At 51.2% G+C, this 57671-nt stretch carries 51 protein-coding genes, 1 tRNA gene and 2 pseudogenes; 8 read left to right on the forward strand and 46 right to left on the reverse strand.

The genetic code is table 11. The annotated features are described in order from the left end of the window. Positions 1-326: 326 nt before the first annotated feature. Positions 327-1919: pseudogene (gene argS, locus ACQ76X_RS13425) on the forward strand (arginine--tRNA ligase domain-containing protein); the annotation flags it as partial. A gap of 386 nt (positions 1920-2305) precedes the next feature. Here argS and ACQ76X_RS13430 read toward each other — a convergent pair. Both ACQ76X_RS13430 and ACQ76X_RS13435 read right to left on the reverse strand, forming a co-directional pair. Next, positions 2306-2379: transfer RNA gene (locus ACQ76X_RS13430), tRNA-Arg, on the reverse strand. 279 nt (positions 2380-2658) lie between these two features. Beyond that, entirely contained in the window at positions 2659-3009 is a 351-nt protein-coding gene (locus ACQ76X_RS13435) for a hypothetical protein (protein ID WP_038595886.1), read from the reverse strand. Between the two features lie 199 nt (positions 3010-3208). Here ACQ76X_RS13435 and asnB point away from each other — a divergent pair, with 199 nt between their 5' ends. Next, complete coding sequence (asnB, locus tag ACQ76X_RS13440; RefSeq protein WP_438494458.1) at positions 3209-5053, forward strand: asparagine synthase (glutamine-hydrolyzing); 1845 nt, start codon at positions 3209-3211, stop codon at positions 5051-5053. A 102-nt stretch (positions 5054-5155) separates the two neighbouring features. Here asnB and ACQ76X_RS13445 read toward each other — a convergent pair whose 3' ends face one another. The 16 genes from ACQ76X_RS13445 to ACQ76X_RS13520 all read right to left on the reverse strand — a co-directional run bounded on the left by ACQ76X_RS13445 (position 5156) and on the right by ACQ76X_RS13520 (position 22871). Further along, positions 5156-5992, reverse strand: a complete 837-nt coding sequence (locus tag ACQ76X_RS13445) for an aldo/keto reductase (protein ID WP_438494460.1) — start codon at positions 5990-5992, stop codon at positions 5156-5158. A gap of 289 nt (positions 5993-6281) precedes the next feature. After that, complete coding sequence (locus ACQ76X_RS13450) at positions 6282-6737, reverse strand: cupin domain-containing protein (protein WP_076110749.1); 456 nt, start codon at positions 6735-6737, stop codon at positions 6282-6284. 109 nt (positions 6738-6846) lie between these two features. Then, positions 6847-7782 (reverse strand): SPFH domain-containing protein, encoded by a 936-nt coding sequence (locus tag ACQ76X_RS13455; protein WP_341095903.1) that lies wholly within the window; start codon positions 7780-7782, stop codon positions 6847-6849. Continuing rightward, a complete protein-coding gene (locus ACQ76X_RS13460; protein ID WP_342437014.1) occupies positions 7782-8216 on the reverse strand; it encodes an NfeD family protein in 435 nt (144 codons plus the stop codon). Before ACQ76X_RS13460 ends, ACQ76X_RS13455 begins: the two co-directional genes overlap by 1 nt. 326 nt (positions 8217-8542) lie before the next feature. After that, positions 8543-10453, reverse strand: coding sequence for a glycosyl hydrolase family 18 protein (locus ACQ76X_RS13465; protein ID WP_438494462.1), 1911 nt, complete (start codon positions 10451-10453; stop codon positions 8543-8545). A gap of 520 nt (positions 10454-10973) precedes the next feature. Then, the gene (locus ACQ76X_RS13470; RefSeq protein ID WP_438494464.1) at positions 10974-12563 is read right to left on the reverse strand and encodes an FAD-dependent oxidoreductase; all 1590 of its coding nucleotides are present in this window, start codon (positions 12561-12563) and stop codon (positions 10974-10976) included. After that, entirely contained in the window at positions 12560-13489 is a 930-nt protein-coding gene (locus ACQ76X_RS13475; protein ID WP_438494466.1) for an ROK family protein, read from the reverse strand. Before ACQ76X_RS13475 ends, ACQ76X_RS13470 begins: the two co-directional genes overlap by 4 nt. Before the next feature lie 72 nt (positions 13490-13561). Next, positions 13562-14389 carry a MurR/RpiR family transcriptional regulator gene (locus ACQ76X_RS13480; protein ID WP_438494468.1) on the reverse strand — a complete coding sequence of 276 codons (828 nt, stop codon included), beginning with the start codon at positions 14387-14389 and terminating at the stop codon, positions 13562-13564. Beyond that, on the reverse strand, positions 14367-15077 hold the full coding sequence (locus ACQ76X_RS13485; RefSeq protein ID WP_379146024.1) for an N-acetylmannosamine-6-phosphate 2-epimerase: 711 nt from the start codon (positions 15075-15077) through the stop codon (positions 14367-14369). The genes ACQ76X_RS13480 and ACQ76X_RS13485 overlap by 23 nt, the downstream gene beginning before the upstream one ends. Before the next feature lie 24 nt (positions 15078-15101). Then, positions 15102-16649, reverse strand: coding sequence for a DUF4127 family protein (locus tag ACQ76X_RS13490; RefSeq protein ID WP_438494470.1), 1548 nt, complete (start codon positions 16647-16649; stop codon positions 15102-15104). A 64-nt stretch (positions 16650-16713) separates the two neighbouring features. Further along, entirely contained in the window at positions 16714-17562 is an 849-nt protein-coding gene (locus ACQ76X_RS13495; protein WP_341095915.1) for a carbohydrate ABC transporter permease, read from the reverse strand. After that, positions 17559-18440 carry a carbohydrate ABC transporter permease gene (locus tag ACQ76X_RS13500; RefSeq protein ID WP_438494472.1) on the reverse strand — a complete coding sequence of 294 codons (882 nt, stop codon included), beginning with the start codon at positions 18438-18440 and terminating at the stop codon, positions 17559-17561. Before ACQ76X_RS13500 ends, ACQ76X_RS13495 begins: the two co-directional genes overlap by 4 nt. 73 nt (positions 18441-18513) lie before the next feature. Next, positions 18514-19842 carry an ABC transporter substrate-binding protein gene (locus ACQ76X_RS13505; protein WP_438494474.1) on the reverse strand — a complete coding sequence of 443 codons (1329 nt, stop codon included), beginning with the start codon at positions 19840-19842 and terminating at the stop codon, positions 18514-18516. Between the two features lie 338 nt (positions 19843-20180). Beyond that, positions 20181-20813 (reverse strand): XTP/dITP diphosphatase, encoded by a 633-nt coding sequence (locus ACQ76X_RS13510; protein ID WP_438494476.1) that lies wholly within the window; start codon positions 20811-20813, stop codon positions 20181-20183. 1 nt (position 20814) lies between these two features. Further along, positions 20815-21573, reverse strand: coding sequence for a ribonuclease PH (gene rph / locus ACQ76X_RS13515; RefSeq protein ID WP_038595913.1), 759 nt, complete (start codon positions 21571-21573; stop codon positions 20815-20817). Positions 21574-21746: 173 nt separating this feature from the next. After that, positions 21747-22871 carry a GerMN domain-containing protein gene (locus ACQ76X_RS13520; protein ID WP_438494478.1) on the reverse strand — a complete coding sequence of 375 codons (1125 nt, stop codon included), beginning with the start codon at positions 22869-22871 and terminating at the stop codon, positions 21747-21749. A gap of 272 nt (positions 22872-23143) precedes the next feature. Between ACQ76X_RS13520 and ACQ76X_RS13525 the strand changes: the two genes are divergently transcribed. Continuing rightward, complete coding sequence (locus ACQ76X_RS13525; protein WP_438494696.1) at positions 23144-23743, forward strand: phosphatidylglycerophosphatase A family protein; 600 nt, start codon at positions 23144-23146, stop codon at positions 23741-23743. 216 nt (positions 23744-23959) lie between these two features. Here ACQ76X_RS13525 and ACQ76X_RS13530 read toward each other — a convergent pair whose 3' ends face one another. The 16 genes from ACQ76X_RS13530 to nifB form a co-directional block, all read right to left on the reverse strand. Then, positions 23960-25006, reverse strand: a complete 1047-nt coding sequence (locus ACQ76X_RS13530; RefSeq protein WP_438494480.1) for an MBL fold metallo-hydrolase — start codon at positions 25004-25006, stop codon at positions 23960-23962. Further along, positions 25007-25741 carry a class I SAM-dependent methyltransferase gene (locus ACQ76X_RS13535; protein ID WP_438494482.1) on the reverse strand — a complete coding sequence of 245 codons (735 nt, stop codon included), beginning with the start codon at positions 25739-25741 and terminating at the stop codon, positions 25007-25009. A 139-nt stretch (positions 25742-25880) separates the two neighbouring features. Further along, a complete protein-coding gene (locus tag ACQ76X_RS13540) occupies positions 25881-27572 on the reverse strand; it encodes a glycoside hydrolase family 13 protein (RefSeq protein ID WP_438494698.1) in 1692 nt (563 codons plus the stop codon). Positions 27573-27829: 257 nt separating this feature from the next. Next, positions 27830-29191, reverse strand: a complete 1362-nt coding sequence (locus ACQ76X_RS13545; protein ID WP_438494484.1) for a BclA C-terminal domain-containing protein — start codon at positions 29189-29191, stop codon at positions 27830-27832. Between the two features lie 305 nt (positions 29192-29496). Further along, entirely contained in the window at positions 29497-30270 is a 774-nt protein-coding gene (locus ACQ76X_RS13550; protein ID WP_438494486.1) for a Cof-type HAD-IIB family hydrolase, read from the reverse strand. Between the two features lie 56 nt (positions 30271-30326). Next, the gene (locus ACQ76X_RS13555; RefSeq protein WP_438494488.1) at positions 30327-30464 is read right to left on the reverse strand and encodes a hypothetical protein; all 138 of its coding nucleotides are present in this window, start codon (positions 30462-30464) and stop codon (positions 30327-30329) included. A 16-nt stretch (positions 30465-30480) separates the two neighbouring features. After that, on the reverse strand, positions 30481-31623 hold the full coding sequence (locus tag ACQ76X_RS13560) for a homocitrate synthase/isopropylmalate synthase family protein (protein ID WP_438494490.1): 1143 nt from the start codon (positions 31621-31623) through the stop codon (positions 30481-30483). Continuing rightward, positions 31620-32372 (reverse strand): HesA/MoeB/ThiF family protein, encoded by a 753-nt coding sequence (locus tag ACQ76X_RS13565; RefSeq protein ID WP_438494492.1) that lies wholly within the window; start codon positions 32370-32372, stop codon positions 31620-31622. Before ACQ76X_RS13565 ends, ACQ76X_RS13560 begins: the two co-directional genes overlap by 4 nt. Before the next feature lie 36 nt (positions 32373-32408). Next, complete coding sequence (locus ACQ76X_RS13570; protein WP_438494494.1) at positions 32409-32975, reverse strand: DUF269 domain-containing protein; 567 nt, start codon at positions 32973-32975, stop codon at positions 32409-32411. Further along, positions 32959-33363 (reverse strand): nitrogen fixation protein NifX, encoded by a 405-nt coding sequence (gene nifX, locus ACQ76X_RS13575; protein WP_438494495.1) that lies wholly within the window; start codon positions 33361-33363, stop codon positions 32959-32961. The genes ACQ76X_RS13570 and nifX overlap by 17 nt, the downstream gene beginning before the upstream one ends. Next, the gene (nifN, locus tag ACQ76X_RS13580; RefSeq protein WP_438494497.1) at positions 33338-34666 is read right to left on the reverse strand and encodes a nitrogenase iron-molybdenum cofactor biosynthesis protein NifN; all 1329 of its coding nucleotides are present in this window, start codon (positions 34664-34666) and stop codon (positions 33338-33340) included. The genes nifX and nifN overlap by 26 nt, the downstream gene beginning before the upstream one ends. After that, positions 34656-36020, reverse strand: coding sequence for a nitrogenase iron-molybdenum cofactor biosynthesis protein NifE (nifE, locus tag ACQ76X_RS13585; protein ID WP_438494499.1), 1365 nt, complete (start codon positions 36018-36020; stop codon positions 34656-34658). Before nifE ends, nifN begins: the two co-directional genes overlap by 11 nt. A 203-nt stretch (positions 36021-36223) precedes the next feature. After that, positions 36224-37783 carry a nitrogenase molybdenum-iron protein subunit beta gene (gene nifK, locus ACQ76X_RS13590; protein ID WP_438494501.1) on the reverse strand — a complete coding sequence of 520 codons (1560 nt, stop codon included), beginning with the start codon at positions 37781-37783 and terminating at the stop codon, positions 36224-36226. After that, positions 37780-39237 carry a nitrogenase molybdenum-iron protein alpha chain gene (gene nifD, locus ACQ76X_RS13595; RefSeq protein ID WP_438494502.1) on the reverse strand — a complete coding sequence of 486 codons (1458 nt, stop codon included), beginning with the start codon at positions 39235-39237 and terminating at the stop codon, positions 37780-37782. The genes nifK and nifD overlap by 4 nt, the downstream gene beginning before the upstream one ends. 136 nt (positions 39238-39373) lie before the next feature. Continuing rightward, the gene (gene nifH / locus ACQ76X_RS13600) at positions 39374-40240 is read right to left on the reverse strand and encodes a nitrogenase iron protein (protein ID WP_038595941.1); all 867 of its coding nucleotides are present in this window, start codon (positions 40238-40240) and stop codon (positions 39374-39376) included. 6 nt (positions 40241-40246) lie between these two features. Continuing rightward, positions 40247-41611 carry a nitrogenase cofactor biosynthesis protein NifB gene (nifB, locus tag ACQ76X_RS13605; protein WP_438494504.1) on the reverse strand — a complete coding sequence of 455 codons (1365 nt, stop codon included), beginning with the start codon at positions 41609-41611 and terminating at the stop codon, positions 40247-40249. A gap of 663 nt (positions 41612-42274) precedes the next feature. Here nifB and ACQ76X_RS13610 point away from each other — a divergent pair. Then, positions 42275-43102: a TerC family protein gene (locus ACQ76X_RS13610; RefSeq protein ID WP_438494506.1), complete on the forward strand. Its 828-nt coding sequence runs from the start codon at positions 42275-42277 to the stop codon at positions 43100-43102. A 185-nt stretch (positions 43103-43287) separates the two neighbouring features. Here the strand turns inward: ACQ76X_RS13610 and ACQ76X_RS13615 are convergent, their stop codons facing one another. The 7 genes from ACQ76X_RS13615 to ACQ76X_RS13645 all read right to left on the reverse strand — a co-directional run bounded on the left by ACQ76X_RS13615 (position 43288) and on the right by ACQ76X_RS13645 (position 52159). Next, positions 43288-45633 (reverse strand): S-layer homology domain-containing protein, encoded by a 2346-nt coding sequence (locus ACQ76X_RS13615; RefSeq protein ID WP_438494508.1) that lies wholly within the window; start codon positions 45631-45633, stop codon positions 43288-43290. A 227-nt stretch (positions 45634-45860) separates the two neighbouring features. After that, positions 45861-46613 carry an ABC transporter permease gene (locus ACQ76X_RS13620; RefSeq protein WP_038595950.1) on the reverse strand — a complete coding sequence of 251 codons (753 nt, stop codon included), beginning with the start codon at positions 46611-46613 and terminating at the stop codon, positions 45861-45863. Continuing rightward, complete coding sequence (locus ACQ76X_RS13625) at positions 46607-47383, reverse strand: ABC transporter ATP-binding protein (protein WP_438494510.1); 777 nt, start codon at positions 47381-47383, stop codon at positions 46607-46609. Before ACQ76X_RS13625 ends, ACQ76X_RS13620 begins: the two co-directional genes overlap by 7 nt. Beyond that, positions 47364-48377 carry an ABC transporter substrate-binding protein gene (locus ACQ76X_RS13630; protein WP_438494512.1) on the reverse strand — a complete coding sequence of 338 codons (1014 nt, stop codon included), beginning with the start codon at positions 48375-48377 and terminating at the stop codon, positions 47364-47366. The genes ACQ76X_RS13625 and ACQ76X_RS13630 overlap by 20 nt, the downstream gene beginning before the upstream one ends. 172 nt (positions 48378-48549) lie before the next feature. Next, on the reverse strand, positions 48550-49650 hold the full coding sequence (locus ACQ76X_RS13635) for a Ger(x)C family spore germination protein (protein WP_438494514.1): 1101 nt from the start codon (positions 49648-49650) through the stop codon (positions 48550-48552). Then, positions 49643-50725, reverse strand: coding sequence for a GerAB/ArcD/ProY family transporter (locus ACQ76X_RS13640; RefSeq protein ID WP_438494516.1), 1083 nt, complete (start codon positions 50723-50725; stop codon positions 49643-49645). The genes ACQ76X_RS13635 and ACQ76X_RS13640 overlap by 8 nt, the downstream gene beginning before the upstream one ends. Positions 50726-50737: 12 nt before the next feature. Further along, entirely contained in the window at positions 50738-52159 is a 1422-nt protein-coding gene (locus tag ACQ76X_RS13645; protein ID WP_438494518.1) for a spore germination protein, read from the reverse strand. A 286-nt stretch (positions 52160-52445) separates the two neighbouring features. Here ACQ76X_RS13645 and ACQ76X_RS13650 point away from each other — a divergent pair, with 286 nt between their 5' ends. Then, complete coding sequence (locus tag ACQ76X_RS13650; protein WP_038595962.1) at positions 52446-52631, forward strand: hypothetical protein; 186 nt, start codon at positions 52446-52448, stop codon at positions 52629-52631. A gap of 105 nt (positions 52632-52736) precedes the next feature. On the opposite strand, the gene ACQ76X_RS13655 is transcribed toward ACQ76X_RS13650, so the two are convergent. From ACQ76X_RS13655 to ACQ76X_RS13670, 4 genes and pseudogenes are all read right to left on the reverse strand, one after another. Continuing rightward, the gene (locus ACQ76X_RS13655) at positions 52737-53084 is read right to left on the reverse strand and encodes a hypothetical protein (RefSeq protein WP_438494520.1); all 348 of its coding nucleotides are present in this window, start codon (positions 53082-53084) and stop codon (positions 52737-52739) included. Positions 53085-53386: 302 nt separating this feature from the next. Further along, complete coding sequence (locus ACQ76X_RS13660; protein ID WP_438494522.1) at positions 53387-54148, reverse strand: SagB/ThcOx family dehydrogenase; 762 nt, start codon at positions 54146-54148, stop codon at positions 53387-53389. Between the two features lie 168 nt (positions 54149-54316). Beyond that, positions 54317-54421: pseudogene (locus tag ACQ76X_RS13665) on the reverse strand (LuxR C-terminal-related transcriptional regulator); the annotation flags it as partial. A 46-nt stretch (positions 54422-54467) separates the two neighbouring features. Continuing rightward, positions 54468-54737, reverse strand: a complete 270-nt coding sequence (locus tag ACQ76X_RS13670; RefSeq protein WP_438494524.1) for a hypothetical protein — start codon at positions 54735-54737, stop codon at positions 54468-54470. 328 nt (positions 54738-55065) lie between these two features. Here ACQ76X_RS13670 and ACQ76X_RS13675 point away from each other — a divergent pair, with 328 nt between their 5' ends. Together ACQ76X_RS13675 and ACQ76X_RS13680 are read left to right on the forward strand one after the other, a co-directional pair. Next, the gene (locus ACQ76X_RS13675) at positions 55066-55326 is read left to right on the forward strand and encodes a hypothetical protein (protein ID WP_038595972.1); all 261 of its coding nucleotides are present in this window, start codon (positions 55066-55068) and stop codon (positions 55324-55326) included. Next, positions 55323-55712, forward strand: coding sequence for an aspartyl protease family protein (locus tag ACQ76X_RS13680; protein ID WP_076110780.1), 390 nt, complete (start codon positions 55323-55325; stop codon positions 55710-55712). The genes ACQ76X_RS13675 and ACQ76X_RS13680 overlap by 4 nt, the downstream gene beginning before the upstream one ends. 150 nt (positions 55713-55862) lie before the next feature. On the opposite strand, the gene ACQ76X_RS13685 is transcribed toward ACQ76X_RS13680, so the two are convergent. Further along, positions 55863-56087: a helix-turn-helix domain-containing protein gene (locus ACQ76X_RS13685; protein ID WP_019908812.1), complete on the reverse strand. Its 225-nt coding sequence runs from the start codon at positions 56085-56087 to the stop codon at positions 55863-55865. A 359-nt stretch (positions 56088-56446) separates the two neighbouring features. On the opposite strand from ACQ76X_RS13685, the gene ACQ76X_RS13690 reads away from it, so the two are divergent. Continuing rightward, positions 56447-57424 carry a LacI family DNA-binding transcriptional regulator gene (locus tag ACQ76X_RS13690; protein ID WP_438494526.1) on the forward strand — a complete coding sequence of 326 codons (978 nt, stop codon included), beginning with the start codon at positions 56447-56449 and terminating at the stop codon, positions 57422-57424. The last annotated feature ends 247 nt before the right edge of the window (positions 57425-57671 follow it).

The following is a 57671-nucleotide window of genomic DNA, read 5'->3' on the forward strand; positions in this document are numbered from 1 at the left end:
TAATGAAAACAAGGAATAGCTCTGCCCTGGAACTGCTCCTTGTTTGATTCAACTATCGTTCTCCTTTCACTCAATGATTTACTTTGTTTCGGACGAATCAGATTGTTCTCTATGGAGGACTTCATGCGTTATTTTCGATTGGTCCTGTATTCGAAACAGCCATAACCCTCCCCCTTTTTTAATAGTCTTTATTTGACACCATTCAAAATTCAGGAATAGCTTCCTTTTGTGCATTTGAAATAAAAAGGGAGTATATAGTATTTTTGTCGAATTTGCAGTAATAAACATATGAGAAGTAATGAATACAAACAAGTGTTTCCTGTCACGTCAATGTATATAAATCGATGCATATTGGACATCTGAGAAACTCCTGTATTGGAGATGCGCTGGTTAGGATTTTGAAAAAAACAGGTTACAACGTGGAAGTGCACAACTATGTGGATGACCTTGGCAATCAGCTGGCAGATACGGTGGTCGGGCTAATGAATGTGCCGCTCGCGGGTGAACATGTCCGCTTCGGTGATTATTGCTGGGATATCTACGCCGGAATCAATAAGGAATACGCATTGCATCCTGAGACGGTCCATAAACGGACGGAGATTCTCCACGCATTGGAAGAAGGGAACGGCAATACCGCTTGGCTCGGCAGCCTTGTGGCTGAACGGATTGTGAGAGAGCATGTTGAGGAAATGAAAAACTTCGGCATCACCTACGATTTGCTGGTGTGGGAGAGCAGTATTTTAAAAGAGGGATTTTGGTCCTCTGCTTTTGCGCTGCTGGAACAGACGGCCGTTTTTGTTCAGGAAACCGAGGGCAAGCTGGAGGGATGCTGGATTCTGAAGCAATCGGCAACAGAAGGCACAGGGGCGGATTCAGAGGAACATCAAAAAGATAAGGTGCTGGTGCGCTCGAACGGGATTTTAACCTACACCGCCAAGGACATTGCCTATCATCTCTGGAAATTCGGACTGCTGGACAAAAACTTCTCCTACAGCGAGTTTAATGCAGGCATTTGGACGACGGGTCCAAGTGGACAGCAGATGCCTTTTGGAGAGGCAGATATGGTGGTTAACGTTATTGATTACAGACAGGAGTATCCGCAGGCGATGGTGAAGCAGGCTTTAGAGGTATTGGGATATGCCGGGCAAGCCGAGAAGCTTCATCATGTAAGCTATGGCGTGGTTTCTCTTAGTCCGGCTTTCGCCGCTGAACTGGGGATCGATACCTCGGACGGCAAAACCTCTTACGCCATGTCCGGCCGTCAGGGCATCGGCATCAAGGTCACCGAGCTGGTGCAGCTCATGGAGAACACCATTGAAGCCACCCGCTCCGACAAAAACGGCCTGTCCAGCCGGCTGATCGCCACAGCTGCAATCCGTTACTATCTGCTGCGTTTCAATCTGGGGACGGAGATTGTGTTTGATTTCAAGCAGGCGACCGAGATTTCCGGCAATACCGGCGTATACCTGATGTATACCTATGCACGTGCGGGCAGTGTGCTCAGTAAAGCCGCTGGAATGGAAGCAGGAGCCGTATTGGGAGCAGCGGCAGCTGCAACGTTGAAGACGGATGCAATGGCGGTAAATACGGCGGCGGATGGGGCAGCGGATGCGGCATCAGAACCAACTGCGGTGCCGGATTTCCCGGCCCCACTGGACAAAGCGGAGCTTGCCCTGCTGAGACATCTCATCATCTGGCAAGACACCTTATACAGCGCAAGCATCGAGCTGACGCCAAATACAATCTGCAACTACGCACATACTCTGGCCTCGCTGTTCAATAACTTTTATTCCGCCTGCCCGATTCTCAAAGGGGATCCATCCACCATCCGCTTCCGTCTCTGGCTTACTTCGACATTCCAGGAAACGCTCGGCGAAGTGCTTGAGGTGCTTGGCCTGCCGAAGCCGGAGCGGATGTAACCGAGGAAGTAGCAGACTGTAGAGCGGGTATTAATCAAGAGCAAGCCGGTCTATGCAATAAGCACGGATATCACTTCATCACTGAGATATAAGCTTAATTGCACTGTGTACAGCTAAAACCCAAGAAAATCACTCCTCATGGGATTTAGTTGTATGCGGTACAGCTAAAAACCTCCCAATTCATCATTGGGAGGGATATGGACAAATATAAATGTATAGAGTGCAATTAAGTTACTTCGCTCCCGATTATGAGCACTTTTAGCTGCACAAAATACAACTAAACTTCAGTTGTTCGCAACTGCGGTGGATGCTCCAACGCCCCCCACAGGTTTCTCTCCCCCCCAGACGCACAAACAGCCTTCCCGAAGGAAGGCTGTTATGTGTGACGTCCCGGAAGGGATTCGAACCCCCGACCGTGCGCTTAGAAGGCGCATGCTCTATCCAACTGAGCTACCGGGACAAAAGTGAAGTAATTAATTCCTAAAACATATGTATTCACGCAACGTTCTCTATTATACCGCATTCAGATTTTTTTTCAAGGCTGCAGCAATATAATTTACTAAAATGCGGCGAAACAGCAACGGTAGCACAGCAGATCAGCCTATCCTCACCAGTCACCCTCCCACAGCATTTCTGTCCCCGGGGCAGAATCAGCGGCGGTCAGCCGCTCACCCAATCCGTTCTACCCCCGGGGCAGACTGCGGCAGTTTTGCCGCATCCAATCGCCGGATTTCAGGAGTCACTTGTGGAAATGCTGTTCCAGCTGCTTTTTCAAGTCGCCGAAGATAAGCAGTTCGCGCTGGAATTTGGAGCGTTCATCCTCGGGGCTCATAATGATACTGCCAGTAAAAGCACTGGCCGTCACATCCTGAAAAGCGTCATGCAAATTGTTATCAAACCAATCGGTCGCAGTATTTGCGTCATTCGTCAGAATGCGCACAATTTCATAACCTTCCTCGCGCTGGTCTTCAACAATGTACACCAAAAGTGCGGAATCGCCTACAGCTCCCGGCAATACACCCACTTCTGCACAAGGCGCGCCGTCATATTCGGTCATTCTGCGGATTTTGGCGTCTTTAATATAATACACTTGTCATCCATCCCTCCTGGCAAATTTCCCTCTCCCTTAGTGTTCGGATAAGGACATACATTTTATCCCTTCCTTCGGCATATATCTGTATTACTTGGCAAAAAAGAAACAAGAGGATACGGCTGTGCCATCCTTAAAGGAGTTTATGCTAAATTCTTATATTTGGACAACAATCGCACAAAAGAGAGGATGAACCATCATGTGCGGAATAACCGGATTTATCCAGTGGCGCGGCGACCTCACACAGCACTCGCAACTGCTCGTAAAAATGACTGAAACCTTGGGCAACCGCGGGCCGGATGCGGCCGGAACCTGGATTTCAGGGCCTTGTGCCTTCGGTCACCGCAGACTTAGCGTTATCGATCCCGAGAACGGCGCACAGCCTATGATCGCCCGCCATGACGATAAGGTGTACGCTATTGTGTACAACGGCGAATTATATAACGCCCCCGAGCTCAAAAAGGAACTGAAACAGCGGGGACACCATTTTCTCACCGAGTGCGACACCGAAGTTCTGCTGCACGCCTATATGGAGTGGGGACCGGACTGCACCGGGAAGTTGAACGGAATCTTTGCATTTGCCGTCTGGGACGGCCTGCGGGACCAGGTATTTTTGGCACGCGACCGCCTGGGTGTGAAACCTCTGTTCTATAGCCGGGTGGACGATGTTTTTGTCTTCGGCTCCGAACCCAAAGCGCTGCTCCAGCACCCCAAGGTACAACCGAAGGTAGGACCGGAAGGACTGGCGGAAATCTTCATCATCGGTCCGGCCCGCACTCCGGGACATGGGGTATACAAAGATATATTCGAGCTTCGTCCAGGTCATGCCATGATTTATAGCCGGGAAGGCCTGCGCAGCTATGCATATTGGAAATTGGAAAGCAATCATCACACGGAAAATGAAGAAGAAACAGCCGCCAGAGTGCGTGAATTGCTGCAGGATACACTGGAGCGGCAGCTGGTTTCCGATGTTCCGGTCTGCTCCCTGCTGTCCGGGGGGCTCGATTCCAGCGCGCTGACCGCGCTCGCTGTGGATTATTACAACCGCACCGGCCAAGGCCGGGTGGATACCTATTCCGTCGATTATGTCGACAACGATAAACATTTCAAAAGCCACACCTTTCAGCCCGGCGCAGACGGTCCGTGGATTAAGCGGATGGTTGATGAGCTGAACACGAATCACCATTATGTAGCCTTTGATACACCAGAGCTGGTAACGGCGCTGGACAATGCCCTTGAATCCCGCGATTTGCCGGGAATGACGGATGTGGATTCTTCGCTGTATCTATTTTGCCGTGAGATTAAAAAGAACGCGACCGTGGCCATTTCCGGCGAGGCGGCGGACGAGATTTTTGGCGGGTATCCCTGGTTCCACCGGGACGAGATGCTCTCTTCCGGCACGTTCCCCTGGTCGGTAGCCCCCAAAATGCGTGCAGGTCTATTGTCGCCGGAAGTGGGGGAATGGATACGTCCACTGGAATATTTAGGTGACAGATACAGCGATGCGGTAGCGGAGGTGCCGAAGCTTGAAGGCGAGACCGGCAAGCAGGCGCAGATGCGCGTAATGTCCTATCTTAACATCACCCGCTTCATGCCGACACTGCTGGATCGTAAAGACCGGATGAGCATGGGTGCAGGACTGGAGGTCCGCGTGCCGTATTGCGACCACCGGCTGGTCCAGTATGTATTCAACATCCCTTGGGAAATTAAAACCGTAGGCAACCGGGAAAAAGGCATTCTGCGCAAAGCACTCGAAGGCATCCTGCCGGATGATGTGCTCTACCGTAAAAAAAGCCCTTACCCCAAAACCCATAATCCGGCCTATTTAAATGCCGTTCGGACTCAGATGCTGGGCATTCTGGATGATTCCACTTCGCCCATCCTGCCGTTGATTGATGCAGCCAAGATCCGTGAAATCGCTGCCTCTCCCGAATCCTCCAGCAATCTGCCCTGGTTCGGCCAGCTGATGTCCGGCCCGCAGCTGTTCGCTTATCTCGCCCAGGTTAACCTGTGGCTGCGCAAGTATAACGTTTCTATCGGGTAAATGACCGCTAAGCTCTCTGCTGTCTGGTCAGCCAATAACTACAAACAGCAAGCCCCCATCCGGAGGCTTGCTGTTTGTAGTTTCCTATTGTAAGAGGCTTGCTCAGAAATTAAAATTATCCGGGTCCGGACCGAACCTGTGGTTCTGGTTCAGGTTCTCAATCGCCTTAACGTCATCGTCGCTAAGCGTGAAGTCGAAAAATCTGGCGTTCTCTGTGATCCGCTCTGCATGAACCGATTTGGGAATGGTAATGACACCCTGCTGCAGATCCCAGCGCAGTACAATTTGAGCGACAGTTCTGCCATATTTGCCGGCCAGCTCTTTAAGCAGCGGCACATCCAGATTGCCCTGCATCAGCGGACTCCAGGCCTCCAGCTGAATGTCATGCTGGCGTGTATATTTCAGCAGCTCGCGCTGGGTCAAGAGCGGATGGAACTCCACTTGATTGACCACAGGCACCACACCTGTATCGTCGATAATATCCTGCAGATGATGGATCTGGAAGTTGCTCACCCCGATGGATTTCACGAAACCTTCCTTTTGCAGATGAATAAGCGCCTTCCAGCTCTCCCGGTACTTGCCGGCGACCGGCCAGTGAATCAGATACAGATCAATTACATCCAGCCCCAGCTTGCGGCGGCTTACTTCAAATGCTTTCAATGCAGATTCATAACCTTGATCAGGATTGCGCAGCTTGGTCGTAATGAACAGTTCCTCCCGGGGCACTCCGCATTCACGGATGGCTTGTCCGACGCCTTCTTCATTATTGTATCCAGCTGCCGTATCAATGCTGCGATAGCCTGTTTCCACTGCTTCTTTCACCGCGTTGATAACTTCCTCGCCATCTTTGGTCTGCCACACGCCCAGTCCCAGCCACGGCATAGTTACTCCGTCATTTAATGTAGGTCCACCCGAAAACGGTCCGTTCAATTCACTCATCGTTAACCCTCCAAGCCTAATGATATTGATCTAACTACCTTAACCTTAAAAGAGGCCGCATAATCAGCCGATGACCAAAATCAGTATAGCAGATTGCTCCCGCAGGCCAAAATACCGCTCTGCGCCGGTAAAATACAAGTGAAAGCGGCTTCGCCGTCCTCAAAAGGACGGTATCCGTTTCAGCGAGAAATAGAAGGATAATTTATAGCATGAAGCATATAGATGCTTATATTTGATCAAAAAATAAGTGCAGTCTGCGTTCACAGTCTGCACTTATTTTAGAAATCGCTTATTTGTCGATCAGCTTGAAATCGTCAAAATGGAATTCTGGAGATACGATGCAGGAGACCAGCACTGGTTCGTCGCCGAGCACACGGGCCGCCTGCCATACTCCCGCCGGAATAACCACCTGCGGCTGCTGGCCGGCGGCGATGTCGAGACCCAGGATAACCTCGGTAACATCCTCCGGCTTGTCACCGCTGCCTCCAAGGCTTAACACAATCGGACTGCCGGAATGCCACAGCCAGATTTCGGAGGACAGCACCGTGTGCCATTCCGAGGTTTCACCCGGATGAAGCAGGAAATAAATCGAAGAAGCTGAGGCTCTGGAGCCCGAATAGCTGCTTCCCAGTGTTTCTTGCGGGATATCAAAGGATGATTTCCAAAGTCTTTTGTACCATCCGCCTTCAACGTGAGGCTGCAGCCCCAGCGCTTCGACCAGCGGAGAAATTTCTTTTTGCGTCACAGTATCGTCTCCTTAAAGTTTCGCGAAGCAAAACTGGCTTCGTAAGCTTACGCTTAAGTTTTGCTTTTACTTTAACGGAATGTGCCGCAATTGTCTAATCCGCTTCCGTTTATTTGCTCTCCTTGCTCGCCTTGAACACCTCGGCGATAGCCCCGAGACTGCCCAGCGTTTCAACGGCGCTGGTCGGCAGGAACACCTTATTGGCCGGTCCCTTGGCGATTTCGCCTAACGCTTCAAAAGATTGGTAAGCCAGCACACGCTCATCCAGCCCTGCGCTGGCGATCAGTGCGATCCGCGTCTTCTCGGCTTCGGCGACCGCCTGAATCGCTTTGGCCTGGCCCAGTGCTTCCAGCTCCTGCGCCTGGCGGAACCCCTCCGCTTGACGGATACGCGCTTCCTTATCGCCTTCCGCTTTCAGAATCTTGCTCTGCTTATCCCCTTCAGCACGCAGGATCATATCCTGTTTGGCGGCTTCCGCCTCCAGCACAATCGCCCGCTTGCTGCGTTCCGCCTTCATCTGCTTATCCATCGCTTCCTGAATGTCCAGCGGTGGCTTGATATCAATAACTTCCACACGCTCGATCCGCACGCCCCACTTTTCAGTCGCTTCATCCAGAGCCAGGCGGATATCCGAGGAGATTTTTTCCCGGCCGGACAACGTTTCATCCAGCTCCAGCTTCCCGATAATCTGCCGCATCGTAGCTGTGGAAATGTTACGCACACCATATACATAATCGGAAATTCCATAAGTCGCTTCTTCCGGACCAACGACCTGATAGAAAATGATCGTGTCGATCTGCACCTGTACGTTATCCTTGGTGATTACGGTTTGCGGCGGCACATTGGCCTGTTGAATCCGCAAATCATGGTAGGTCCGCACCTGATCAATAATCGGAATCAGAATATTCAGACCCGGTGTAAGCAGCCGGTGGAATTTACCGAGACGCTCCACAACCCCTACCCGCTGCTGCGGTACGATTTTGATCGTAAGCGCGATAAAAACGACGACGACAGCAATAACAATACCGATAATTGCCCATTCCATTAGTACTTATCCCCCCATCGTTCTACTTCGATAATCGTGTTGCCTCTTCGGATGACACGGACTGCCTGATCTTTGCCCAGAGCTTGAACCGAGGTTGCGCTCCAGGTGTCACCACCCACTTTGACTTGCCCGTACTGTCCCGGCGCAATCGGCTCGACGACAATACCTTGTCTTCCGACAATCTCCGTCCCTGTATCCTTAAATCCCCGTGAGTTGCGGAATCTCGCGACCAGAGGTTTGGTGAAAAAGGTTAGGACGAGGGCAACCAATGAACCGACGACCACCTGCAGCAAAATCGCCTCAGGAAACACAAGTGAGATCAGACCAGCCGCCAGAGCACCAATGCTGAGCCAGAGAAGATAAAAAGTAAGCGCAAACATTTCAATCACAAACAGAACGCCGGCTGTAATCAACCAAACTATCCAAGCCTCCATCGGTGAATCCACCACCTTCCGCTATATACTACTATAACGAAAAAAACGGCATAGCGTTGCATTAGTTTTATCAGGGCTGGGACACAGCCATGCTTTTTCATTATATTTCAGCGGATGGAAGGTTATGAGCACCACAATCAGCCTTCTTCATAAAAATCCACATATTTCCCACATTATACAGGAAGACGGGGCTGGTAAATCCGCTGTTTCTGCATTCGATCCGGTGAAGTAATTCTGCTGGTGATTATGACATAATAAAAAAAGCTTGCAGATCGAGGCGCAGCCTTCTCCGCAAGCTTTTTTTACTGTTCAGATGGAATTTAGTGCTAGATCAGCTGCCACAAAGCCTGCGTTACTGCCGGCTCCCAACCTTGCAGCGAGGTATGCGACTGCAGGCAGATGTACGTTTTGCCGCTGTAGCTTACCTTATCGCCTGCTGTATAGGCCACTCCTGCTGCCCAGGCAGATCCCCCGGGCGTTGCCGTCGGGCTTACTGTAGCTGTTGGCACGGGTGTTCCCGTTGGTACTGGCGTTGCTGTAGCCGTTGGCGCTGGCGTAGTGTTGCCGCAGGTGCCAATCACTTTCCAAACCCCGAATGCACCGCTCAGATCAGGGCGTTCCCCCTGTGTCCACCACTGGGCTTCATACAGCACACCTCCATAGGAAGCCTGCTGGCCCTTGGTGTAGATGGTTGCCGCGTTCCAGGCCGCCGCTGTACATTGCCCCGGTGTTGCAGTTGGCGTCGGGGTAACAGTAGCAGTAGGCGTTGGTGTTGGTTTCACAGTAGCTGTTGGTGTTGGTGTCGGAGTCGGTGTAGCCGTTGGCGTTGATGTCGGTTTCACTGTGGCTGTTGGCGTTGCAGTCGGTGTTGGCGTCGGCACCACTCCGCCGCCCAGATCGGTGTTCAGCTTGTTTTGCAGTGTTTTGTTGCGGTCGCCGCTGGTCTCCCAGAACATCGCTCCTGCCAGGCCTTTGGTTTTGATATAGCTGGTTTTATAGCCGATGGACTCGGCGTCATCATAGCTGATGAAGGTTTGTGTAGACGGATTGTAGAGATAAGGAACTTTTGAGGTGTTGTTCCAGTAGCGGGTATAGCCGTTTTTGTTAATATAGTTAGCTTCGAGATCATAGAAATCATAGCTTCCCTTTTCCCATGTGCCTGTGGACGAAATACCGGCGGACACCTGATATTGCCCGTTTCCTGTACTCGGCGCACCACCCCAGCCGCGTCCGTAAAACGGCATGCCCAGGACAAGCTTATTCGCCGGGACTCCGCTTGCGAGATAGCTTGTGACAGCCTTGTCGATATTGTAATTCGCCGGATCGGTCAGACCTGATGAGGCTGCTGCCGGGTCATAGTAGAGCGGGGCATTGTGTCCTGTAGTCGTGTTCCAGCTGCCGTTGAAATCATAGGTCATAATGTTGATCCAGTCGACAACAGCAGCAATGCCGCTAAGGTTGTTATTCTGAACGTAGGCAGGACTTGCACCAGAGGCAATGGTCAGCAGGTAGGTTTTACCGTCAGCGGCTCCGGCCGCATTCAGCTTTTCACGGATTTTCTGCAGCAGCAGTACGTAATTCTGCTTATCCTCCGGACGGTAGCTGTTGCCTGCAAGGCCTCCGCTGACCGGGTATTCCCAGTCCAGATCGACACCATCCATTTGATATTTGCGGATGAAATCGACTGCGGAATTTGCGAATACTTCACGGGTCGCTGCCGTAGCGGCAACATCCGAGAACCGGTTCGACCAGGTCCAGCCGCCGATGGATATCACCGTTTTAAGATTCGGGTTCTTTTCTTTCAGTTTCCATAGCTGCTTCAGGTTGCCTTTAATCGGATCATCCCACTTGTCATCCCCAAAGCTTTTCTGGGCATCAATCCAGGGATCACCCAGCACAATCGTTCCATTCGGAACACTGATCGTTTGGCCTTGCTCATTTTGGCAGGTCCAGGTGACCGGATTGGGTCCGCTCGGGTCAGGATTGCCGTGAACCCCGTTCCAGCATATATCGGCAAACGCATAGTTGATTACATTCATTTTACTGGGATCGATATCCGTTACGTTGTAGGCTCGCCCATAGGCAGCCCAGGAAGCATAATAACCGACGAGCTTGTAGCCCGCAGCCGCATTTGCAGTTTTGACACTGGTGCCTATCGTTGAAAAGAGTGCAATCACAAGAGCAACGGCCATACCAAGCACAAAGGTTTTACGAAATCTGCTGTTTGTCGACCTCATTTCCATTTACCTCCTCGGTTCAATGCATAGCAGTCCTCTTTACAGGCAAAGCTCCCCAAAGTCACCTCCTGGTTCGGATTCACCTTCATCCAGTGTCTCTATCAGATTCATGAGATCAGGATGGTAGATTAAGCACACAAAAAAGCGCAAGATAAAATAATCTGTGCTCTTAATCTTGTATTGCTGTTCATGGGTTGCAATCCCGGTAATGTTGTCCGGGCAAATGCTTATGCCTACAAAATAGTTGGGAGGGATGGTGTACATGGAATAGGAGGATTCATAACATAAGAAGGATGAAGGCAATCTTATTGTCATATAAAGCACAAGATTAAGCTAGGGGGAAATTTCCATAGTCAGGGGGGAATATCATCTAATTTCCAGTTTTTTCGGCAGCAATAACTGTGCCTCTGTCCCCTATTTGAGGAAGGTTTAGAATTCCGGTGACAAAGGCGTTCCCTTACGCTCCGACAGTTCAAGAGTTGATGGTATCCTTTGCCACCAGATGCGATTATCCTGTCACCTACTGCATTTCCAGCTCTGTATCACTCCAGTGAAGCTGGACGCCATGTTCTAGTAAGAGCTGCTGGTAAGCCTTGCGATGGTCATCCGATCCATGAACCTCACGCGGCAGAACTTTATTTGTAATGGCGTAAGAGGCCAGAAGTCCCGCAGCTTCACCAATATTCCATTCGGTTGGATGAAGGCGGTAGCAGCCGTTTGCGATCTGGGTCATTGAGATATTTTTGCAGGCCGGAAGCAGGTTCGTGACGCGAATAGGGATCAGTGAGCCCAGCGGAATTTCATACGGATGATTGGGAATGTAGAACGTGCGCTGGGATACGGTCGTGGGATGAAGATCCAGATGATAGCTCCCAACGCCCACACTGTCCTCATAGCGCATAGGTCCCGCTTCACCGCGCAGCTCCTTGCTCACATCCAGCTCAGTCACCGTGTAGAGTCCGCGGATTCTTCTTGCTTCACGGATGTAGGGAGACTTCGCAAGCCCGTCCTCTGTCCCAAGTACATCTCCCCGCAGCCTCACTCCCGGATACCCCTTCCCGCCATCCAGTCGGGCCGCCTCCGTCTGAAGCCAATAGACAAGTGACAACGTCAGCTGCCTGGCTCCTTTCAAATGCCGTTCCCGTTCCCCGGGAGGCACTCCGATCAGCGGACCGGCATAATAATCGTTCAGCGCCCAGTTCAGCAGGGTGACTTCACCGTCATTGAGCGGCAGGCTCCAGACCGCAGGATCGACAATCCTCCGGTAATCCCACAGCGATACAATCCCCTCTTCATTGGGAAACATGGTGAATTGCTTCAGCTTCGTCGTATCACTGGCATCGGAGGCGTACCAGCTGAGAATGGGATACATTGAAAAGGAAGGCACATATTGAAGCCAGTAGTCATAGTCCTCAGGACGTTCTATCGTAAAATCGCCGCCTGGTACATAATCGACGGCAGCGACATGGGTAATCGACTGCATATCGAGCGGGTCCGCTTCATCCAGCGCATGCGGTTCCCCTGTCTCATGACGTGATTCAGCGCCGCTTCGATACTCCACCCCCGCAAGCGGCAGCAGATCGCCGCATTCCGTCGCATCCAGATAATACGCCCCTTTAAGCTTGATCTCGGTTCCATTCACGGTATGTAAGACCGTCACCGCCGTGACCTCATCGCCTGCCGTCTCAGCATGAACGGGAACCGTATAATAGAGCACTTCAAGCCGTCCCGAATGTACATACGGAGCCAGCATTTCGTGCAGAACGCTGAGTGCAACCTTCGGCTCATGGGCAAGCCGGCTAACCCAGCAGTTCCCCGGATTGAGCAGCGGATTGTTTCTGGCAGACTCCGTAAGCGGATAATTCCGTCTGTAATACTCCCGCACCCTGTTGCGGAACTCCCGGTAGGTAGCCGTGCTGCCGGAGTTCTCGATCCAGCGGTGCTCATCCGGCGGAACCGCCTGCGAGGTCAGCTGTCCCCCCAGCCAATCCGTTTCCTCGGTTAGAATGACGCGCAACCCTGCCTTGGCTGCGGCGAGAGCCGCGGCAGTTCCTCCAAGGCCCCCGCCGATGATGATCACATCACTTTGTTTCACTTGTCCAAATGTCATGCGGTATCCTCCTCCTCATATCCGTCCGGCAACTGCCGGAAGCAATCCAATGCAAGCTTGGCCGCGCCGAAGCAGCCTGCCCGGTTCCCAAGCTCCGCCGCTGCAAGGATGCCGGAAAGTCCCTCGCCTTTCAGCCTGTTTTTTAGCAGCGGCCACCAGACATCCCGGTCATGAATAACCCCGCCGCCAATCACGATAAGCTCCGGATCGAGCGTAGCTCCAATATTGTCCAAGACTACTGCCAAATCAGAGGTGTAGTGTTCGAGAACCTGCAGGGCATCTGGATCACCCCGCCGTGCGTCGCTCATAAGCTCCGCTCCATGTTCATACGCCCGGCCTGTCAGTTCATTTCCGAGCCGCAGCAACGCGGAACCCGAGACGTATTGCTCTACACAGCCCCGGCGGCCGCAATTACAGAGCCGGCCGCCGGGAAACAGGACACTGTGCCCGAATTCTCCGCCGCTCCAGCGCTTTCCCCGGTTAAGCAAGCCCTGGGTCATAAGCGCTCCGCCTACTCCGGTACCCAGCGTGAGCATGACCAGATTGTGCCGTCCGCGGCCGGCTCCCTGCCAAGCCTCGCCCAGCAGTGCGGCGTTCGCATCGTTATCGGCGGCTGCAGGCAATTTGAAGGTATCCTCCACCCAACCGGCAAGCTGAAGCCCCTGCCATCCGGGTAAATTATCGGTGGCATACACCACTTCACCCGTGTCGGTATTTACTCTGCCTGCCGAAGCAATCCCGATGGCCTGAACAGGACAGGCCTTGAGCAGTTCGCGGACCACAGCATTCAGCTTGCCGAGTATTGCCTCCCGGCCCTGCCATGCTTCCGTATCGCGACTGGCTTCCGCCCATACGTTTCCGATCTCATCGAGCACCAGCCCTTTAACGGCCGTCCCTCCGATATCCACACCGATGACCCGTCTCATCCTCGCATCCCTCCCTTTAGCTCTCGTATCTTTCGATGGAGAGCCAGATGTATTGAGGCTGCGGCTGCACCCTCAATAAATACGGTCAATGACAGCTCTTGCCGTCCGTTCCTTCATGTTCTTCGTCTCATCTGTATGCCTTCGTTCCAATCCTTCACAGATCAGGTCGATAATGAACAGCTGGGAGATCTTCGCACCGATGGACCCGCCTTCCAGAGGCGACTCTTTACCGGCAGTGAGAAGAACGATATCAGCAATAGACGCGATGGGGGACTTCGCGTAGTTGGTCATGGCAATGATCTTCGCCCCGTTCTGCTTCGCCTTCATTAACATATCATTGGTATCCAGAGTGCTTCCGGAAACGCTGATGCCGAAGGCGATATCCCCTTTGCCCATCGTTACTGCCATCATCGACTGGATATGGCTGTCCGCTATGGCCTCAACCCGTCTGCCGATACGCAGAAAGCGATTTTTGGCATCCAGTGCGGTAATCGCCGATGAGCCTACCCCAAAAAACTGCACATGGCGCGCCGCATCAATTTGATTAACGGATTCTTCAAGCTGTCCGCGGTCCAGCATGCTCAGGCTGGATTGGAGGACATCAACCATTGATTCGTAAAGATGCGTCGGATAATCCCCGTCTCTGCCTTCACGGCCGGACAAGGCTTGCTGTTTTGGCAGCCCTTGGGCAAGCATAAGCTTGAAATCCTGGTAACCCTTAAATCCGATTTTGCGGCAGAAGCGCATGACCGTGGTTTCACCGGTGCCGGCAAAATCCGCAAGCTCCGTAACCGAAAAATAGATGATATTATCCGGATGCTCAAGCACACAACTGGCCACCTTCTGCTCCGATTTGGTCATGGAAGGATAATACGTATTAATCCGATCCGTCATTTCCATCGTTAACAGCCACCTTTCTAATTGCTGCCATAAATCGCCCGGTAATCAGCTGGGGTCTTGTAATGGCTGAACCCACAACTACCGCATAAGCTCCAAGCTCCAGAGCCTGCTGCACCTGGGCGGGTTCATTCATTCTGCCTTCCGCAATAACCGGGATGGACAAACGATCAACGGCGCTTTGCAGCAGTTCAAAGTTAGGCCCTTCCTGCTGCAGGGAATACGGCGTATAGCCCGAGAGTGTGGTCGAGACGCAGGTGACCCCCAGAGCTTCTGCATGGACAGCCTCCTCCAGAATCGAAATGTCGGCCATCGAAGCCGTGCCGCTCCGGTGCAGAAAAGCGACGATTTGCTCCAAGGTGCTGTCTCCCGGTCTCTTCTGCCTTGTCGCATCAAAGGCGATCATATCGGCCCCGGCCTCCAGCAGTTCGTCAATTTCTCTTAGTGTTGGTGTGATATATACTTCCGAACCCGGATAATCCCTCTTGATAATACCGATAACCGGCAGCGAGACGGCGCTTTTGATCGCCCGGATGTCTGCGGAGCCATTTGCACGGATGCCTACAGCCCCTCCTTCCTCGGCGGCAGCTGCCATGCGTGCCATGATTTCAGCACCATGCAGCGGTTCACCCGGAAGCGCCTGACAGGATACGATTAGTCCATGACGCAGCTTCTGCAATATCGTATTCAGGGTCCCCACCCTCTCTCTAGTAGTCTATTGTTCCTTGGATTCCTCGGCTGGCACAAAGCGAACGGAGAGCCCTACCTCAAACATCCGGTTCCAAGGCATGTAGCAGTCTGTAATCTCTACCTTTCCCCCAGGACTATCAATTCTTGAAGCCAACTCCTGGCGCAGTCGCTGTTCAACCAGAGCCGAGGCCTTTCCCCGCTGCCCGTCAAGCAGATATTTGCCGAAGCCCAGCTCCTGGATTGGACCCTCGCTAAGCTCCCCGCGGACGACTGAGCAATAGCATACATCCTCGGCATACCGGAGACCAAGGAAGTCCAAATGCTCTTTAGTACGCCCGTAATGCAGATAGATCATAGCCTGTGAAATGACCGTCCCCAGCGTGTTGGAGCTTGTATTCCAGGCGGCATAACCTGCGAGTTCAAACAGCATTTCCTTTTCCCGCAGCATTTTGACCAGCTTCTGGTCACCGCCATTGGCATAGCCGACATCGGCAACGGCAACGGGCTTGCCTTTATGTTTCATTATATAGTCGCCGTATTCCACAAGCTCCATCAGGTTCCGGTACACATCATAGCTGAAAAAAGACTGATGCTGCGATACCGCTTCCATCATTGTCTCTCCCGGCGTATTCAGCAGCAGCACAAGATCCGCCTCCTGGGCACTGGAAGCAATCAGGCCTCCTGCGGCGGTGATCTGATACTTCAGCGTTTCATAGAAAAAGCGGTCTTCGAACAACGGGGTGACGAATGCTCCCTGCACCGAAGACAACCTCGGATAAATGAGCGGCACTGATCCTGTAGTTTTATTAATCATCCGTGCCAGCAGCGTGCAGCCCACCTCGTCTGCACCGGGGTACATATAGGCTTTAAGCTCCAAATCAAGCTCCGTAATCCGCGCGCGGACCTTCTGCTGGTCTTTGGCTGTATGCCCGAAGGGTGCCGAGTCATCCTGCGGGAAAATCAGGAACTCGATAATACCTTCCTTCACCAGCTCCAGCACCAGTTTATTCGCTTCAATATTGATGCTGCGCCGTGCGAGGTAATCATCCAGTATTTCCTGCGGAAGCCGGGCTTCAATCTCCGCAAGCTCCTCCAGTTCCTCTCCTGATGCGTTGCCGAGCTCCTTGCGGTGGCCAATAAAACCTTTGCGGAAAATTTCCCGGCCCCAATCGGCATAATAATCCGGCTCTTCGTCGGACAGCGAATACTGCGGGCAGCGCATAATAAGCTGAAATGCATAAATGACCAGCTTCGGGTGCAGCCGTTTGAGATCCCGCAGTTTATCAAGCCTTGCGGCAAGCTCCTCCAGCTGCAAGAGATGCAGTCTGGAGGGGATAATCCCTCCGTACAGCAATGTATCTAAAGCGACCACTGCACCGTCCGCCTGGGAACAGGCCTCTTCAAACCATCTCCATAATCCGTCCGCATCTCCGGGACGTTTCTTCAGTCCCATCAGTTGCATCGGGGGACGCTGCACCTCAAAATCTGTTCCCCTAGCCAACAGAGGGGGGAACTCGTAATTGCAGGGCCGCTCATCCAGCGGCACAAATGCGATTGTGTATGAATTCGCCATTCTTACCCGTCATCCTTTCTATCTGATCATTGAATCCCCCTGCAGGGTCAGCCGGGATCCGTTCTTAACCTTTGATCGCACCTGCGATACCTTCCATATAATATTTCTGTGTAAATAGAAAGACGACAATAATAGGAATGACCGATATCATCGTCCCTGCGGCAATCCAGCCGAAGTTATACGAAAACTGGCCGTTCAAATACGTAAGCGCGGCAGCCAGCGGATATTTCTCGGGATCATCCAGGATGACAATCGGCCACAGGAAGTTATTCCAGAACGCCATGACTTCCAGCAGCACAATGACGGCAATCCCCGGTTTGACCAGCGGCAGAACGAGCTGCCAGAAGATGCGGAGCTCTGAAGCGCCGTCCATTTTCCCTGAATCCCTGATATCCGACGGAATGCCCAGAAAGGTCTGGCGCATCAGAAAAATATTGAATACCGACACAGCGGCTGGAAGTACAACCCCCAGATAGGAATTGCCCAGGTGAAAAGCCTGAATGGTCAGATAATGCACAATCATTGCTGTGGAGGAGGGAATAATCATGGTGGCGATCAATAGGGTGAACACGAAATTCCGGCCTTTGAAATGAAAGACTGCCAGCGGATACGCCGTCGTACTGGCCAGCAGAACATTAAACACCACCCCAAGTACAGCAATAATGACCGTATTCGTAATATAGCGCGGAAAGGACATGAACTGCCAGACCTGCACGTAGTTATCAAAATCAATGAACGTCGGCAGAATGGCCGGCGGGCTGGAGAACACATTTCTGCCGGGCATCAGTGACACACTGAGCAGCCAGAGGAAAGGGCCCATCATGAACAGGGCCAGCAAAATTAGCAGAAGGTAAATGACGGAATAACGGACTCCATTTTTCAGCTGTTTGAATGATCTGCTCGTTGTGTTCAATATGAATTCACCCCGCCTTTCCGGTTAAAGCGGAACACCAGAATGCTAAGCGCCCCTATAATAACGCTGACTATCAGACCAAGCGCGGATGCATATCCGAAGTTGAACTGCTCCAGTCCCTTTTGAAAAATATACACGCTGGAGGTCAGCGTCGAGGTTCCCGGCCCGCCTTTGGTCAGAATGTATACCTCATCGAATACCCGGACCGCCCCCATAATCGAGATCAGCGTACAAAACAGGATATGAGGTCTCAGCAGTGGAATCGTCACATGCACAACGAGCCTCAGGGGACCCGCCCCATCCACTCTGGCCGCTTCATACAAATCTGAGGGTATACCCTGAAGACCTGCCAGATACAGCATCATGTAATAACCGAGACCTTTCCACATGGTGATAAACATCAGGACATACAATGCGGTGCTGCTGCTCGACAGCCACGAGACCTGCCCGTCGATGATTCCAGCCTGGATGAGCAGATAGTTAACCACCCCATTGTTGCCCAGCAGCCAGCTCCAGATGAGCGCAACTGCAACCATCGAAGTCACAACCGGAATATAATAAGCCGCCCTGAACATCTTCACACCCGGAAGACGGCTGTTTACGAGAATAGCCATCAGAATGGAGATGACCTGAATAATCGGAACAATAAGGACATACACCAGCGAATTCCATAACGAGACGGTAAAATTGTGATCCTGAAAGGCTCTGGTGAAATTCTCGAAGCCTACATAACGAGTCTCGGCAATGACCGAATAATCGGTTAATGCAAGCGGAATTCCGTAAAGGATCGGCCAAAATGTAAAAATCGCGAGAAACACAAGGCCCGGCGTCATAAACGCCCAAGCGCTGAAAGATTCCGAACGTACCCATCTCTTCATTCGATATTCCTCCCTCCCTCTGTACTGCAACATATAAAGGGGAGGACAGCGCCTCCCCGCATCTCTAAGCGGTTTATGAACCCTGTTTAATGATTCCATTCACTTCTTTTTCCACAGCATCCAGCGTTTTTTTGATATCTGCCCCGTTGAGCAATATTTCCTGCAGTCCGCGGGCAAGCGCGGAGTTGATATCGGAGGCGCTTGGAACGCCGACCATATAATCGGTGGCCTTATCCAAACTTTGCGATGAGACAACCTTGGCTTCCGCTTCAAGCGTGCCGTCAGATTGGGTGAAGAATGGATCTGTAATGGAAGCTTTGGATGATGGCAACGTATTGGCAACCTTGGAGAAGGCGGTCTGATTGTCCGCATTGGTCACGAAAGCTGCAAATTCAACAGCCTGCTCCGGATTCTTCGACTTTTGCGGCACAACCAGATCCATGGAATTAGAGAGCCGGAGGTTGGCTTTGCCTGTAGGCAGTTGAACTGCAATCGTGTTCGCATATACTTCCGGCGCCGAGGTCTTGATAAAGTTGATAAAGGTTGGACCCGACAGCTGGAAGGCTACCTGTTCACCGGAGAAATACTGGATCTGCTTTGTGAAATCCGCATCTTCCTTCAGGACCACGCCTTCTTTCATTAGATCGCGCATTTTGGAGATCATGGCTTCAGCTTCCGGCGTATTGAAGGCTGCGGCCGTCTTGTCTTCATTCAAAATGGAGATTCCATCGATCGGAAACAGCTTGGATATGAGCTGCTGCGCATATCCGGCGGCTCCGGTCTTTTGATGAACCTGACGGGCCCATTCAATCAGCTCATCCCGGGTTTTCGGCGGATTGGACGGATCCAGACCGGCTTTTTCCACAAGCTTTTTATTCATGAACAGAACTTCCGTGCCTGTATACCATGGAAGCGCATAGGCCTTGTCGTCAAACACGGTAGAGTTGTAGATCCCTTCAAAATAAGAACCTGCTTCTTCCGCTGTAAGATGATCCGCAAGATTCAGCAAAGCACCTTTGCTTCCCAGCTGGCTCGCGAATTCTGTGTTCAGATTCACTACATCGGGGCTTTTGCCGCTGGCTGTGCTCGTCAGCAGCCGTTGTGAGATGGCATCGTAAGGGTAGTCTTTCCATTCAATCGTTACACCGGGGTGACTTTCCTCGTATTTCGCAATCAGATCATTGAAATAATCATTGAAGGTGGGCTGAAGGGCAATCGTCCAAAATTCCAATGTGACAGGCTCCGATTTGGGAGTATCGGTCTGTTCAGCAGAAGGTTCTGCCCCATTCGCAGAAGTGGTTGGAGCAGGAGTATTCCCATTCCCTCCACAGCCGGCCAGCAGCATAGACAGCGCCATCACGACTAGCAGTGACAGAATAAAGCCTGATCTGTTTGTTCTCACACAAAATCCCCCTTGATAGTGGTATAAGACGAGAGCCTTAATCATGTTACCTTTTCTCACTCAGCCCTCTCTTTCTTAGGAGTATAGCAGATAAAGGAAAAATAATGAAGTATTTTTTCATAAAAATAAATAAAAAAGAAATAATCTTTCTTTTTGGTGTAAACGGTTTCAAATGTAGGTTTATCAGGGTAATAATAAAACAACCCGTCTGCAAAATTCGCGGACAGGTTGTTTTTACTTAACGTATAGGAGGAATTTATTCTTGCGACATTTTTTATCGCATGTCAATTTACCTGCCGCAATGTTATCGGATCAGTATTAATTTGTCCTGCTGGCTCTTACTGGCGGGAAGCTGCAAGCTTCTCAGTCAGCAGCCGCAGTGCCATCCCCCGGTGGCTGATCTGCTGTTTCTCTTCCAGCGTCAGCTCCGCCATTGTTTTCTCAAATTCCGGCAGATAAAAGAGCGGGTCATAGCCGAACCCGCCGCCGCCGGCAGGCTCAGAGGTAATCCAGCCCTCTACCCAACCTTCAGCGGTAAGCTCTTGTCCATTTGCAGGATCGTACAGCGATAACGCGCAGACGAACCGGGCCGTGCTGAGCAGCGGCTGGCCGGTATCCTCGCCCTGCTTCAGTTCTTCCAGCTCGTTCAGCAGCTTAAGGTTGTTCTCACCGTCCTCTGCGCCTTCACCCGCATAACGTGCCGAGTAGACCCCCGGCCTGCCGTCAATGGCATCCACACAAAGACCGGAATCATCCGCCAGAACGGGCAGTCCCAAGGCATCGCCTACGGCTTTTGACTTTTTCAGCGCATTTTCGGCAAAAGTAACCCCGTCTTCCACTACATCCGGCAGAGCGGGATAATCAAACATACTTTTGACCTCTAGCCCAAGCGGTGCAAAAGCATGCTGGAATTCGCGCACCTTGCCTTTATTTTTCGTCGCAACAATCAAAATTCCGCTGGCGGTGTTCATGCTACACCTCTTGACCCGGCTGGCCGGACGGTATTTTGAGGGCAATGGGGCCAAGCACTTCTTTTTGCACGGCGATCAGCTCGTAAATCCCCTTCTCGCCCAAGCCCAGCAGCTGATCCAGCTCCTGGCGGGTGAACGGCCGCTCTTCGCCGGTGCCCTGCACCTCCACAAAAGCGCCTCCGCCCGTCATGACCACATTCATATCGACCTTGGCTTTGGAATCCTCTTCATAGTTCAAATCCAGCAGCGTTTTGTCGCCAACCACACCGACGCTGATTGCCGCCAGATAGTCCGTAATCGGGAATACGCTTAGCTTGTGCTGGAGCGCAATTTTGTTGATAGCAAAGGCCATCGCTACAAAAGCACCCGTAATGGAAGCCGTCCGTGTGCCTCCGTCCGCCTGAATCACATCACAGTCCAGCGTAATGCTGCGCTCGCCGAGCGCCTGCAAATTAACAACAGAACGCAGCGCCCGGCCAATCAGACGCTGAATTTCCATCGTCCGCCCGGTAAGCTTGCCGCGCGCCGCTTCACGCTGGTTGCGTGTCTGCGTGGCCCGGGGAAGCATGGAATATTCGGCGGTCACCCATCCCTTGCCTTGTCCTTTAAGAAATGGCGGGACCTTCTCGTCCACTGTTGCCGTACAGATAACTTTGGTGTCCCCCATCTCAATGATTACGGAACCCTCCGCATATTTATTCGTTTGGGTTGTTATTGTCAGCGGCCGGAGCCCGTCGTCGTTACGTCCGTTTGATCTCATGTTTTCTGCCTCCTGCATCTTTGTGTAGCTAAAGTTTAGTGTGCTTCCTGCATTCTTAGATTTCCGCAGAAACGGATAACATCCCGGTAAGGACGTTATCCGTTTCTGCTTGGCAAACTTTATTCTACCAAAGAGTAGGCACAAAAGCATCTTTTCAGCTTTCCGGACACATTTTATAACGGCAGCTCGTTCACATATTCCGGAGCGGAAACCGGCTTGCCATAATCAACATTATTGCTTCCGGTGACTGTCTCCTTGCCGTTCAGGCGAATCTGGACGGGAGCATCCTCGGCATTTTGCGCGACTGTCAGCACTACAGATTCCAGAAACTCATCGGGAACATTTTTGCTGTCCGCAAACATATCGTCGGTCAAAGAGACTGTAACTACACCATTCTGCCCCGCTTTCACCGAGTCGAGCACGGTTTCCTGGGTCATTACCATCTCAAGGCCGTTTCCGGATTCCGGCCCGGCAATCAGTTCGTTCAAGGCTGCTTTCAGCGGCTCTTCTCCCGCGGGTACAAACCGGGTTACAGGCACATAATACTGATGAACGCCATCAGGGGTTGCAGCGGAAAAATAAACCGTAACTGCGCTGGAATTCATCAGCGGTGTTCCATGCTTCGGCAGATTAATGCCCATGCTGCGTGTCAGCGCGCGGTCCAGCGGGATGCCGAGCAGCGGCATTTCCGTCAATTTCTTGCCTTCCACCCAGAGCTGCACGCCCTTAATGCCCTCCTGGCCGGTTAATGTCCAGGTAATTGCTTCGAGAATTTTGCGCTCCTCCAGCGGATCGTAGTCGTTAAAGGTAGAGTTGAACTCGACAACGGCCAGCTTATCTTTATCCACGGAGACACTCTTCACTTCCGTACCGGCAGGAAGCACACCCTGAAAACCTTCCGGCAAAGACGAGGCGTAGGCTCCCTTGCTGACCAGTGCCGTGAGCGAATCCTTCAGCATGGCAGAGCTCTCGCCTTTCGGCAGGCTAAGCGATACAGGGACAAGCAATCCGTTGCCATCTTCGAGAAAGACGGTTGTCCGCTCCCCGGCCTCTGCTGGTGCGGCTGCTTCGGCATCCTTATCAGCTACAGCTTCTTTTTCTTGCGAGGCAAGCGGTGCAAACACCCCGGAATCCAGCTCGGTAGTTCCGCTAACCTCCAGCATTTGCGCCTCAACTTCTCCCGGCGGCGGATCAACCGCTGCCGACTCTGAGCCAAACAGACCGCAGCCGGACAATGCAAGTGGAACCGTCAGCAGACAAACCGCCGAAAGATTGCGGATTTGCTTCATATGTTTCATCAATAATTACCCCTTTCAAGGCTTAATACCAGATTGTACTGCTATGTATACGAGCCCTCTGTCCAAAAAATAACAACAGCTTATCCTAAATTGTTGGCCGGAAAGTAATTGGCAGGGAAATCACTTCACTTCCACTTCACAGAAACAGTGCACCTGCTGGACATTGACTGCCAGAATCTGTACAATCTCACTACCTTCAGATTTTTTCGAAGGGAAAGAAAAGGAAATGATAAGAGGCAATAAAACTACTACTTACTATGAGGTGACAGATGATGGCTGATGCAAAAATCCCTTACAGTCTCAACAGCAAGGCCGTTGCGGAAGCAACTAAAGTCTGGATGCACAAACGCGGAGTGACCGTTACAGAAATTGCCGAGCTGGTCATGCTCCTGCAAAAGAAATATTATCCGAATCTGACGATGGAGGAATGTGTCCATAACGTTGAGATGGTGCTCAGCAAACGTGAAGTGCAGAATGCAGTGCTGACCGGCATCCAGCTGGATGTGCTGGCAGAGGAAGGCAAGCTGCTTACCCCGCTGCAGGACATGATTGAGAACGATGAAGGATTATACGGCGTCGATGAAATCCTCGCTTTTTCCATCGTGAATGTGTACGGAAGCATCGGCTTCACCAATTATGGTTATGTAGATAAACTGAAGCCCGGAGTGCTCGAACGGCTCAATGACAAAACGACCGGAGAGATCCATACGTTCTTGGATGACATCGTAGGCGCTGTAGCCGCTGCCGCCAGCAGCCGCATCGCCCACCGCAAACAAGCCGAACGCGAACAGGAGCTTGGCCTGCCCCATGCACCCGAAGATGTTGAAGAAGCCGCCAAGAAACCAGCGGCTGGCAACGATTTGCCGGAGTGAGCATCAGGGATTAATTCAAGATCCCTTGGGAATAGCAGCAACTATAAAAAGCCATGCCACAGTGCAGCGGAAATATCGCGCTCACTCTGTGTCATGGCTTTAAGTATTGTTCTCTATTTGCTTTGTTGCGCTATTTCTTGCTTATTCCCGCCAGCCCCGCCCTCTTCACTCCGCGAGCGCGGCAACGTCCTGCCGCCGCTTGGGCTTGAAGCAGCTCTACGGGTTCAGAGCAGCGAACAACGCGCTGCCACCCGTTCCGGGAGCGGGCTCTATCATTATCGCCCGCTCCCGGCGCACCAGCTCGGCGAGATGCGCCAGCGTCTCGCCCATGGCAAAGCGCAGCTGATGCGCGCTGGTTACGCGGCTGCGGAACATAGCCTCGCAGACGGCGAATCCGCTCAGCGGGCCTTCACCCAGCAGGGCGGCTGTGGCATCCAGCCGCTCCTCGTGATGGCGGAGCAGGCTGTCCAGCCGCTCCGCAAAGCCGGCGAACGGTTCCCGGTGCCCCGGGAACGCCATCGCCACCGGGTAGCTGCGCAGCGCACGCAGCCCCTCCATGAAGGTCAGCAGCGGCTGCGGATCGCTGCCGGGCTGCAGGCTGACATTGGGCGAGATTTGCGGCAGCACAGCATCGCCGCAGAGCATAAGCCCGCTGCCGCCGTGATAAAACGACACATGTCCCGGCGCATGACCGCCGGTAACGAGCGGCTGCCACTCACGGTCCCCCATAGGAAAAGGGGTGGCAGCATTTATATAGGCAACCTCCGGCTGCGGGGTTACCTCGGGAAGGAAGCCCTCCAGATGCTCCCTGACCCCCTGAATCAAATGCTCCGGCATTCCATGCCGGAGGAACTGGAGCGGCAGCGTCTCGTTCAGGCTGGCCTCCGCTCCCCAGGTCATCCGGGCTTCCGCATGAGCCCGTTCCGATATCCACACCTTACTGCCGCTGCGGGCTTGCATCCAGCCGGCCAGTCCGTAATGGTCGGGATGATGGTGTGTGACAACAACACTGCGCACCTTGTCCCAGGAGAAGTCCAGCTCCTGCATAACCTCCTGCCAAGCCAGCTCCGCCTCAAGCGTATGCGGGCCGGGGTCGATCACCGTATAGTTGCCGTCCCGGTCTGGCAATAGATAGCTGTTCACCTGGCGCAGCGGCGGGGCCATCGGCACCGAAATCTGGATAATGCCGCTGTCTCTTATCTTGATTTCCGGCTTTCGCATGGAATCTTCGCCGCCGCCTCTAAGTCTTCTTCCCGAAACCATCTAAGTCCGGATCCCCCGGAAGATCATCCGGGTTGAGCTTTCTGCTTCATAGTCGCTTTCATCGTAGCAGCCATGCACAGCTTCGAGGCGCAGTTCTGCGGCTGCGATCATCTTGCTGAACTGTTCCAGCGAATAGAGCTTTACCCGTTCATGGTAGCGGCGGGGCGTCTGATCTGTTTTGGAGGTAAGAATGATGTCTTTCATCACATAACCGTTTTCGATCCGGCGTGACTCATCGATGAGATTGTCTCCATCCTCACGAATGGAATGTGGTACAAGATGGCGGATCACATAAGCAGGGTTAAGGAAATCTATAATAAACTTGCCGCCCGGCTTAAGCATCCGGTGAATTTCCCGCAGCACCTTCACCTGTTCTTCATCCTCCTCAAAATAACCGAAGGAAGTAAACAGGTTAACCACCGCGTCAAAACCGCCATCCAGCGGCAGCTTCCGCATATCGGAGCGTACCCAGGTCACCGATCCGGCTCCCTTCTGGGAACGCGCCTCCCTCAGCAACGCCTCGGATAAATCTACACCGGTAACCTCATACCCGGCCTCCGAGAGTGCCAGCGAATGACGCCCCATCCCGCAGCAGAGATCCAGCACTTTGGCGCCATGGGGAAGCGCAAGCCAGTCGATCATCTTCTCCACTTCGCGGCGTGCCCCTCCGAAGTCCCTGTGTCTGTAGACAATTAAATAGTCTTCTCCAAAGCTCTCTTCATACCACTCACTCATGATTTCTCTCCTCCCTCAGCACCTGCAAAAACCTCTCTATGTATGCTAATGTACCGCAATTGTAACCCCTTTTGCCGGCAAACTCAAAAAAGAGTCGCCATTTCGCCATACTTCCCGCGCCATGCAACTCTCTGCTTTTTCAACGTTGACGCTGCAGATATACCCTTGCCTCATAAGGACGAAGCTTCAGGTTTCTTAGATCTTCCTCTTTGGAAGGGGCATAATTGGAGATCAGCAGCTCCAGCTTCTCCGGCTGGAATTCACCCGGAAGCTCGAACACCGGCTCCTGGCCATAAAAATTCAAAATCACCAGCAGCCGCTGCTCCTCCAGCGTACGGGTATAGGCATAAATCTCCGGATGCTCCTCCAGCAACAGTCCATATTCACCATAAACGATCACCTGATGATTTTTACGCAGCTCAATCAGCTTCTTATAGTAGTTAAAAATTGAATCGGGGTCTTTGACTGCACTAGCCGCATTTATCTCCTTGAAATTGGAGTTCACTCTGATCCAAGGCACACCGGTTGTGAAGCCCCCTTCTTCTCCATCATCCCATTGCATCGGCGTGCGGGCGTTGTCCCGGCTTTTTTTGTGTATGGCGGCCATTATGTCGGCTTCGGGTACGCCGTTTGAACGCTTTTCCTCATAATAATTGAGCGTTTCCACATCCCGGTATTCGTCGATTGATTCAAAAGCCACATTCGTCATACCGATTTCTTCACCCTGATAAATGTAAGGCGTACCCTCCAGCATATGAATAAAAGTGGCCAGCATTTTGGCCGAAGGAACACGGTAGAAGAGATCGTCGCCAAACCTCGATACCGGACGCGGCTGGTCATGATTGCATAAATAATTGGCGTTCCAGCCCCGGTCATGCAGGACGGTCTGCCAGTTGCTGATGATTTTTTTGAGCTCCGTCAGGCGCCAGGGAACCACATCCCACTTTCCTCCGCCTGGTGAGGCGGCATCCAGATTCATATGTTCAAACTGAAAGGTCATGTTCAGCTCCCGGCGTCCGTCCCCGACATAATCCAGCGCCTGCTCCGGCCCGAGGCCCGAGGTTTCGCCAACCGTCATAATATCGTAGAAGTACAGCACCCGATCATGCAGATTCTGCAGCAGTGTGTGCACATGCGACAGGTTAGAGAACATATCATAGGCGCGCACCGTCGGCGTTCCGCCCGGATTATGTGCATCAGGGTAACCCTCCGCCTTCACGATGTGGGCGATCGCGTCAAACCGGAACCCGTCGACCCCTTTTTTCAGCCACCACTGCACCATTTCATGCAGCTTGTCGATTACCACGGGATTTTCCCAGTTCAGATCCGGCTGATATTTGGAATACAGATGGAGATAATACTCGTCCGTCACCGGATCCAGCTCCCAGACCGTACCGCTGAAATACGATTCCCAGTTGTTTGGCGGACCGCCGTTTTTGCCTTTTCTCCATATATAAAAATCCCGTTTGGGATTATCCTTCGAGCTTCGCGATTCAATAAACCACGGATGCTCATGGGAGGTATGATTCAGCACCAGATCCATCATCAGCTTCATGCCGCGCGAATGCATCTCACTGAGCAGCCGGTCAAAATCATCCATCGTCCCGAATTCCTTCATAATGTCGCAGTAATCACTAATATCATAGCCATTGTCATGGTTCGGCGATTTATAAATCGGACACACCCAGATGACATCGACACCCAGATTCTGCAGGTAATCGAGCTTGGAAATAATCCCGCACAGATCGCCTATGCCGTCACCGTTGCTGTCCATAAAGCTGATCGGATAAATCTGGTACACGACGCTTTCTTTCCACCATTTAGGGTTCACTCCGGTTCCCTCCGCTTCCTTCAATTCCTGTAGTTTAAGATCCTGATCTCCGGCGAAACCGGTGCGGCTTCGCCCGGACATATTAATATATCTTAACCACACTGGAGGAAGACGATAACAACTTCTCCTGTAAAACGCAGGTCTCTGTCTGCAAACCTCTACTGTTATATGAATTTAAAAAGGTGAAAAGCTCCTTTCGGAAGTCTTTCCACCCTTTTATCGAACTGTATTATCCCGGACATCCGGTTTATGAAATACTAACTCAATTGCTTAATCACAATAGATGCATTCACGTTGGCTTGCGTGCCGCCAGCCAACGTCTGCAGCGTGACTGCTGCGGCGGAGCTGTGATTTCTCAGGGTCAGTACATCGCCGGAAGAAAGAGCGAATATAGCCTGCCCCGTGTTCTGCTGCGTACCCGCACCTGAGCCGTACACAGTGCCCGGAACGAGCGCGCCATTTACGAATAAGGCAAATTGACTTGGTTCTACACCCGATACTGAAAAATTAACTTCATAAATGCCTGCATTGGCAACCGAGATTGTAGTCGTTCCCGGGGCATGTGTTATTCCAGGTGTAAGGAACCCGTTGGTATCAAAAGAAACATCTGCCTCGATCGGCACAACCTGCGCTCCGAGGTTATACACATATCCGAACTGGGCTATACCCCCTGCGGCACCCGCTGCTCCCGTTGCACCCGTTGCTCCTGCTGGGCCCGCTGCACCGGCAGCTCCTGTCGCTCCGATGGCACCCGCTGGTCCAGCAGGACCTGCCGGTCCGGCAACTCCGGCGGGTCCCACTGCGCCTGCGGCTCCCGTTGGACCTACAGGTCCCGGGGCTCCGCCTGGCCCTACGGGTCCGGGCGCTCCTGCGGGTCCGCCAGATCCTACAGGTCCGGGTGGTCCTGCAGGCCCGCCTGGTCCTACAGGTCCGGGTGGTCCTGCGGGTCCGCCTGCACCTACGGGACCCGTCGGCCCTGCCGGTCCTGCGGGTCCGCCCGCGCCTACAGGGCCCGGCGGCCCTGCTGGTCCCGGGAGGCCTACCAACCCGGCTGCTCCCGCCGGGCCAAGGGCACCGGCGGCCCCCAATGCTCCGGCTCCCGCTGCGCCCAATGCTCCCGCTACTCCAGCAGCACCGAGTGCTCCTGTCGCGCCAACTGCACCTAAAGCTCCAGCAGCTCCGGCGGCGCCCAAAAGTCCGGCGGCTCCCGCTGCGCCTAATGCTCCAGTCGCTCCCGCTGCCCCGAGTGCTCCGGCGGCTCCGGCGGCTGCGAGCGCTCCAGCGGCGCCTACAGCACCGAGTGCTCCAGCTACACCTGTCGCTCCCACTGCCCCTGCTGCGCCGGCGGCGCCGAGTGCTCCCGCAGCTCCGGCCGCACCTGCTGCACCTAATGCTTCTACAGCTCCTGCTGCTCCCAATGCTCCAGCGGCTCCAGCAGCACCTAGTGCCCCCAAGGGAATATTAACGCGAACAATTTGCTTTTTGACGATGATTTCCTTACAGTGGCATTTTCGGTTTACTGCACATTTTGTTTTTCGATGTTTTTTTCTTGGCAAGGGGCAAGCCATATCCGGTTTCTTGCATCCCCGCTCCTTACCCTTATGCTCAAAGCGACCCATCTTCAACACCTCCAATAGACTTTATGTATACTACTCCATTCACCTATTAAAGGGCATAGACATCCGTCTCGTAGGCAATTATATATTTTTGCGTTTACTAGGTATTTGTACTAGAGGAACAAACCGATTTCACCTATACAGACGGAAAGTAGGTTTTTTAGCCTTGTCACCTCCGTCTTCAGCTAATAGAATCGAACTCTCTGCGACAGCAAAAAAAGGACTATTCTATTGCAGATTCTGCAATGAAAGCCCTTTAGTTTCAAACGAGATCTGTATTATTCCTCCCGCCCGCAAAATCCCCTAACCTACAGCAAACCAACCATCTTTAATCCTTCATAAATTCCGTTCTCGCTGACATGCTTGGTGACATAAGGAGCCACGGCCTTAACCTCATCCTCCGCATTGCCCATCGCGATGCCATGACCGACAAATTGCAGCATCTCTACATCATTGAGGCCATCGCCAAAAGCATAAATATTTTCCTTCTTCACCCCGAGATGCTTCATCATTTGGGCAATGCCGTTAGCCTTCGAGCCGTTGCCCGGCAGAACATCCATACAGAGCGGATGCCAGCGGATAAATTTGAAGCCGGGGTAGGCTTCCGCATACATGTCCTGACTCTCCTTCAGGCAAAAGATCATCGCCTGATAAATTTCATTCAGCAGAAAATACTCCGCATCATGCGTCGGAAATGCCAGCTTCAGCGATCCTATGCTCGTCTGAATATACTCATGCTCCGCAACATTCACCTTCATGTCAATGGCATCAATATAGGCTACCGGGTGATCCTGCTTCTCGGCGAACAGCGTAAGCTCCTTCAAGGCAGCCGTATCCAGCGGATTGCGGTAAATCACTTCCCCCTCAAAAACAACATATTGCCCGTTAAGCGAAACATACGAATGGATCCCCAGTTCTTCCCGCAGATCCTCAAACATGTAGGAGGCTCTCCCTGTAGCGATGGCCACATGATGCCCCAGTCGCTTGAGCTCCGCGATGGCTTCCTTGGTGGAGGCAGGCACCTGCTTATCCTCATCATAAATCGTACCGTCAATATCAAAAAAAATCGTCTTTGTAGTCATGGCTCTCCATCCTTCTTGCTTTCTCTATGAATCAATCCTGCTCAGATTGTAGTTGCTTACAGTAAGCTATGCAAGTTTTCAACAATAAACGCTGTTTTTTTCACAGCAGAAGAGCGTTCTGAACAATAATACTCGCCAAAAAAAGCAAGCAGCGTTCCGCCTCCACAAAGGAAGCGGAATGCTGCTTGCTTCATCACTTGCTCCAGGTGCTCAAACCGCATTCTGGGCCCGCTGCTGTTCTTCCATCAGCCACTGCACCAGCAAATACTCTGGAACGGTGTCTTTTCTGGCCTCCGCATATACGCGGACCCGTTCCAGCAAACGCCCCGCCGTGTCGGCGTTCACCTCAAGTCCTCTCTGTTCCAGCACATGGATTACACCATTGCTCCCGGAATGTTTGCCCAGCACGAAACAGTGCGTCCGCCCCACCTCCGCAGGATCAAAGGTCTGATACGTACTTTTCTCCTTCATCAGCCCGTCCACATGGATTCCCGACTCATGCGTAAATGCCAGCTGCCCCACAATCGGCTTCGCATCGCCGACACTGCGCCCGGAGGCGGCAATAACCTTATCCGCCAAACCCTTGAGCAGATCCATCCGCACACCGCTCTCCCCGCCGTACAAATGCCGCCAGGCCATGGCGACTTCCTCCATGGCCGCGTTGCCCGTGCGTTCGCCGATGCCGGCTACGGTGGTGCTGGCCCAAACCGCACCTGCGGCAATGCCGCTAAGTGTGTTGGCGCATGCCAGCCCGAAGTCATTGTGGCAGTGCACTTCCAGCTCCACATCCGCGGGAACCGCCCCCAGCAGCGTGCTTACCCGCTCCGTCATCTGCCCGGGATGATGGGCAGATACGGTATCCGCATAACGGAACCAGCGGATTCCTTCTTTATACAGGCTGTTCACCAATTCAACCAGGAATTCCATATTCGCTCTGGAGGAGTCCTCCATCCCTACCGACACCGTCATCCCCAGCCTGAGTCCATGCTCCGCCGCACGAAGCAGCTTGTTCAGCCCCTCAGCCGGCGTCAGCCCAAGCTTACCCTGAAGCTGAATCTCCGAGACCGGAATGGACACATGGCTCCAGTTCACTCCGGTACTGCGCGCCTTGTCGATGTCGCCAAGGACCGAGCGGTTCCAGGTCATAAGCTTCATGGGAAGCCCCAGTTCGGCGATTGCCGCAATATCCTCCTGCTCCCGCTTGCCCATGGCAGGAATACCTACCTCTGCTTGCTCTACTCCGCACTCCGACAGCAACTTTGCGATTTCCAGCTTTTCCGCCCTCGTGAATGAAACTCCAGCCGCCTGTTCACCATCCCTAAGTGTCGTGTCACATAGCTTGAGACTTTTCACGGTTTACCTCCTTCTCCGCAGCAAGCGCAATTCGGATTACGGGTAAGCCCAACGCTGTAACAGGCGAAGTCGAGTGAGCTGAAGCGATGCATTACGCCCGCATAAGTTGTCCCTACCTTTGTAATCCATTTTACGGCTTCCAGTGCTGCCAAACAACCCGCAATCCCGGACGTAGCTCCCAAAACTGGAAACCCGAACGGTTCCCACTGCGGCTGCAGATCTGGATATAGGCATTCCAGGCAGGGTGTTTCCCCGGGAACAACAGTGGTAAGCGAAATTTCAAAGCCGTACATTGCAGCTTCCACCATGGGCGTCCCGGTATCCACACAAATGCGGTTCAACGCATATCTCTCCGGAAAATCATAGCGGGCGTCAATCACAATATCGGCGCTCTCTACCCAGGGTTTGGCAATTTCATACTCAATTTTGGAATTATGCCCTTCGATCTCCACATGCGGATTCAGCCGCTTCAGCTGCGCTGTCGCCGTGCTTATCCGTTCCATGCCCAGGTGATCGCTGTCCATAAGAATCTGCCGGTTGAGATCCGGTGCAAGGATGATTCCCTCATGGGCCAAAATAAGCTTGCCGACGCCAGCCGCTGCCAAATACAGCGCAGCCGTTCCTCCAAGTCCGCCGATTCCGGCCACCATAACCGTCGCTTCCTTCAGCGCCTGCTGTCCGCTTTCTCCAAGCAGCTTCAGCTGCCGGGCATACCGTTCCAGCTCCAAACCTCCGGCAAGCTGCTCCATCCCTGTCTCCCCCTGTGACTGATATTCATTTACTGGCTAGCCCTCCAGGCTTAGCAAACCGTGCAGGGCCGTAATTTCCTTATATTTATGCAAAAAAGCCAGCCCTTCCTCCACACACTCCACCCCGTAACGGATCAGCTTCTCTTCCGCCGTGAACGGAAAGGGGAAACCGGCCCGCAGGCTTTTGAGAACGAGGATCACCCGGCCGGTGTACAGCAGTCCGCGCCCGAAGCCTTCTCCATTAATCTCCGCGGTGCTCTGTACGATAACGCCGCTTTTTTCTTCCATTACGCCGGCGACAGCCTGAAAGACGAGCGGCACCTGATGCCGCACTTCCGGAGATACGGCACAGTTAAATTCCGATTTGCTTTTGTCCTCAGCGGAAGCCAGAAACTGCTTGGCGATCTTTGCCTGCGGCGTAAAGGAAGCGTATTTGCCAAAGAAGTCTTCCGTATCCAGCAGATGGCATAAACGCCGCACAAAAGCATCCGCCGTATCCGGATCCAGCGGCTTGTGGCTGGAGCGGCTGCGGCGTTGTACTGCCGCGCCTTCTTGAGCCGCTTCTCCTGACAGACTAATGTTCGTCTTAGCCATGGGTTCCATCCACTCCCTCCCCTTCGCCTTCTTCTTCCGCCCGCAGCACCTTAGCCAGCCACATGGGCGGTTTGCCCTGAAGCATTTCCACCAGCCGTTTCACCTGCTCATCAATCGGACTGCCAAAGGGTACCTTCACCGGCATAATTTTGCGGCGGGTGACCCTCGCCGCTGCGGAGGCCCCGATCTGCATAATGAAGATCAGAGTACAATCACCTATCGCCTCCAGGCGGCTGTCGATCCTGCCTGCTTCATCCTCATTGAGCAGGACGGGGAGCTTGCGCAGCTCCAAGAGCTCTCCGCCATTTTTGGCCACATTGTAAACAGCGAACATTGGGCTTTGCCCGAAATGGGCATTTACACGGTTTCCGTCATCTGTGGCGAACGCTACCTTCACGGCGCTCAGCCTCCCTTCGCATCAACAAATTCCCAGCTTTATTACTCCATTCCATAGCACCCCTGTAGCCGACCGAGACGGACATATACGCCCCAAGCTCGCTCCAGACCGGAAAACCTGCCGCCAGAAATGCAGCTTCAATACGCTCTGCTCCTGCGATCCCATGCGAATTGCTGATCCATAAATCCGCATCTTTTCCGAGAACCTCGGCATCATCCAGATCACCTACCCATACCTCCCGCTCCATACCTGCAACAACCGGAGTTTCATAGGATGCAATCAACGCCTTTTGTTCCATGCCCAGTTCCTCAAGCCAGCTTGAGACGGAATACAGATGATCCGGCTCCAGCGCGGCCACCACCGACATTCCGGCAAATTGGAAATGCGCATCCAGCATGCTGTCAAGCAGATTCTCCCGCTGCCAGCAATAACGGATCGGCACCGGCTCGCCGCTGATCTGATGCAGGAAATGCAGCAGATCGTCTGTTGCCTTGAGTCCCATGGCTCCATTAAATACCTTGTAGGGTGTGCCCAGTGCATTGTGCAGCCTCCTGGCCGGACGTTCCATGCTGGCTCCGACGGCAATCGTCAGGCCGGACTGCAGGCTCTGCAGCATGGAATCCAGCGGTACACCGCCTCGGGTCAGCGGGGAAAACCCAGTCAGGAGATGGCCGGACAGCGAGGTGGATATATCCGGTACAGCAATAACGTCAAATCCGAAGGAGGAGATCATTTCCTTCAGCTCCATCACATCTGCAGGTGTCAGAAAGGAACCCGGCAACAGCGTAATCTGGCGGGTATTCACATTCCTTGAACCCCGGTGTCCAACCTGCTGGATCATCTCGTCGATCATTGCCTCCACTGTAGTGCTAAACCCTGACTCCAATGAGCCCCGAAAGTCGGGCAGCACAACGGAGAACGCCAGCCCGCATCGCATATTGCGTTCCCGCTTATACATCTTAAGCAGGCTTTGGTAGTCCACTCCGGCCACATCGGTCAATTCTGTTCCCACAATGCCGATAATATCGGGCCGGTGCTTGCTCAGCACAAGATTGAGCGCCTCCTCCAAATTGCGGTTAGCATCGAAAATAACATCCATTTCCTGCAGCGCCGAGGTCTGTACGGCGATTGGCTCGCGGAAATGCCGGGTAAGCAGTGCTTTGGGAAAAGCGGAACAGCCTTGGGAGCCGTGGATCAGCGGCATGGCGCGGTAGCAGCCTTGAAGGGCCAGAACAGCCCCCAGCGATTGGCCAATCTTGATCGGATTGACCGAGGCGGGCTTTTTTCTCCGGTTAACGGTCATAGGGCGGAGCCTCCTTATCCCATGGAGCAGGACTGGACGCCAGCTTCCAGATTGGGTTCGCCAGGGAATACGTCAGCTCCTTGGCCAGCCGCAGCAGCCCCTCATACCCGGCGTAAGCCTTGTGCCTCTCCTGGTTGATATCGATAAAGGGAATTTGCTCTTTCATCGCCACATACATATTGCGCCCGCCGGCGATCATGATATCAGCTTTACGTTCCCTCACAGTTTTGAGAATCCGGCTCGCACCGCCTTCCGGAATATATTCGGTGTCATCCCCCACCCGGTCGGCAATACGCCGCACATCATCCTCTGTGCTTTTGTTCGTGCCGACTCCAACCACCTGAACACCCAATTCTTTAAGTGCGGAAATCACGGACCAGCTCTTAACGCCGCCGGTGTACAGAACCGCCTTTTTTCCTTTCAGCAGCTTGCGGTACGGACGCAAATCCATGGCCAGCCGGCTTTCTTCACGCTCGGTCAAACGATCGACCCGGCGCTCCATTTCACGGTCATTCATCAGATACGCCATTTGGCGCAGGGAATACGTCGTTTCCTTGGCCCCGTAGAAAGAGCCCTCGAAATAAGGGATGCCATATCTCGACTCCATCTCTTTGGCAAGACCCAGCAGCGCGCGGCTGCAGACCACCATATTCACCTTGGCACGGTGCGCCCAGGTAATCTCCTTATATCTGGCATCTCCTGTAATACGCGAGGTTACGGCGATTCCGGCACTGTTCATCAGCTTCTCGATATCCCACATTTCACCGGCAATATTATATTCACCGATCAAATTGACACCGAGCGGAGTTCCCGGCTCCGGTTCCCCTGTTCCGATCACATACTGCAGCAGAGCATCACCCGCCAGCCGGTTGCCCAGATTCTTGCTGCCGACAAAGCCCGGGCTGTTCACGGGAATAACAGGGAGATGCAGACGTTCCCCTGCCTCCTTGCACACAGCATCCATATCTTCGCCGATCAGAGCCGTCACACAGGTTGAATATACAAATATTGCCGGAGGCGCAAAGCGCTCGGCAATATAGTCGATACTTTCCTTCAGTTTCTTTTCCCCGCCAAAAATAATATCGGAATCGTTAAGATCCGTAGCAAAGCCATACTGGGACAGAGAAGGCCCGCTGGACAACGCCCCTCTGCTCTCCCAGCTGTTCCCGGCACAGGCAATCGGACCATGGACAAGATGTGCGGCATCCATAATCGGCAGCAATGTGATTTGGGCTCCGTCGAAGGAGCAGCCTCCGGCCGCTTCACCCGGTTTGGGCCGCGGACAAGGCTTGGATTTGGGGGAGAGGCTCCCGCAAGCCTCGGAATCAAATTCGTCTTTTCGCACAGGGTCCATCGGCTCTTCATCTCCTTCGTTAAAGGTGGATGCTTACTACAGGCAATCCTGCATCTATGAAACAGCATTTACAGTTCATTGCAAGAATCCCGGCCTGCCGTCTCCCCGGAATTCGCCTGAAACAGGAGAGCGAATATCCGGGGAAAACGAGAACGCCGGGAACTTAATTATTTTAAAATTCATAGAAATTCATGCGTTTCCTCTTACCGTACCAGATCAAAGTTGAACCCGGAATGGTTGCGGTCAAGCTCATCCAGAACAGTATTAACGATCAGACTGAGCAAATTCAGTGCACCTTGGTATCCAAGAATCGGATAACGGTGCATGTGATGACGGTCAAAGATCGGGAACCCGACCCGGATCAGCGGCACATTCGCATCCTTGGCTGCGAACTTCAGATGCGAACTGCCGATCGCCAGATCCACCGGATCGTTCAGCAGCAATGAACGCATATGCCACAGGTCTTTGCCGATATAAACGGAGGCTTCCGAGCCGTACGGACTGGAGGCCAGCAGCGCCTCGGCTTCCTCCCTGAATTTCACATCCTTGAAGTCCACATCCCCATTCGAGCAGACGATATGCACAGGCTCCATACCGGTTTCCAGACAGAACCCGATGAGTCCAATGAGCAGGTCGGGATCGCCGACCAGTGCCACCCGCTTGCCGTGAATGTAAGGGTGGCTGTCCATAAGGGCATCTACTACCCTGCCGCGTTCTTCAGTAAGCGATGCAGGCACCGGAAGACCCGTCAGCTCACTGATAGTATCCAACAGCTTGTCGGTCCCTGTAATGCCGAGCGGTGTGGACATCGCAGCGATCGGCTGCTTCCAGGTTCCGCCGATATAATCCTGCGTCTTTTTGAGCGTGTATTTCTGCAGCGACAGCGTAGCAAGCGCGTTAGCGGCCAGAGGCACATCATCAAGCTTTGTTCCACCGTAATAATATTCGTATTCTCCCGTAGCCGGAGAGTCATAGTTGCCGCTGTGATCGCCAAGGAACGTATATTTGGTATCAAAGGCATTCAGAATTTTGCGGATTTCCGCAAAGTTGCCGGTGTAAGGCTCGAAACCGAGCATAACATTCAGCTTCTCCCCCGTTTCTTCGCCGCTTCCCGGAGCAGCCTGAATGCCTGAACGGTCATACAGATAGCTGAGGATTCCTTTCAGCATCGAATCATACCCGGTGATGTGTGATCCGACAAAGCTTGGCGTGTTGCAGAAAGCAACCGGGAAGTCTTCCGAAATCACACCCTTTTGACGGGCATTGCCGATGAAGGAGGACAGGTCGTCGCCGATAACCTCGGCCATACAGGTCGTACAAAGCGCAATCATCTCCGGTTTGTAGAGGGCAATACTGTTCTCCAGCCCGTCAATCAGATTGCTCATGCCGCCAAATACAGCCGCATCCTCGGTCATGGAAGAAGAAACAGCAGGGGTAGGCTCTTTGAAATGACGGCTTAGATGGCTGCGGAAATAAGAATTGCAACCCTGCGAACCGTGCACGAAGGGCAAGGTCTTCTCAAAGCCGAGCGCGGCCATGATCGAGCCAAGCGGCTGGCAGGCTTTATGCGGATTGATGACAACCGCTTTACGGTTAAAGTTCTTCTCCATATACTCCGCAGATTGAGAGTAAGCGAGTGCTTCAGCCGTTTCCTGCTCGCTGCAGGGCGCTTCAAATTGCTTTTTATTTTCCCGCTGCTGCACGAAGCGGTCTTCCGAGAACAAAGAGTTATAATCCGGAATCTCCAGTCTGTCTTTGCTCATATGCTCGCCCCCTCTGCCTGGACTTTTTCCTTCTTGCTAATCAGATTCCACACCGGGCTGTTCACGGTCATATCCATGTCTTTGGCAAAAATCTTGAAGCCGTCGAAGCCATGATACGGACCGCTGTAATCCCAGGAGTGCATTTGGCGGAACGGAACCCCCATCTTGTGGTATACATATTTCTCCTTAACCCCCGAGCCCACAAGGTCAACATTCATTTTCTGTGCGAGCTCTTCCAGTTCATACGCCGTTGGATCATCCATAATGATCGTGCCTTCCTTCATCATCGGAAAGGTCTTCTCGTAATCATCTTTATGGGCAAATTCATAGCCGGAAGCCACGATGTCCATGCCGAGATCCTCATAAGCACCGATCGTATGGCGGGAACGCAAACCGCCGATCATCAGGAGCACTTTTTTATTTTCCAGCCGCGGTCTGAATTTATGAATAATGGCATCCATTTCCGGTTTATGCTTCGCGATCATCTTCTCGCAATTCTCCTGGATCGTCTCGTCAAACAAAGCGGCGATGGCGCGCAGGCTCTCATACGTTTTGGAAGGGCCGAAGAAGTTGTATTCCATCCAAGGAATACCGTAGGCCTTCTCCATATGCTCAACCATGTAGTTCATGGAGCGGTGGCAGTGAATCAGGTTTAGCTTCGCCTTATGGGCAATTTCCAGCTCATTCAAGGTACCGTCGCCGGACCACTGGGCAATGACGCGAAGACCCATTTCTTCCAGCAGGATACGGGAAGCCCAGGCATCACCGCCGATATTATAATCGCCGATAATATTGACATCATAAGAGCCGGTTTCAGCCAGTTCAGCTTTGCCGAGCACGAAGTCACGGATTGCATCGTTGGCAATATGATGGCCCAGTGACTGGCTCACACCCCGGAACCCTTCGCAGCGCACCGGAACGATCGGCATCTCCAGCTCTTTGGCCATTTTTTTGGATACTGCTTCAATATCATCGCCGATCAGACCGACCGGACACTCGGATTGAACAGAAATCCCTTTGGCGAGCGGAAACATCTCGGTAATCTCACGCATAATCACTTCAAGCTTCTTATCTCCGCCGAACACGATGTCCGTCTCCTGGAAATCGCTTGTAATCTGCATGGCGGTAAAATTGTCGATCCCGAGCGTCCCGTTGGCATAGTTGCGGCGGGTCCCCCAGCTGTATTGGCCGCACCCGATAGGGCCATGGCTGATATGAACCATATCCTTGATCGGTCCCCATACCACGCCTTTAGATCCTGCATAGGAGCATCCGCGTGGCGTCATGACGCCGGGACGGGATTTAATATTGGACTTCAGGGCACATGTGCCGCAGGTTTTTGCTTCTTCCGTATTGATCTGAAAATGCTTTTCCCGGTCTTTCTTCGCTTTTTTGGGGTAGGCTTCCAGCACTTCTTCAACCAGTTTTTTATTCGCCTCGATATCCAGTCCCATTTGCTGACCCTCCTTTTCGTGGTGCAGGAAGCCTAAGCCGCCTGCGTGGCTTCTCGTGCCACAATGAGCGATTCCGGTGAATCAGCCGTCTCTCCACTCCCGTTCACCGGATTTCGCGTAAACTCCCGCCTGCGGCTTATTGTCCGGAAGCCTGCAGCTTCTGGATGGCTGCTTCTTCGTCTTCGATGATGCCGAATTCCATCAGCAGTTCCTCCAGCTCTTCCATCGTAATTGGGGTCGGAATCGTCAGCATTTTATTGTTCAGAATCTTCTCCGCCAGGATTTCATATTCCTTGGCTTGAGCATGCTCCGGATTATATTGGGCAACGGTCATTCTGCGCAGCTCAGCATGCTGAACCACATTGTCGCGCGGCACAAAGTGAATCATTTGTGTATTCAGGCGGCGGGCAAGCTCCATAATGAGCTCGTCTTCACGGTCCGTATTGCGGCTGTTGCAGATCAGGCCGCCCAACCTCACACCGCCGCTGGTGGCATATTTCAAGATACCGCGTGCGATGTTGTTGGCAGCGTACATGGCCATCATCTCCCCGGAACAGACGATGTAAATCTCCTGCGCCTTGTTCTCGCGGATGGGCATCGCGAAGCCGCCGCATACAACGTCACCCAGTACGTCGTAGGATACGAAATCCAGGTCGGAATAAGCGCCTTCCTGCTCCAGGAAGTTGATTGCCGTGATGATCCCGCGTCCCGCGCAGCCTACGCCCGGTTCAGGTCCGCCGCATTCTACGTTAATGATGTCGCCGAAGCCGGTTTGCAGTACATCATCCAGTTCCAGATCCTCTACGGAGCCAAGCTCAGCCGCCAGATGAAGTACGGTTTGTTGGGCTTTGGTATTCAGGATGAGGCGGGTGGAGTCGGCTTTGGGATCGCAGCCTACGATCATAATTCTTTGTCCGAATTTTGTAGCCAGCTGAGCCAGGGTGTTTTGTGAAGTTGTCGATTTACCAATACCGCCTTTACCATAGAAAGCGATTTGTCTCATTTTTCATCATCCCTTCGAAATGTTTATATTTTCAAAATATGAGCTGTACTTGACGCTTTCGAGAATAGCTTCCTGTATTCCACCTTTACGGACGAGAGGCAATACTCCCGCTTTGTTCAGGCTGGTCCGGGGGCCTTCGCCGATACCGGAGCAGAGAAGAATGCGGCAGTCACTAAGAATGGAGATGATTTCCTGCAGCGTGGCGGCTTTATCGCCGTTGCAATCTGCTTTGCCGTGGCAGTACGCCTGGATCTTGCGGACACCGAGCAGCTGTACCTCCGCTCCGTCGGTATCGTACACCAGAAATTCGGTCGCATGCCCAAAATGCTGATTGACCTTGTCACCGCCTCTAGTAGCTACGGCGACTCTAATCTTGGGGGCATTCTCCTGCATGTGTCTTGCTCGCCTCACTTTGACGCGCTCGCGGATTTTGGCATCCAGATCATGTTGGAACTGCGCCCTGGCTGCTTCATTGATTGCCGGATCGTCCTCCATCGCCTCCAGCGGGAAATCCTGGTTGCGGTCCTGGCCCAACAGTCCAATAGCATCGGCCCGGCATTGCCGGCAGTGGCGCATAACCTTCATGCCGTCACGCCCAAGCAGTTCCTGCAGATTGTGCAACTCCTTGGGACGGGGCGCTTTGCGTCCGTCTGCTTCATACTGGCTGCCCGGCGCGATAATCAGCGGAGTTACATTATGCAGTGTGGCCCCGAGCTCTTTTACTCTTTTGGACACTGCAGGCAGATGATGATCGTTGACCCCCGGAATCATAATGGAGTTGACCTTAACCAGAATTCCGAGCTTCGCCAGCATTTCAAGACCTTGAAGCTGACGGCTGATCAGCAGCTCCGCCGCTTCTCTCCCTTCGTACCGCACTCCCTCATCGAATACCCAAGGATAGATTTCGCGGCCGACATCTGGATCAATGGCGTTGATGGTGATCGTGACATGGCGGATGCCCAGCTCGATAATCTCATCCACATGCCGGTAAAGTGTAAGTCCATTCGTGCTAAGGCATAAGGACACATCAGGCACATGTCTTTTGACCCGGGCAAATGTATCGAAGGTCTGCTCCGGATTCGCCAGCGGATCTCCAGGTCCGGCTACACCAACCACCGAGAGCTGCATAAGCTGCGCTGCAACCCCTTTTACCTTGCGTTCCGCCTGCTCCGGCGACAGCACCTCACTGACCACGCCCGGCCTGCTCTCATTCACACAGTCGAACTTGCGGTTGCAGTAATTGCACTGGATGTTACAGGCGGGAGCAACCGGGATGTGCATTCTGGCATAAAACCGGTGGGCTTCCTCGCTGTAGCAAGGGTGGCGGCTAATCTCCTCCTCTGCTTCATTTGATATACATGACGGCTGCATTATTTCCCACCTCCTAAAAGTTTTACGAGCATTACTTCCTTGATTTAGCTTCAAGTAAAACTCGCTTCGGAAGCATCTGCTTTGTTTTACGGAGCTTAACATCCTGAAATCTTTACACTTAGAAGACTTTAAGCATGATTGGAATTAGTATGTTATATTTCATAACTCCAAACTCACTCAACCGCTTTGATTAATCTCATAATATTTTCTAACCCCCACACCGTCAATTATGTTTAAGCTAAAATAGCCTTATTTTTCCTTATGTTTGCAGTTTCGTCATAACACATGTAAACTTACATAACATTTATGTATCATGTTTCCGTTTCCATCACAGTCATTTTTTATTGAGAATTAATTTCAGGAGGCATTGACATTATCCTTCGGGTCATATATGATACTTTTAGATCAATCCTGCAACCAATAAAATTTTATATATCCCGTAAAGGGGAGTAGCTGTTAAATAAAGTCGTCAATACGAGAATATGAGGATATTCTCCGGCTTTATTGGCAATGAACTATTGTTAGCGAGACCTTTACCAATCAGGTTACCTTTATTCCAAAGGCTAATCTGTTTGGTAAAGGTCTTTTTTATATAAATTTGGTTACACTATTGGTATTGCAGGGTTATTTTAATATGTTCATCCAAATGAGGGGGAAACAGCAATGGATTGGGGATTATTTTTGGAGTATGGCTGGGTGTTGCTCGTTCTTGTAGGACTGGAAGGACTACTCGCCGCAGACAACGCACTTGTCCTGGCAATTATGGTAAAACACCTTCCCGATGAGGAACGTAAAAAAGCCCTCTTTTATGGATTGGCAGGGGCGTTTGTCTTCCGGTTTGGATCACTTTTTGTCATCTCGTATCTCGTCGATATCTGGCAGGTACAAGCCATCGGCGCACTCTACTTATTGTTTATCGCGGGGAATCATATTTTCCGAAAAGTGCTGTTCAAGAAGCCGGTCACTGACGAAGCTGCTGAGAGCGGCTCTCCGGCTGCTGTCGATAAGAAGAAAAGCGGCTTTTGGTTTACCGTATTAAAGGTTGAAGTTGCTGACATCGCTTTTGCCGTCGATTCCATCCTCGCAGCGGTTGCCCTTGCGGTAGCACTTCCACCGAGCGGACTGGGCCACATCGGCGGCCTTGACGGCGGACAGTTCCTCGTCATCTTCGCTGGCGGATTTATCGGACTGATCATTATGCGTTTCGCGGCTTCCTACTTTGTCAAATTGCTGCATTCCCGTCCAGGCCTTGAAGTTGCTGCCTTCTTCATCGTTGGCTGGGTAGGGGTTAAGCTTGCAGTAATTACCCTGGCTCACCCGTCGCTGGGTGTTCTGTCCGAAGACTTCGCCCACAGCACCTGGTGGAAAGCGACCTTCTATGTAGTGCTGGTTATCATTGCCGTTACGGGATGGTTCATGAGCAGCCATAAAGTTGAAGAGAACGTTGGAGAAAATCCGGTTAAAGAAGTGGATAAACAGCTTGGTAAATAAGCTTTACCAAGTGGAAACGGCTTTGCCGTCCTTTTTAAGGACGATACCGTTTCAGCGAGAAATAGAAGGATAAGTTATCGTGTGAAACATATAAATTCTTTTGAAAAAAGACCGGCCCGGAAGGCCGCAGCTGTAAGCTGCGCCTGCCGGGCCGGTCTTTTTTCCGTTCTCTTTTAACTGTTCTATTATACGATAGGCTGATCAAGCTTGCCCTGCAGTTCCACCATTTTCATGATAACAATGGCAGCCTGCGCCTTGGTTACAATCCGCTGCGGGTTGAACTTTCCGTTCTCGCCATCCAGCAGTCCAAGCTTCACGGCAAGCGCCACCGCACCTTTATAGTTGATAGCTGCGCTATCGCTGAAGCTGCTTACGACGGCATCATTCGCGAGGAAGCTGGAAAGCTTACCATACTTCAGAAAAAAAGACAGCTGGACAGCCAACTCTTCGCGGCTAAGCTTGCTCTCCGGCCGGACCACGGTATCTCTGCTGATCCATCCGCGGTTTACGGCATAGCTTATGGCATCATAATATGGACTTTCGGGACTCACACCTGCCACCGTCTTGCTCTCCGCACCCGAATAGCCCTTGTAATAGGTTGTCGATGCGTCTGCAATCAATGTCCACCAATCTCCGGTTGATATTTCCTGGTCTGGATTTACTTTGCCGCTTTCATCCGGAGTAAGCACTTTGTATTTCAGCAGCTCGGTCAGTTGTTTTTCGGCCGGGTGCCCTTTCAGGTCGACAGCTTCACCAGCAGTTGCTGTCCGTCCGTTACGCTCGTAGAGCGAAACCCATTTCCCGGAATTGGCATCCAGCACCTTACTCATCTCACCGTTGTCAGCCGTGAGCGGGGCATATACCAGCTTCACTGTCGAATCACCAATGCTGCCATTACCGGAATATCCGCCTAAACGAACAAACTGCAGCTGCATGTCATACTGGCCGAGATAGCTTTGCAGCGCTTCCGCCTTGGAGATTGCCGGAGCAGGCACTTCTGTGAGCTTCGTATAATCTAAACTGCCACCGGCAGTATAGGCTTGAAGTCCACCGTAAAGATCAAGCTCAATAGAAATATTATTGCCGCTTACAGGGATGCCCTGATAATAATTTATAAATTCATAACGGTATCCCTTCCCGTCCGGCTTCACGCTCCATGTTCCGCCATGTTCAACCAGTTTAAGATTGCTGCTTGCTTTATTGTACATACGGTTGACTAGGGCAAGTGCCTTTTGCTTAGCTTCAGCCGGGGTCAGCTTCTTGCTGCCTGCGGGAGCGGACTGCGGCTTAGCCTCTTCCCCATACATGTACTGTTCCATCTGGAACTGGGTAATCTCGCCTGTAACCGCATTAATTTCCGCGTAGGAATGGTGCGGCATTCCCGATTGCATCCCCTCCGGATCCGCTCCCCACGTAAGCATCCAGACCTTCTGATCCAGCCGCTGGTAAGCGGTGCTCTTCGCTTGTCTGACCAGCTTGCGGTCCTTCGGAAGGGCTGCCACCTTCTCTACCAGTTTGACCGCTTCCTCCACAGTGAGCTCTTTGCCGGAGGCAAGCGGCTGGAAGACCTCTTTGCCAAGCGGAACGGTCTCATGGGATACGGGAATGGACGAAGCTTCCTTGCCTTCGTTGTTCAGTCTTTTTCCCGTATGGGCATCAATCGAATACAAGGCCTGCTCTTCCGCCTTCCAGCCAAGTATCCAGCTTGCTACATTTCCATTCTTGTATACCGGAGTATAGTACAGTCCGACATTAAAGTTATCCGTGAAAGTCTTCTTCGCTTGTTCCTTGGAGATAGCCGGCTTGGCAGACGGAAATGCCTGCACTGCGGACATTTTATTGAAATTGATTACCTCCCCATTCCCATTGATGCCGATGATTAAATCATCCGCAACCGAAGGTATCCCGTTCCTCAGCATATTGAAATTAAAAGAATATTGGACGGGACCAAAAAGCACTTCACTGCTCAAATCTGAAAAACTCGATTCTACCAGCTGAATCTTTTCACTCTTCAGCGAGGGCATTGCCGCGGTAATAAAACTTCGTGCTTTCTCCAGAGCCTCCGCCCGCGAGAGCTTGGGAGGATAATAAGCGGTATCATCCACAAGAGGGAAATTAATATATGTATTGATCAGATCCCCGGTGATGGCATCAATGATGCTGGAGAACCCATATCCCCCGCTGTCAAGCTGATATTCCCATTCGATGGTCCATGCCATCTGCGTGGTGCCAGCTGAATAGTAATCGTTGTTGCCTAACTGAACACGGGTGACGTTTGCATTTTTTAGAACAGGGAAGAGCTCGCGCAGTTTGGCAACGGCCTCATCCTGTGTAATTTTGGCCAGGGCCGCATCCGCCCTTGCGGAACTCGCCGCTGTTCCGGCACTTTTTGCCTCGGCTGATGCCGCAGGCGGCACTAAGCCGGATTCCGCCGAAGCAAACCCGGCGGGCAGCAGCAGCGCAAGCGCTACTGTAGTAATCAATGCCGCTTTTGCGGTCTGATGAATAAACTGATTGCTGTTGCTGTTCAAAAGTCATCCTCCTCAAAGTTTTGTAGCTTTGCGTCTTCGAATAAACACCCTCTAATTATAAAGATAAATAGATATTTTTTCCATATTTTATTTGCGACAGGAAGTTACAGCAACTGCATAAAATCACCGCCCGCGTATAAAACGATACTAAAAAACCGGCTTCCCGAAGGAAACCGGTAATAGCGCCTAAATTTGAAAAGTGAGCTTTATATTCATACCTCGTTCTGTTAATTCCGCCACTTCATAAACTTATAATCCAGTACATCCACCAGCAGGAAGAGCACAAACCCGACCAGGCTGAACAGCATAATGCCCGCGTACATCTCCGGATAATCCAGCCGCAGCCAGGCATCCATAATGAAAAAGCCCATGCCATGCTCCGTCCCGTAAATCTCAGTGAAGAACAGCACAGAAATCGCAGTCCCTAGTGAAATCCGGATCGTGCTGAGTATAACCGACAATGCGCCCGGCAGCGTCACATTCCAGAACTTCTGCCCCGCACTTGCACCGATGCTGGTTAGCACATCGTAGGTGCTGTCAGGAATCGCCTTGACTCCGTCGCGCACGGAGATGATGACCTGAAAGAGCAGAATCAGCATAATCATCAGCACTTTGGAGGTTTCGCCAAGACCGAAGAACAGCATCACCACCGGCAGCAAAGCAATCTTGGGAATGGGATAGGTCAGGTACACGACCGGATCAAGCAGCCTGTTCCAGACCGGTGAGCGGCCCATCAGCAGTCCGATCAGCAGTCCGATCACCAGCGCCAGTGCAACACCTTCAAAGATCCGCAGCAGACTATAGCCGACATTCAGCAGAACCTCCCTGGCCCCCAAGTGAAACATCGCGTTATACACGGAGCCGGGGCTGGGCAGGATGGAATGATTCATCAGCAGATAGGCGATATACCAGATGATATTCATACACAGGAATACTAACAACAAACGCAATACGTGATGAAGCCGCTGTTTTTTCACCATTTCTCCTGCATTACCTTTCTGATTTGCTTGGTCTGCTCGAAAAACTCATTACTGTCCCGCTTGTCCTCATGCTTCATGCCGAACACTGCGGTATTGTCGAGAATTTCCGGGGTGTGCTGTTTGACCGACGGCATGACGATAATTTTCTGGCCCAGCAGAATCGCTTCTTCCACATCATGGGTCACAAACAGTGTCGTAGCCGGGTGAGCCAGCCAATTGTCCAGGAAAATCTGCTGCAACGCTTCGCGCGTAATGACATCGAGCGCTGAAAAAGGCTCGTCCAGCAGCAGGATCGTCGGCAGAATAGCAAATGCCCGGGCAATCGCTACCCTCTGCTGCTGGCCGCCGCTCAGCGAAAGCGGATAACGGTCACTCAACTCGGAAATCCCCATCGATGTCAGCCATTGATGAATCTGCGTTTCCCGTTCTTGCTTGCTGCCGCCCGCAGGCCTGGTAATCTTCATCGCCATTCGAATGTTGTCATGAACGGTCTTCCAGGGCAGCAGACCGTAGTTCTGCGGAACAAGGCCAATCAGTGTTTCTTTGTCATGCACGGATTTCCCGTTGAACAGCAGCTCGCCCTGATAACCCGGCAGCAAGCCGGCAATCGCCCGCAGCAGTGTAGATTTACCGCTGCCCGAGGGGCCGATTATCGTATAAATGCCATGCTGCGGCAAGTCCAGATTGACTTGTCCCAGAGCCAGTTGACCGTTTTTATATTCAACTTGAAGCTCTTTAATACGGAGTCCGCTACTTCTTAAACTGGACATCGGAGATCACTTCTTCAGCCGATATATCTTTGGTCAGCAGGCCTTTTTCCCGTGCCCAGGCAAATGCCGCCTCAACTTCCTTCACATCCACCTGATAGGCAGGCAGGTACTCAGGGACTTTAATTTCATCCTTCAGTGTATCTGGATAGCCTACTTCTTTGATAATAAGATCAATATATTCCGATTGGTCGTGGGATTTCATATATTCCACTGCCTCATCATAGGCTGTGTACATATCGCGGATGGCTTGTCCCTTGGCTTCGATCGCACTTTGCGGGAACGCCAGCACGAACGGATTCACGCCTGCCGTTACCGTAGAGCTGAGTACGCGCAGTCCGGAGGTTTTGCCCATGGTGACGAATGGCTCAGGCAGAACAGCCGCGTCGGCTTTTTTATTCTTGAGCAGCTCCAGCCGTGTCGGAATTTGCGGAACCTCGGTTACTGTAATATCCTCTTCCGTCAGACCTGCCTGTTTCAGCATCATAGCAACGGTATATTGGGTAGAGGTATTCTTGGATAGAATGACCGTTTTGCCCTTCAAATCCTTCACTTCCTGGATCTCGTCATTTCCGGTCAGCAGATCAAACTCACCTGTTGTTGTGCTGGTAATCTTCACGTCCAGACCGGCCTCGTTGTAGATGGAAATCGCCACCAGATCAGCGCTCAATCCGTCCACCTTGCCGGCTTGGAAGGCCACGTCACGGTCCTTGGCACTCTTAAAGGTCTGGATATCCAGATTGACGTTATGTTTCTTGTCGAAACCTTGCTCGTGGGCAATGATGAAAGGAATGGCATCAATTGAAGGCAGCAGACCAAGCGACACCGTAACCGCTTCAGCCGGTGTATTCGTGTTCGCCTTTGCTTCCCCTGCAGCGGCTCCTGTATTTTTCGACACAGTATTATTGCTTGAAGTTCCGCAGCCAGCGGCAACCATACTGACCGCAGCGACCAGCATAAACAGCATCATTACTTGTTTCCAGTTTCTTCTCTCCATGAATCTCGTAGCCTCCATCTCTTTTTCTAGTACTCTTGTCATGCGCATTAATTCACATATAGGCATGCCAAAACCGTCATGCTCCCCCATGAAGCATTAAGTAATTGCAATTTTACACCCATTGTCCTATTTTGTATATTTATAAATTGAAATAAATCGTAGACAAGCTATCCTATGAATATTTCCCGTAGTCTTTAATAGTGACTTTCGTCTGGCACTCCACCTCAATTTCAGGATAGACCTCTCGCCAATTCAGAGCCTTCCACTCCTTGTAGGACAAGCTGTTTCTGACATGCACACCAATTCCGAGACTGTCCACGTTATTCTGCTGCATTTGCTGCACCATTTTCCGGGCTCTGGCTGTAATATATTCTGAGATCTGCTTCTCCAATTTCTTTTTGCTCTTCTCCTCATCAAGCTTCTGCTGGCCGGTATATTCAAGCACCGAACCCTGGATGGAGGCAGTGAGATCAACTTTAAAACGTCCATCCTCCAGATGGTGCACTTTGATCTTACGCTTGTTTAACAAGGAGCTGAACATGACAACGACCTTTTTGCCGTCCTCTTGCCCTAAATTGATTGCGATTTCGCCTTGTCTCAGATCATCACGGAATAGGCCGAAGATAATCCCGTCCTCAGCCGAAATTTTCGTAACATAACGGTCCTCCTGAAACAAAGCAATCCCGTCAATGAGTATCTTGTTCCCGGCATCCTTCACTATAGGAGTAACGGGATCAATACCGTCATCGTTGTAATCCCTGGAAAACTCATAAAAAGTCGTTGCCGGGATGCTGTTGCCGGCAGCTTCTTTCTCCAGCATATGGGTTATATAACGTCCGGTATCTGTATGCGGCTTGAAATTTTTGGTCAACAGCTCTCCGGCATCACCTTCAACAACAGTTATTCTGACGCCGAGCGCGATGGAAGGATCGCGCAGCAGCGTATCGATATAATCCTCCACACCTGCTTTTGCCAGCTTCGCTCCGAACAAGGAATCTCTTAGCTGTCCGCTGACTACCTTCAGGTCGGTCTGCCTGGAGAAATCCAGCCGGGCTTCCTTGATGCTGTCCACTTCCGCACTCAGCAGTTCCCGGCGGATGGTGGAGTTAGGATCAATTACCGGAACGCAGGAGGTCACCTTTAACTTGTTATTTTCCAACAGATCATAGCTCGATGTCTGCACCATGCCCAGCTTTTCGAGAATACGTTCATCGCTTTTACAGCCGGTTAACAGCAGCAAAACAGCCATTGAAATGAACAGCTTATTATTCATAAGAGCTCCTCGCTTTTCCCTGAATTAACAGCACTATAAGTAATAGGATCGGAAAACCAAAGGCAATGCCAACTGCCACATAACCCAGATTGGTGATCCAGACGTTAACCTGATCCAAAGTCTTCGGGATAAAAGAGATGGCGTAGGAAACAGCCATCATTACAAATACCAGTACCGTTGTCTTTAACTTGGGTACGATTCTCTTTACAGCCTCCTCTGCTGCCCACCAGTACATCACGACAGTCATCAGAATTAAAAAGAGAAAAAAGCCGTAGAGCAAATTTTCCAGCCGCTCAATGAATGGAAGCTGGATATAGGCCAGCAAATCAAGCACGGGATACAGCAGTCTTTTCAACTGGCCCAGGCTGAAGAAGCCGAAACAAATAAGGGCGAGACAGAGGTAGCTCAGGGATAACATGGCGTTGCCGACATAGATGGCGGCCATCGACTTTTTCGTTTTTTCCACGTAAGGAAACAGCAGAATGGACAGCTCATAACCCAAAAATGCGGCATACACTTCTATTCCCCCTTTCACCTGGTCATGTCCACCCTGGAGAATGAACGGAGTGAATCTCTCCCAGCGGAAGGCCGGGAAAAACCACAGCAGCAGCAGGAACATCCATGTCGTCATCCAGAAAAAAAGCGTTGCTGTTTTGGATATCGAATAAATCCCTTTGATAAGGATTAGAAAAAGAAGGATGTCCATAGCAAACTTGAAGATCATCGGATTCGTAGTCGGGAAAGAGAGCATCTGAAATAAAAGCACATATTTTTTCCCGATCATGCAGCCGAAGATCAACCAGACAGACGCTAAGCCTATGTAAAAAGGATAGAGTATCCACTTAGGAATAGACTGTTCCATGATTTCAAAGACGGAGCGTCCCTTGCCCAGCCGAAAGACCAGAGAAATCAAAAAAATATTAAATGACGACAGCAGGAAACAGGGGATCAGAACCAGCCAGCCGTTCGTACCAAAATAGTCGGCCAGACTACGCGGCAACGTAAACATCACGATCCCGGCCTGTGTCATATACACGAGAACGGTAATATGAAAGGGGCGAAGTTTGTCCATCATAGCCTGCCATTCCTACTTTCTGTTTTTTTGCCTGACCGGATTGGACGTTTGTGCCTGTGAGGGCCGGGTTCTTAACATAGAGAATGGCGCCCGGATAAATACATCCTTCCAATCAGTGAATTTCATGGGTGCAACAGGGATCATATAGGATGAGCCCAGGCTGGTCAGGCTGGACAGGTGAATCACAATTAGAGCGATCCCCATCACAAGTCCCATATTCCCCCATATTCCGGCAAGAATGATAATCCCGAAGCGGATCAGACGGATGGAGGCACTCATCATATAGCTGGGAATGACAAAAGAGGCGATAGCAGATGAAGCAACTGCAATAATAAGCACATTACTGGTCAGACCGGCCTGCACTGCCGCTTGTCCGATAACAATACCGCCTACGATCCCGATCGTTTGTCCGATCTTGGTAGGAAGACGCGCACCCGCCTCCCTCAGCAGTTCAATCATGATCTCCATAAGCAGCGCCTCATATACAGGTGGAAAGGGCACCTTATTGCGCGATTCCGCCAGCGTTCTCAGCAGCGCTTCGGGAATCATCTCGTAATGAAAGGTGGTTACGGATACATACATGGATGTAAAAGTGATCGTAATGATCAGAGCCAGTAATCTCAATAGCCGCAGAGCCGTCCCCAAAGTCCAGCGTTGGTAGTAATCATCCGGGGAGGAGAAAAATTCAAAAAAAGCGGCCGGAGCACTGACGACTGTCGGGCTGTTGTCAATAATCGTGATGATCCGCCCGGCAACCAGCTTGGATACAGCAACATCCGGCCTTTCCGTGGTCAAAAATTGGGGGAACACCGAATTCGGCCTATCTTCGATGAATTGGGTCAACGTCCCCCCGTCATTAATTGCATCTGTTTCTATTCTTTGAATCCGCCGCTCCAGGTCCTCAACAAAGGCCAGATTGGCAATATCCTGAATGTAAAGAACATACACACTTGTTTTGGAGATTTCTCCGATAGAATACTTCCTGATTTTTAAATGTGAGCTTTTTATTCTGCTGCGGATTAAGGAGAGGTTTGTTAATGCTGACTCCACAAAAGCATCGTGTGGACCCGCGATAATGGTTTCCGTCTCCGATTGCTGAACATTGCGGGCCTCCGGTTTATAAGCATTCAATAAATAAATGCTGTCCCGGTGAGAGACAGCGACACAGCCCTCCAGGATGCCGATAACCGCCGCTTTACTATCAGTCACTTGAAGGAATTGCGACTGCTTGAACAGTTGTTCGGCTTCTTGAAGCTGAATGCGGGAAAACGGCTCCAGAATTTCTTTGATGAACAAGGTATTGTCCACAATAGCTGGAAAGTACACAATATCCGTCTGTATATCCGGAAAGGTCCGGTGAATCAAATCGGCACATTGATCAAATTCTTTAAGAATATGTCCGAGCGTAAGAGTATTCTGTGGGCTTGAATCCATAATATTAACCACGCCTTCACCATAATATTTAAGGTAGTATCCCCAAAATTTTCATTGATATTTATGAATGCGCAGGAAACGGATGCAGTGAATCGAGAGTGTCTCCTGTATAGAGACATCATTCTTTTAGGAAGATACAAAACCTTTTAAATATCTATTTCCAGCTATAAATTTTGTCTTTTTCCCGTGGACACCTCTTTTAAAAGCAGATCAGTCATGCTATAATGTAAGCGTAACCAAAGCAACAAAAATCTATTGATTTCATCGCTCAAGGAGGATGAAGGAAATGCTTGAAGGACTAAAGGAAATTAAGAATTGGGTATCCGGTATTTGGCAGCCATGGACCGTTTCAGGAGAGGAAGATTACCGGAACATGGAATACACCGTGCAGCGGCACCTGCACACGCCGCAAACCCCGAGCCCGCTTACTTATGAACAAGAGTCACGCATCAAGACCATCAAATATCACTAGCCACATCAGCTTTCAGATACAGCTTGACTAAACTACTTATGAAATAAGGCCGCCATATCCGGGACTTAAGCTTCCGGAGCTGACGGCCTTTTATTTACGTTCCAATTATAACTTCAAATCCTCCACATCATCATGCCGTAGATCGATCTGCTCCCCGGTCGGGTTCACAAGGTAAACCGTATCAGGGGCCTTGTCGATGCTCCTGCCGCTGACCAGTACATGGTAATCCCCTTCCACCGCATATTTACGGATGTACAATCCCGAACCCACATCTTCGAAAGGATAGCCCTCAAAGTCTGTCCACGCCAGATCTTCACCTTGTTGTGCCAACGAGCGCACCTTATCCATGGATAATACAGCATCGTCCCCACTGCCCTGCTTGCTGTCACAGGCCGTGAATGTACTCAATATAACGAGTAACATCAAAGTTATTATGCCATGCTTATTTGTCATCCCCCGTAGCCCCCTTTTCGATGTGAACCGTGAAATGAGGCGAACAAAGCTCCAGCTTATCCATATCCACAATAAAACCGTATTTTTTCAGGATGTCTAGACCAAAATGAAACGAACTGTCCGTTATATTTTAATTTTACCATATGAGGCTTGGGTAATCAGCTATCCAATGACGGCCACAACAAAAAACCTCCCCTCATCCCTAAGGATAAAAGAAGGCTTAAACACGTCACTTCCGAAGTATGGCAGCTATATCTTTACTCTTCCGCATTTTTTGTTTTTCAGGCAAAACAGATTAGAAACTATTCTCGTTTCTTCCCAACTGCACCAAGATAGATAACAAACTCTTCATCACCGTCTAATTCTAAAATCTCATCAATCAGCTTTTGATCATAGATTCCAATTGCACAAGCACCTGCACCGATAGATTCACTGGATAAATACAGGTTTTGGCATACATGTCCAACATCGATGAGGATTTTTTTGTGAGCTGAAATATCATACTTCCATTCGGAGCGATATGGTGTTGTACTCCATGCAAACAGTACAGAAGCCTTTTTTGCAAAGTTAGGGACAAATGGCTGATCTAAAGTAATAGCATCAATCTTCTGTTCAAGTTCATCTAATTCAAACATAAATAATAGCTTATGTTCGACAGGAAGGTATCTGTAGATTCCTTGTTGAATGCCTTCTACCCGCATAATAATTAAATAGGTTTCAAATGTGTGTGTCGCCCCACTGCAGGGCACAGTTCGCAGCGTAAGTCCGTTCTTATTAATACCAGTAATCCCTTGGGTAGCCCATAATAAATAGGATAACTCATCCAGACTTAAAGTTTCCGCAGAATAAAACCTTGTACTTCTTCTTTGATTTATACAGTCAAAAATGTTTTCTTTACACACAACGTCTTTGCTGACCTCTGGCAAATCAATAATTAGTGATTTCGAATGGGCGGGCTTAACAATGGGTGGTTGTGCAAGTCCTTTGATCTTATCTGTTTTTATATGTTTGAATTCATGAAAATTAGATTTTAGAAAGCGCCTTTGTTGTTCGTATCTTGTCATAACAGATCCTCCTGAATTACCTTAATAGCTTTAATTTATCATGTCATAAAAATTAGTTTGTGATCTAACTCACTATTCAGTTGTTTTGGTGAGTAAACAAAAAACCTCCCCTCACCCCAAAGGGTAAAAGAAGGCTTAAACGCATTCATCACTGCGAAAGCACGGCAGCTATATCTTCAGCTCCCCAAGCTTGATCAGCTCGACAACCGCTTGCGAACGGCCTTTTACGTTTAGTTTTTGCATGACGTTTGAGATGTGGTTTGAAACACACCGGAAATGGAAGCTTGTTTCAAGTGTTCTGAACCTTTATCACTTGCTTTCAAAATAGTTGGTTGAGTTCTTCTAATTCACTTGGTGTCAACTTATCAACGTTAACAATCGTGTTCACTTTCACTCCAAAATCAACAAATTTCAATCCAAGTTGTTCCGTGTAATCGTAGGTGACATACTCAATCCTTTGCTTATAATGATCAATAAACGGGTCAGGTGGCAGTTTCCAGCCCTGCTCATGCCTAAGAAGAATTTCATCACGTTCAAGGTCAATTTTATGAAATCCATTCGTAATATCTTTAGTTAGTTCCGCAGACATCGTCGTATAATTTCCTAGACAAGTTTCACCAGCTGATATGTCTTATTATCTTTGCGATGATGAACGATATAGTAATATCTAAGCGTTATTCCGCATTCACATTTAAAAGGACGTTTGCCGTATCATTTGACTATCATCTAACAATTTAAATAATCGGTTAACTTCCTTCTCTGTTAAAGGGGATGACACGTTTCTCCCTCTATTCCATTTAAAACTAGGTCTTATTAACTATATTGTACCTTATAATGACTATCGCCGCACTCACTTCCGTCATCCTTAAGCATCTATGCTATACTAAAAATATGATAAACCAAGCGAGGTGAAGCCGATGAAATGGGGAGAAATTACGGAATTGCACCCAGGTCGCTTTGTACTGGTGGAAGCAATCAAGGCAAGCTCCAGCAACCGTGTGCGTCAATTAGAGGATATGGCGGTCATTCAAGACTACGATAATCCCGAGGAGGCATGGAGCGGTTATAAAGAGCTTCACAAGCTACATCCGACTCGTGAGCTGTATGTATTTCATACGAGCAGAAGCGATGTTGAGGTTGTCGAGGAATTTTTCTCAGGAGTACGGCAACGGATATGAAGTTACAATTACAATATGGCTTGCCTATCGTTTCCTTGACTTTAGCTCAATATGACAATTCAATTGTTCTGCATAATGTTCTATTTGATACAGGCTGTGCGGCAACTGTTTTTGATTCCGATGCATTAGCTGCAATAGGTATCCACATTGATTTTATAAATGGGCGAGCCAAGCGGATGTATGGGGTAGGAGGAACGAGCGAAATTTGCTATGAGCAGCAGATTCCTGACTTTTGCATTGAACATATTACTTTGACGGATTTCCCCATTCAGCTTGGTTCGATTCAAGAGCCTTATGGCTTTGACGGAATTGTTGGCATTGATTTTATGATGAGAGCCAAATGCAAGGTGGATTTTGAAACCATGACTATTAAGTTTGAGAAATAGACCGGGCAACGCTTACCCTCAAGGGACAGCAATCGCTTGGTCTATTTGTATTTTATTCACATTTCACTTATATCTGAAACAAAAAACCTCCCCTCACCCCAAAGGGTAAAAGAAGGCTTAAACGCATTCATCACTGCGAAAGCACGGCAGCTATATTTTCAGCTCCCCAAGCTTGATCAGCTCGACAACCGCTTGCGAACGGCCTTTTACGTTTAGTTTTTGCATGACGTTTGAGATGTGGTTGCGGACGGTTTTTTCGCTGATGAATAACAATCCGGCAATATCCCGTGTTGTTTTGTCCTGCACGAGAAGCTCGAATACTTCGCGCTCACGATGCGTCAACAGAAATTTGCTATGATGTTCGTTCCCTTTCAATGGTGTCACCCCTCCTTGCTCGGGTTTGTTTGGTATAACAAGGTAAAGGGATACAGTCAAATCATACTATGTATGGGGCATGTTAATGGTGCTGCTGCTGCTCTAAAATGGGCAGTAGCGGAGAAAGGGGGCAAGGACAAGGCGTCCCATAAAAAAAGCCGCCTCTAGGCGGCAAAATAACAGGCATCACCGGTCCGTCACGCCCTTTCGGTAACGCCGGTTTATCCGGTAAGCTGTTGCAACCCCAGTGTAATTTATGAAATGGATTCCATAGCAAGTGTTTTTATTCGGGAGGTTTCCAAGGGGAGATGTGATAAAATAAAATCATTATACCCCTGACTCAGGAGGCTGCTGCGCCGATGGCCAATATAAAAGAAATCGCCCGCATCGCCGGTGTTTCCGTAACAACCGTGTCGCGAGTGCTTAATAATCATCCTTATGTCAGCAAAGACAAAAGAGCCGCTGTGCTTGATACCATAGAACAGTTAAACTACACGCGGAATATGAACGCTGTGCATCTGATTACCGGCCGTACCGGAGCCGTTGCGGTGATCCTGCCGTTTATCAACTTCTTTTATTTCTCCATTGTCATGGACGGCCTTGCTCATGAGGCGCTGCTCGCGCAGTACCGGCTGATTCTCTGCCAGACCAATTATTCACCCAGGGAAGAGCTTAAGGTGCTTGAAATGCTGCGCAATAAAGAAATTGACGGTGTCGTTATCGTATACACAGCACTTCAGCCCGAAGTCATTGAGGAGTACACCGCCTACGGTCCGATTGTAACCTGCCAGAACAGCGGGGAACGCCGCTTCTCCTCTGTGTATATTGAGCATTACGCTGCTTTCCGTCACGGCCTGCAGTATTTGATTGGCAAAGGTTACCGTAAAATCGGCTACTGCGAAGGCATACAGAATGGCAGCAGCTCCTCCATCCGCCAATCCGCATTCCGTGAGTTTCTTGCCGAGAACAAGCTGCCGTTTCAGGAAGCATGGATGATCTACGACTGTATGACCGAAGAACACGGAGCGGCCGCAGCGCGCTCGCTGCTTGAGATGCGGGAGCGGCCTGATGCGGTTATCGTTTCCGGCGACCATGTTGCAGCCGGACTGATAATCGAGTCACGCAAGCACGGGCTGCGCATTCCGGAAGATCTGGCAGTGATGGGCTTTGACAATCAGCCGATCGGACGGCTGCTGGAGATCACTACAATTGATAATCAGCTATACGAGATGGGGGCCTCCGCCTTCCGGATTATCCATGAACAGATCAGCGGGGATAGTACGCTCCCGGTGTACCGCAAGCTGGCATACCGGATTATTGAGCGCTCTACGGTTTAAGGGAATCCATTCTGAATTGCCTTTACAAGCGGCACTTATACGATTAAATACTTGATCGCATCCCACCCGCAGCTTTACCGGTGGCTAGATGCGCTTTTGCTTCCGTCCCAGTTTCAGGGGCGGATTTTTATTACCCTTTTGCAGCTATGAGAAATATCACATTTTTTTGTTGACAGCCACTGTGTAGGGATTTATGATAATCCCAGCATAATTGATAACGATTATCATTTGCATACAAGTTCTTACA

This window comes from Paenibacillus sp. IHBB 3054 (genome assembly GCF_051594305.1).
In the GTDB taxonomy this organism is placed as follows: Bacteria; Bacillota; Bacilli; order Paenibacillales; family Paenibacillaceae; genus Paenibacillus_AQ.

What these genes read in the sequence shown, in the direction of transcription:
- asnB (WP_438494458.1), top strand. Translation starts at nt 3,209, where the DNA reads ATGTGCGGAATAACCGGATTTATCCAGTGGCGCGGCGACCTCACACAG.
- ACQ76X_RS13445 (WP_438494460.1), bottom strand. Translation starts at nt 5,992, where the DNA reads ATGAGTGAATTGAACGGACCGTTTTCGGGTGGACCTACATTAAATGAC.
- ACQ76X_RS13455 (WP_341095903.1), bottom strand. Translation starts at nt 7,782, where the DNA reads ATGGAATGGGCAATTATCGGTATTGTTATTGCTGTCGTCGTCGTTTTT.
- ACQ76X_RS13460 (WP_342437014.1), bottom strand. Translation starts at nt 8,216, where the DNA reads ATGGAGGCTTGGATAGTTTGGTTGATTACAGCCGGCGTTCTGTTTGTG.
- ACQ76X_RS13465 (WP_438494462.1), bottom strand. Translation starts at nt 10,453, where the DNA reads ATGAGGTCGACAAACAGCAGATTTCGTAAAACCTTTGTGCTTGGTATG.
- ACQ76X_RS13470 (WP_438494464.1), bottom strand. Translation starts at nt 12,563, where the DNA reads ATGACATTTGGACAAGTGAAACAAAGTGATGTGATCATCATCGGCGGG.
- ACQ76X_RS13475 (WP_438494466.1), bottom strand. Translation starts at nt 13,489, where the DNA reads ATGAGACGGGTCATCGGTGTGGATATCGGAGGGACGGCCGTTAAAGGG.
- ACQ76X_RS13480 (WP_438494468.1), bottom strand. Translation starts at nt 14,389, where the DNA reads ATGGAAATGACGGATCGGATTAATACGTATTATCCTTCCATGACCAAA.
- ACQ76X_RS13490 (WP_438494470.1), bottom strand. Translation starts at nt 16,649, where the DNA reads ATGGCGAATTCATACACAATCGCATTTGTGCCGCTGGATGAGCGGCCC.
- ACQ76X_RS13500 (WP_438494472.1), bottom strand. Translation starts at nt 18,440, where the DNA reads ATGAAGAGATGGGTACGTTCGGAATCTTTCAGCGCTTGGGCGTTTATG.
- ACQ76X_RS13510 (WP_438494476.1), bottom strand. Translation starts at nt 20,813, where the DNA reads ATGAACACCGCCAGCGGAATTTTGATTGTTGCGACGAAAAATAAAGGC.
- rph (WP_038595913.1), bottom strand. Translation starts at nt 21,573, where the DNA reads ATGAGATCAAACGGACGTAACGACGACGGGCTCCGGCCGCTGACAATA.
- ACQ76X_RS13520 (WP_438494478.1), bottom strand. Translation starts at nt 22,871, where the DNA reads ATGAAACATATGAAGCAAATCCGCAATCTTTCGGCGGTTTGTCTGCTG.
- ACQ76X_RS13525 (WP_438494696.1), top strand. Translation starts at nt 23,144, where the DNA reads ATGGCTGATGCAAAAATCCCTTACAGTCTCAACAGCAAGGCCGTTGCG.
- ACQ76X_RS13530 (WP_438494480.1), bottom strand. Translation starts at nt 25,006, where the DNA reads ATGGTTTCGGGAAGAAGACTTAGAGGCGGCGGCGAAGATTCCATGCGA.
- ACQ76X_RS13535 (WP_438494482.1), bottom strand. Translation starts at nt 25,741, where the DNA reads ATGAGTGAGTGGTATGAAGAGAGCTTTGGAGAAGACTATTTAATTGTC.
- ACQ76X_RS13545 (WP_438494484.1), bottom strand. Translation starts at nt 29,191, where the DNA reads ATGGGTCGCTTTGAGCATAAGGGTAAGGAGCGGGGATGCAAGAAACCG.
- ACQ76X_RS13550 (WP_438494486.1), bottom strand. Translation starts at nt 30,270, where the DNA reads ATGACTACAAAGACGATTTTTTTTGATATTGACGGTACGATTTATGAT.
- ACQ76X_RS13555 (WP_438494488.1), bottom strand. Translation starts at nt 30,464, where the DNA reads ATGAAGCAAGCAGCATTCCGCTTCCTTTGTGGAGGCGGAACGCTGCTT.
- ACQ76X_RS13565 (WP_438494492.1), bottom strand. Translation starts at nt 32,372, where the DNA reads ATGGAGCAGCTTGCCGGAGGTTTGGAGCTGGAACGGTATGCCCGGCAG.
- ACQ76X_RS13570 (WP_438494494.1), bottom strand. Translation starts at nt 32,975, where the DNA reads ATGGAACCCATGGCTAAGACGAACATTAGTCTGTCAGGAGAAGCGGCT.
- nifN (WP_438494497.1), bottom strand. Translation starts at nt 34,666, where the DNA reads ATGACCGTTAACCGGAGAAAAAAGCCCGCCTCGGTCAATCCGATCAAG.
- nifE (WP_438494499.1), bottom strand. Translation starts at nt 36,020, where the DNA reads ATGGACCCTGTGCGAAAAGACGAATTTGATTCCGAGGCTTGCGGGAGC.
- nifK (WP_438494501.1), bottom strand. Translation starts at nt 37,783, where the DNA reads ATGAGCAAAGACAGACTGGAGATTCCGGATTATAACTCTTTGTTCTCG.
- nifD (WP_438494502.1), bottom strand. Translation starts at nt 39,237, where the DNA reads ATGGGACTGGATATCGAGGCGAATAAAAAACTGGTTGAAGAAGTGCTG.
- nifH (WP_038595941.1), bottom strand. Translation starts at nt 40,240, where the DNA reads ATGAGACAAATCGCTTTCTATGGTAAAGGCGGTATTGGTAAATCGACA.
- nifB (WP_438494504.1), bottom strand. Translation starts at nt 41,611, where the DNA reads ATGCAGCCGTCATGTATATCAAATGAAGCAGAGGAGGAGATTAGCCGC.
- ACQ76X_RS13610 (WP_438494506.1), top strand. Translation starts at nt 42,275, where the DNA reads ATGGATTGGGGATTATTTTTGGAGTATGGCTGGGTGTTGCTCGTTCTT.
- ACQ76X_RS13620 (WP_038595950.1), bottom strand. Translation starts at nt 46,613, where the DNA reads ATGGTGAAAAAACAGCGGCTTCATCACGTATTGCGTTTGTTGTTAGTA.
- ACQ76X_RS13625 (WP_438494510.1), bottom strand. Translation starts at nt 47,383, where the DNA reads ATGTCCAGTTTAAGAAGTAGCGGACTCCGTATTAAAGAGCTTCAAGTT.
- ACQ76X_RS13630 (WP_438494512.1), bottom strand. Translation starts at nt 48,377, where the DNA reads ATGGAGAGAAGAAACTGGAAACAAGTAATGATGCTGTTTATGCTGGTC.
- ACQ76X_RS13635 (WP_438494514.1), bottom strand. Translation starts at nt 49,650, where the DNA reads ATGAATAATAAGCTGTTCATTTCAATGGCTGTTTTGCTGCTGTTAACC.
- ACQ76X_RS13640 (WP_438494516.1), bottom strand. Translation starts at nt 50,725, where the DNA reads ATGATGGACAAACTTCGCCCCTTTCATATTACCGTTCTCGTGTATATG.
- ACQ76X_RS13645 (WP_438494518.1), bottom strand. Translation starts at nt 52,159, where the DNA reads ATGGATTCAAGCCCACAGAATACTCTTACGCTCGGACATATTCTTAAA.
- ACQ76X_RS13650 (WP_038595962.1), top strand. Translation starts at nt 52,446, where the DNA reads ATGCTTGAAGGACTAAAGGAAATTAAGAATTGGGTATCCGGTATTTGG.
- ACQ76X_RS13655 (WP_438494520.1), bottom strand. Translation starts at nt 53,084, where the DNA reads ATGACAAATAAGCATGGCATAATAACTTTGATGTTACTCGTTATATTG.
- ACQ76X_RS13660 (WP_438494522.1), bottom strand. Translation starts at nt 54,148, where the DNA reads ATGACAAGATACGAACAACAAAGGCGCTTTCTAAAATCTAATTTTCAT.
- ACQ76X_RS13670 (WP_438494524.1), bottom strand. Translation starts at nt 54,737, where the DNA reads ATGTCTGCGGAACTAACTAAAGATATTACGAATGGATTTCATAAAATT.
- ACQ76X_RS13675 (WP_038595972.1), top strand. Translation starts at nt 55,066, where the DNA reads ATGAAATGGGGAGAAATTACGGAATTGCACCCAGGTCGCTTTGTACTG.
- ACQ76X_RS13680 (WP_076110780.1), top strand. Translation starts at nt 55,323, where the DNA reads ATGAAGTTACAATTACAATATGGCTTGCCTATCGTTTCCTTGACTTTA.
- ACQ76X_RS13690 (WP_438494526.1), top strand. Translation starts at nt 56,447, where the DNA reads ATGGCCAATATAAAAGAAATCGCCCGCATCGCCGGTGTTTCCGTAACA.